Consider the following 57,671-nt stretch of genomic DNA (forward strand, 5'->3'; position numbering starts at 1 on the left):
GAAAATCTTTCGGTGAAATAATAAATTTAAAGGTGGGCGTTGACGGATTCGAACCGCCGACCCTCTGCTTGTAAGGCAGATGCTCTGAACCAGCTGAGCTAAACGCCCTTTAAACTTATTTTTCGTTCGCTTTATCTCTCTAAAGCGCTGCAAAGATACGGCTTTTTTTATTACCACCAAACTTTTTGACGAAAAAATGTGGATGAATATGAATTTTGTTTGGATGTGGCTACGTAAGTGTCTGATGGTCCTAAAAACGGGGCATTTAGTTAAAAATAACGATTGCTTACCTTATTATTCAATGGAAAAGACTTAACTTTGCGACTCTATATTAATAATGTATATGGTATTATCGACACTGACTGCTATTTCGCCCGTGGATGGGCGATACAGGAATAAGGCTGAGAATCTGGCGGCTTATTTTTCAGAATACGCACTTATCAAGTATAGGGTGCGAGTTGAGATCGAGTATTTTATTACTCTATCTGAGTTTCTTCCGCAATTAAGCGAGTTAAATGCGGCGGAAGTAAAAAAGGGGCTCCGGAAGATTTATCAGGAGTTTACGGAGGAGGACGCTTTACGAGTGAAGGAGATCGAGAGCGTGACAAACCACGATGTGAAAGCGGTGGAGTACTTTATTAAGGAAAAAACAAATCATTTCCTTGCGGAGAAATACCACGAGTTTATTCATTTTGGATTGACTTCTCAGGATATTAATAACACATCTGTGCCTTTATCGATCAAGGATGCTTTGCAAGAGGTGTATTATCCGGGTTTGGAAGAGGTGATTGGCGCCTTGAAAAAATACGCCGAGGAATGGATGGATATCCCGATGTTGGCTAAGACACATGGGCAACCGGCATCTCCGACTCGTTTGGGTAAGGAGGTGATGGTCTTTGTTTACCGTTTAGAGCAACAGTTGGCATTGTTAAAGGCCGTTCCTATCTCCGCTAAATTCGGTGGCGCTACAGGAAACTTCAATGCGCATCATGTAGCGTATCCGGAATATGATTGGAGGGCATTCGGTAATAAGTTCGTTAGTGAGGTGTTAGGCTTGAAACGTGAGGAGTGGACTACCCAGATCTCTAATTATGATAATCTGGCAGCGATCTTCGATGGCTTGAAGCGTATCAATACGATCTTGATCGACTTGAATCGTGACTTCTGGCAATATATCTCCATGGAGTATTTCAAGCAAAAGATCAAGGCGGGTGAGATCGGTTCGTCTGCTATGCCACATAAGGTGAACCCGATTGATTTCGAGAACGCTGAGGGTAATCTAGGGATCGCTAACGCTATTTTAGAGCATTTGGCTACGAAATTGCCGGTATCTCGTTTACAAAGAGACTTGACGGATTCTACCGTGTTGAGAAACGTAGGCGTGCCTTTGGCACATATAGAAATTGCCTTCAAGAGCTTAACAAAAGGCTTGGGTAAATTGTTATTGAACGAGAGCGCCCTAAGTAGGGATTTGAATAATTGCTGGGCAGTGGTAGCCGAGGGTATCCAGACGGTCTTACGCCGTGAGGGTTATCCGAAGCCTTACGAGGCATTAAAAGCTTTGACACGTACGAACCAGACTGTTACGGAGCAATCTATCAAGGAGTTTATCGAAACCTTGAATGTTAGCGACCGGATTAAAGATGAATTAAGGGCTATAACGCCTCATAATTATACAGGAATTTAGTGATAATACAGGTAGCCGTGAGGCTACCAAGTTTTTAACCATTGTTTAATTTATAACAAATGAGTACAGAAGAAAGAGATGAATCTCAACCGCGTCCAAAAAAAGTGATACCAAGTATCAGACGGGAAAACACAGACCAAGAAGGTGAAAGAAGACCTTACAATCAGGGTTATAATAAACCTGAGGGTAGCTATGAACGTAGACCGTATCGGTCTTATGGAGAAAATAACCGTCCTTCATACGGGGATCGTCCGAGCCGTCCGCGTTCTTACGATAATAACCGTGAAGGCGGGTATGGCAACAACCGTGAGGGGGGCTATGGTAATAGTCGTCCATCTTATGGCAACAATCGCGAAGGTGGGTATGGAAATAATCGCCCGTCTTATGGCAACAACCGTGAAGGTGGCTACAACAGCGGCCGCTCGTCTTATGGAAATAACCGCCCGTCATATGGGAATGGAGGAGGGCAATACAATCGTCCGTCTCGTCCTAATTATGATGGACCGGCAAAGGCTTATTCCGCTAGTCCTTCCGGAGAGGGAATGTCTGCGGATGGTATGAAGAAAAGAAGACCTAGAGTAGGTGATACCCGGGTTGATTACAATGATTCACGTTCAAGCGGCGGGGACGGTTACGCACCCAGACGTTCGTATGGTAACGATAACTCTTATGGCGGTAATCGTCAAGGGGGTGGTGGATATGGAAATAATCGCCGTCCTTCTTACAATAATAATCGCCGTCCCGGTGGAGGAGGTGGCTTCCAAAGATCGCAGGGATACAACGTTCGTCCGAAACAGATCAAGTATAAGGAAGTCTTGGCGGATCCAAACGAACCGATTCGTTTGAACAAATTCTTATCTAACGCTGGTGTTTGTTCTCGTCGTGAGGCTGATGAGTTTATCCAGAAAGGAGCTGTTAAGGTAAACGATGTCGTGGTAACGGAATTGGGTACTAAGATTACTCGTCAAGATGTTGTTACATTTAACGAGAAGCCGGTTCAGATCGAGAGCAAAGTATATATTGTATTAAACAAGCCGAAGAATTGCGTAACGACTTCTGATGATCCTCAAGAACGCCTGACGGTAATGGATTTGGTGAAGAACGCCTGCCAAGAACGTATTTATCCGGTAGGCCGTTTGGACCGAAATACGACAGGAGTCTTGTTGTTGACGAACGATGGTGATTTAGCTTCTAAATTGACTCACCCATCTTTCAAGAAGAAGAAGATCTACCATGTGTGGTTGGATAAGAACGTGGCTATCGAGGATATGGAGAAAATCGCCAACGGCCTTGAGCTTGAGGATGGAGAGATCCATGCGGACGCTATCAGCTATGCTAGCGAGGACGATAAGAGCCAAGTGGGTATAGAGATCCATTCCGGCCGTAACCGTATCGTGCGCCGTATTTTCGAATCGTTGGGATATCATGTGACGAAATTGGATCGTGTTTATTTCGCCGGTTTGACTAAGAAGAACTTAGGCCGCGGTAAATGGCGTTACTTAAATGAAAGGGAAGTGAACGCTCTTAGGATGGGAGCTTTCGAATAACAAAAAACGATACAGATGGAAACAATTAAACGAACAAAAATTGTAGACGTGCTGAAAAGCGACGCTTTCGGTACTACCGTGAATGTGAAAGGATGGGTACGTACCCGCCGTGGTAGCAAACAGGTGAATTTTATCGCCTTGAATGACGGTTCTACAATTAATAATGTTCAGATCGTTGTGGATGTAGATAAATTGGGTGATGAGTTCTTGAAACCGATTACCACGGGAGCTAGTATCAGCGTAAATGGTATCTTGACACAATCCCAAGGTAAGGGGCAAAATGTGGAGATACAGGCTACCGAGATTGAGATCTTCGGTACGGCTGATCCAGCTACTTATCCATTGCAGAAAAAAGGACACTCCATGGAGTTTTTGCGTGAGATCGCTCATTTGCGTCCTCGTACGAATACATTTGGAGCGGTATTCCGTATTCGTCATAATATGGCTTACGCTATCCATAAGTTTTTCCATGATAGAGGCTTTTTCTATTTCCATACGCCGATCATCACGGCTTCCGACTGTGAGGGTGCCGGACAGATGTTCCAAGTTACTACCAAGAATTTGTACGACTTGAAAAAGGATGAGAACGGCTCTATCATTTATGAGGACGACTTCTTCGGCAAGCAGGCTAGCTTGACGGTTTCCGGACAGTTGGAGGGAGAGTTGGCTGCTACAGCCTTGGGACAGATTTATACGTTTGGCCCTACGTTCCGTGCGGAGAACTCAAATACGCCTCGTCATTTGGCGGAATTCTGGATGATTGAGCCGGAAGTCGCTTTTAATGATATCACGGACAATATGGAGTTGGCCGAGGAGTTCATTAAATATTGCGTACAATGGGCGTTGGATAACTGTATGGAGGATATCAAATTCTTGAACGATATGTTCGATAAGGAATTGATCGCTCGTCTGGAAGGGGTCTTGAAAGACTCATTCGTTCGCTTGCCGTACACTGAAGGAATCAAGATATTGGAAGAGGCTGTCGCTAAAGGACATAAATTTGAGTTCCCTGTTTATTGGGGTGTAGATTTGGCTTCCGAGCACGAACGTTTCTTAGTGGAGGATCACTTCAAACGTCCTGTAATTTTAACGGATTACCCGAAAGAGATCAAGGCTTTTTATATGAAGCAAAACGAGGATGGAAAGACGGTACGTGCGATGGACGTATTATTCCCGAAGATCGGAGAGATCATCGGCGGTTCCGAGCGTGAGGCTGACTATGATAAGCTAATGAGTCGTATTGACGAATTGGGCATCCCGATGAAGGATATGTGGTGGTACTTAGATACTCGCCGTTTTGGTACGGTGCCTCACTCTGGTTTCGGTTTGGGCTTTGAGCGTCTTTTGTTGTTCGTTACGGGTATGGGAAATATCCGTGACGTGATACCTTTCCCGCGTACACCGAATAACGCTGAGTTCTAATAGCGCTTAGTGATCATGATAAAAAGGGTTCGTAACCGGTTTCAACCGGATTACGGACCCTTTTCTTATATAGCTTCCTTTGTTTAATCGTCGTCCAGATCAATAGGAATTTGCCTTTTGAATGCCTCCTTAAAGGATATAAGCGATTCGGTGCGAGCCAAGCCCAATGGTTGAAGCTTGTTGTGGATGATGCTTAGCAAATGCTGGTTGTTCTTTGCGTATATTTTTATAAACAGGTCGTATTGCCCCGTTGTATAATGGCATTCCACGACTTCCGGTATCTGCAACAGCGCTTCGGTAACGCTTGGAAATTGTCCGGGAGACTTTAGGAATAACCCCATATATGCGCAAGTTTCATACCCAACTTTTGTGTTATCCACGATGAATTCTGAACCTTTGATAACCCCTAAATTAGTCAGCTTTTGTATGCGTTGATGAATAGCCGCTCCGGATACGTTACATTCCCTCGCTACTTCCAAAAATGGCATACGCGCATTGCCGATGATTAGTTTAAGTATCTTCTCGTCCAGTTCATCTAGTTGATGATGTGCCATATATTCAGTATATTTGTATTACTGTTAGATTATATCTTTCATATTTAATACAAATATAATGATAATCTTATAATCATCTAAAGATTATGGTAGATTATTTTGATTTTGTAAGCATTCTTTATTCAATTATTAAGTATTTTTTTTATGAGCGAAGATCATGTAATAATTAGTAAGCCTGTCCGGGAGATAGCCGATCCTTTATTGGATCTAGTAGAGAAAACATATACTAGTTCTTTCCCTGAGGAAGAACGTCGTGATTTCTCTTTGGTACGTAAGCTTTTGGAGGAAGATAGCCGCTTCGAGATGTATGCCTTGCTACGGGATGGTATTTATGTCGGTTTCATTACCGGATGGCAATTTGAGGGTTTTGTTTATGCGGAGCATTTCGCGATCGACGAGTCCGCTCGTAACGGAGGAATCGGAGCGAAAGCAATGACAAGTTTTTTAGCTCTCCACGAAGATCCGGTTGTCTTAGAGGTAGAGATGCCGACAGAGGAGATGAGTAAACGTAGAATCGGTTTTTATGAACGTCTGGGGTTTGTCTTGGATCACCATGTATATTTCCAACCTCCCTATCGTAAGGGAGAGGCATTTTTAGAAATGCGTTTGATGACTCATGGGGAACTTGATCTTGAGCAATCTTTTGAGCGAGTTAAGACCATTATTCACCAAAACGTTTATGGAGTGGAATAAAAAAGGGGCGGGAAATAAATCCCGCCCCTTTTTATAATGCTATATCTGAATAATTATTACTCTACACGTTGTGCTGCGGAATAACTAATCTTCAATGCGTATGCCTCACGAAGAGCCTGCTTGATATCGGTGATCGTTCCCATCTTGGTCTCTTTATCAGCCTTGATAGAAACTGTCATAAACGGCTGGTCCTCTTCTTTCATACTGGACTTTTCTTGTGCGATATAATCCTGAATTTCCGAAGTCTCTGCAAAAGCGTCATTCAACTGGATACGAGTCTCAGAACCCATCTTCGCTCTCAAATCTCTAGTCGGCTTACCTACATAGATAAATGTAACCAAAGATTTCTTCTCCAATTTTTGAAGCTCTGTAGCTTGTGGAGCATGGAACTCTACTTTCAATGTTACCTCACGCATAGATGTTACCATCATGATGAAGAACAAGAAAGCGAACACCAAGTCAGGTAATGATGATGTATTCAATTCGGGCATTTCACGACCGCCCGCTTTACTAAACTTTCCCATTACTTTTTACCTCCATAATTTTTAGGTTCAGCTTCTGATATCTTTTGCGGATAAATCTGCTGTACAGCTTTTTGTTGTTCTTCGTCCAAATCAGCGAAATTCTTCCCGAATTTTTCCTTAGAAACCTTATTTCTCAATTCGTTATAAGCAGCCGCGATTTCATTCTGCACATCGATATAAGCTTGGTATTCGGTACCACGGTCATTCTGTAAAGAAATTACGTGGTTCTTCGTTACCATCATCTTTCCGAAGAATGGAACATCAGCCTCAACACGTTCAGGCTTATGTTCGTCATTGTAAGGATTATCAATGAACTCTTTGATTCTTTCTTTCAATTGCTTGATATCGACAAATTGATCACCACAGAGAATCTGGTTATTACTGTTGATCAATACAACCAACAAGTTTCTCTTTTTGATGTCAACATCGGTATCGTTCTTCTGATCTTTAGGTACAGGGGGCGGCAAACGTCTTGCCAAACCTTTATCTGTATCCATTGATGTAGTAATAAGGAAGAAGATAAGCAACATGAAAGCGATATCGGCCGAAGAAGAACCATTGATACCCGGTGTCTTTCTTTTCTTACCCATTTCTTTCTTGTTTTATCAGTTCGTTATTACTATTATTTACCCATGATTCTCTTTACAGAACCCCAAACTACACATGCTACGATCAGAACCAAAAGTACGATTGTAGACATGATCCACATGTCTGTGATCTTTAACCAACCCGGAGTATTGTAAACTTGAGAGTCTGCGTTCAAGCCTGCTAAAGGAGTCGCGTCACCCATTGTATAGGTGATGAACAATACGGCTACGAAACAAACTAATACTACCAAAGACATGATAGCTGATTTAGCGTTAGTCTTCAGCAAAGTCAAGAATTGCCAAACCGCAAACAATACTGTACTGATGATTGTCACGAAGAACAATACAGAAGTCCAGTTAATCAATAACCCTGTATAGATGGGTTCTTTCATTTCTGCGGCAGGGTCAACGACTCCACCCGCATAAAACATACCCAGCACAATGATACTGATAATAGAACTTATCAGTAAAGTCCAACTGGATATTTTTCTTATTTTAGTAACTGCCATAATTCGTTATTATTTTTTGAATTTGACGTTGTATTTGATAACCAAGTCAAGCAAAGAGATAGAAGCATCTTCCATCTGGTTCAAAATAGCCTCCAATTTGCTTAACAAATAGTTATAGAATACCTGAAGAATCAAGGCTACGATCAAACCACCTACAGTAGTAATCAAGGCCACTTTCATACCACCTGCTACAACCGTCGGGCTGATATCACCAACTTGCTCGATTTTATCGAACGCCATGATCATACCTACTACAGTACCCAAGAATCCCAAAGACGGAGCCATTGCGATAAACAATGTGATCCAAGACATATTCTTTTCCAAAAGACCGCCTTGAACACCACCGTAAGAAACGATAGATTTCTCTACAACGTCAATACCTTGGTCAATTCTCATCAATCCTTGGTAAGCGATAGAAGCGATAGGGCCTCTTGTGTCGCGAGCGATAGCTTTAGCGCCTTCAACATCACCTTTGTCTAAAGCATCCTCAATACCTTTCAACAGTTTGCTGGAGTTTGTCTCAGCCAAGTTTAAGTAGATAATTCTCTCTAAGCAGAATGCCAAACCGAAAATCAAAGCGATAGCGACCAAACTCATGAAGTCGGCACCACCTTCGATAAACTTTGTCTTTAATGCTTGATACATACCTCCTTCAATTGCTGGAGCCGCATCCTGTGCGAATGCTACGGTAGAAGTTCCAAGGGCACATAAACCCAAGAATGCTTTTGCAAATAACTTTTTCATTGTGTGTTTAATTTTTAAGATTAATAATTCTCTTATTTGTTTTTATTTTATTGTTAATTAATTCATGGTATTCTCCACTGCGGAGAGAGCGGGATTCGAACCCGCGAAACCCTTTAGGGGTTTACACGCTTTCCAGGCGTGCCTCTTCAACCACTCGAGCATCTCTCCAATTATTCGCCTAGCTTCTTCTAAAACGACCGCAAAATACGAAAAAATTCCCATATGCAATCTTTTCAGTGCACAAATCTATAGTTTTTGCTTGACATATACACAATATCCGCGAAATAAATTTTGACTTCATTCGAAAAAAAGTGTCTATATGGGTTTATTTAGGCTTTTAAACAATTCTAATGTGTTTTTTCGAGTAGCGTTTACGGTTTCCTCTAGCGTGAGGCCGAATGTTTCCGCCACTTTCTCGGCCGTCTTCCATATGTAAGTAGGCTCATTCCGTCTACCTCTGTAGGGGACTGGTGAAAGATAGGGGGCATCTGTTTCCAAGAGTATCTTTTCAAGATCCGTTTGCCGGATGACTTCGGACAGTTTTGAATTTTTAAAGGTGACAACCCCGTTTATCCCGATCTTGAAGGTGGGCAGTTTCTTTATTTCTTCCAGCTCTTCCGTTGTGCCGGTAAAACTATGAAATACGCCCTTAAGTCTTTCCGCTCCGACTTTATGTATGCATTCCAGAACTTCCGGATATGCGTCACGGGTATGGATGGCTACGGGCAGGTTCAGATCGATGCTCCAACGCAGTTGTTCCTCGAAAACGATTTGTTGCTCCTTCAAATAAGTCTTATCCCAATATAGATCGATCCCGATTTCACCGATACCGCAATAAGTACGTTTAGATAGATAGGATTCCGTTTGTTTTAGGATATCGATATAATTGCTATCCACACTGGTCGGATGCAATCCCATCATAGGGAAAGCGAACTCTGGGTATCGATCGCATAAATCGTGCATTCTGTCAATCGTCGTCAGGTCTACGTTTGGCAGAAGCAGGGTGTCGATACCTGAGTCTTTTGCTTTTTGAGCCAGTTCGTCTTGCTCCGGATCGAAATCCTCCAGATATAAATGGCAATGTGTGTCTATTAAGCTCATGGATTAGGATTGTCTATGCATTAAATGATCACAAACCTCTTTTAGGATCGTTAATTTTTCGGGGGCGACTTGTAAAGCGTTTAAGTTCTCTACGGATGCGTCGTAATAGGCTTGGATTTTATTTTCTGTTAATTGTTTTAGCTGCAATTCGTTGTAGATAGAGGTGAATGCCTGTATCTTTTGAGCCGGGTCGAATTCTTTTTTATCCATCCAGCTACGGAGAGCTTCCGCTTGTTCTTTATTGGCCAGTCTGAGAGCGTTGATCAATAAGAATGTTTTCTTGTTGCAAAGGATATCGCCGCCAATGTTTTTCCCGAAAGTGGCGGTGTCACCATATACATCTAGTAAATCATCTTGCAGTTGAAACGCTAGACCAATATTAATACCAAACGCATATAAATGGTCTGCGTCTTTCTGTGAGGCACCTCCGAGTAAGGCACCTGTTTTAAGGGCGCAGGCCAGTAGTACGGCTGTCTTTAGCCGGATCATCTCGATGTATTCTTCCTCGCTTACATCCATGCGAGACTCGAATTCCATGTCGAATTGTTGGCCGCCACATATTTCCGCCGCGGTTTGCGTAAATAAATCCAACACTTGTTTGAGGTGACCGTGTTCCGTTGATCCGATTAATAGATAAGCCGCTATTAGCATCGCATCTCCGGAAAGAATCGCCGTATTGGCATTCCATACCTTGTGTACGGTAGGTTTGTTCCTTCTTTTATCAGCTTCATCCATCAGATCGTCGTGCAGCAAGGTGAAGTTATGGAAAACTTCCAGACCTAAAGCGGGCTTGATCGCATTCTCTATACTATTATTATATATATTACATGCCATCAACGTTAACGCCGGACGTATTCTTTTTCCTCCGAGGGACAAGATGTACTCTATCGGCTCGTATAAGCTCTTGGGAGGATTGGTGAATTGTAATTGAGAGATCTCGCTTTCTATTCTTTGAAGTATATTCTCGAATGCTAACATAGCTGTATCAATTAATGGAGTTATGAAATAAAAAAAGGCTGCGAAAATGAAGCAGCCTTTTTGATATGTTTAATGTTATACTATTGCAATCTGAACGTGATAGGCACAGTATACTTAACACGTACTGGTTTACCTCTCTGCTTACCCGGAGTCCATTTAGGCATGGTACCGATCACACGAAGAGCCTCTTTGTCCAATGATGGGTCTACACCACGTAATACCTCAGCGTCTACTACTGATCCGTCTCGGTTAACCACGAATGCGCAGATTACACGACCTTGGATACCGTTTTCCTGTGCGATTACCGGATACTTGATTGATTTAGCGATAAACTTCAGCAATTCTGCGTCTCCACCGGGGAACTTCGGCATTTCTTCTACAACTGTAAAGATCTGTTGTGCGGACTCTTCTTCCTCTTCTACAACTGCGGGGGGAGTATAAACAGCCTCCTGCGCTGAGGTTTGGTCATCCTCTGATGATAAGATATCCTGCTGTTCCAATTCAACGTCATCTTCAACAACGTTCAAAACCTCGGTTACAACTGGTGCTGGAGGTGGTGGAGGTGGAGGAGGCGTATTCTCCGGTCTCGTGATTTCCACTTCTTCCTCAGCGATGATGTCTGCTACACCCTCGCTAGCCTGAACGACCATTACATCGCGGGTACTCCATTCGAAGCCCACGAACAAGACAGCTAAGCCCACTACAAATCCCATAAGGATGCTTAGGGTCTTACCTTTCTCAAGGTCCGCTTTCGGTGATTTTTTAATTTCCATACGTTTATAATAATTATAAGTGTTTTTCACTTCTGCAAAAATACAAATTATTTCATATATCAAACAAAAATGAGAGCGATTATATACCTTTTTGGCATTTTTCCCGTTTCTGTTAATGTGAAATCCGTATTTCTGAGATTTGCGGGTGTAAAGTAAAAACATTTTTCCGAATTAATGTATCTTTGAACGATTTTTTGCATGAAAATATGAGAAATAAACTATTTATACTGATTTTATTCGTTGTTACACTGTCTGTCTCAGCGCAAAACGGGAGCGAGGCGTATACTTTCTTACGTTTTCCGACCTCGACCCGGGCTAACGCCTTGGGTGGGCATACCGTGGCGTTGGTAGAAAGAGATCCTTCACTTATTTTCCATAATCCGGCGTTGCTAGGCGCGGAGATGGATGGGATGATCAACTTGAATTATATGAATTACATCTCGGATATCAACGTAGGGAGTGCCTTGTTCACGAAAGCGCATGGCGAGAAAGGGGCTTGGGGCGTAGGCGCTACGTTTATAAGCTATGGCGATATCCAGGAGGTGTTGCCGGATAATGTCGTGACCGGAGCGAGTCTTTCGGCGAAAGATATCAGCGTAAATGGTTTCTACTCCCGCGACTTGAGCGAGCGTTGGCGGGGTGGATTGTCGTTGAAGTTCTTGTATTCGGGCTTGGCTGATTATACCTCTATCGGTTTATGCGTGGATGCGGGATTGAGTTATTATAATTCGGATAAGGGTTTTTCTTTTGGTTTCGCCTTGAAGAATATCGGCGCGCAACTGAAAGCTTACGAGGATGAGCGACAAAAGATGCCTTGGGATATCCAGATGGGTATCACGCAGAAAATGGCGCATGCCCCGATTCGTTTTTCTTTGACGGCCCAATACTTGAACCGTTGGAAGTTCGATTATATCGATAATACGGATAAAGAGTATGAAGGGGATTCTTTTGTTAAGACGTTGGCGAAGCATTTTATCATCGGCGTGGATTTTATCCCGTCCGAGAACTTTTGGGTAGGCGTAGGATTCAATCCGAAGGTCAATATGGATATGAAGTTGAAAGGCGGGGGAAGTTTCTCCGGCTTCTCGGCTGGCGCAGGCGTAAGGATCAAGATGTTTGACGTGGGCTTCTCGCTGGCGAAATATCATCCGTCCGCCATGTCGATGATGATTAGCGTATCTACGACCTTGGCCGATTTTAAGAAGGTGACAGAATAAACCTATACATTAGTATATATATGAAGAAAATAGTTATCGCTATAGACGGCCACTCTTCCAGTGGCAAAAGTACCATGGCAAAAGATCTTGCCAAGGAGATCGGATATACGTATATCGATACGGGTGCCATGTATCGGGCCGTGACTTTGTATTGCATCCAGCATGGATTTTTTGAGGGAGAGAAGATTAAGGAGGAAGAGCTGAAGGCTTCTATCCATGATATCGATATTTCATTTCGTTTGAACGTGGAGACCGGCCGGCCGGATACCTATTTGAACGGTGTGAATGTAGAGAAAGAGATCCGTGGTATGGAAGTGGCGGATAAAGTGAGTCCGGTAGCCACTCTAGGCTTTGTGCGCCGTGCGTTGGTCGCTAAGCAACAAGAGATGGGAAAGGCGAAAGGCATCGTGATGGATGGCCGTGATATCGGTACGGTCGTATTCCCGGATGCGGAGTTGAAGCTTTTCGTGACCGCCTCGCCGGAGGTACGTGCCAAGCGCCGGGTCGATGAGCTGGAGGCGAAGGGGATCCCCGCTTCTTACGAGGAAGTGCTGGAGAATGTGAAGAAGCGGGATTATATAGATTCAACCCGGGAGGAAAGTCCTTTGAGACAAGCTGATGATGCCTTGGTATTGGATAATTCCCATATGACCTTGGAAGAGCAAAAGACTTGGTTGCTGGAACAATATCATAAAGCGATCGGTTCATAAACGAGTGCTTGGAGTTTCCTATAAAGAAAACTTTTGTCTCTTCGAATGAAAACTATAGTTTCGTTACTAGGAAACAAAAGTTTCTCTTAGGGAAAACTCTAGTTTTGTTATGAAGAAACTTTAGTTTCTTGTGATTGAAAATTAAGAAAACTGTAAGTGCTTGTTTGTTAATGATATTATAGATATGATAGAAGTCGAGATAGATAAAGATTCCGGATTCTGCTTTGGGGTTGTCACCGCCATAGAAAGCGCGGAGCGGGAGCTGGGTAATACGGATACGCTGTATTGCCTAGGCGATATCGTTCATAACAGTTTGGAGGTGGAGCGGTTGGAGCATATGGGGCTGCATACGATCGATCATGATGGCCTTTCAAAGTTGAGAGACCGGAAGGTGTTGCTCCGGGCGCATGGCGAGCCACCTTCTACCTATTCTTTAGCGAAGCGAAACAATATCACGATTATAGACGCTACTTGTCCGGTTGTCTTGCGTTTGCAGCGCAAGATCCATAAATGTTATCAAGAGACCCGGGCGAATAACACCCAGTTGGTTATCTATGGGAAGAAAGGCCATGCGGAGGTGAATGGCTTGGTGGGGCAGACGGAAGGTACGGCGATTGTTATCGAGAAAATAGAAGACCTCGATCGTCTGGACTTTACCCGTGCGATCAGTCTGTTTTCCCAAACCACGAAGTCCTTGGATGGATTCAAGGCGGTAGTGGCGGAGATCAAGCAGCGGATGGCGGAAGGGGTGGAGTTTAATTATTACGATACGATTTGCCGTCAGGTGGCGAATCGTCTTCCGAATATAAAAGCGTTCGCCTCCAGCCACGATTGGGTCTATTTTGTGGCCGGTCGTAAAAGTTCCAACGGAAAGATGCTGTTCGAGGAGTGCCGGAAAGCGAACCCGAATACGCTTTTTATTTCCGAGGTATCAGAGATTACCGAGCCTTTGCCCGAGGGCGTGCGCCGGGTCGGGGTTTGCGGCGCTACATCCACTCCCAAGTGGTTGATGGAGGAAGTGGCGGTCCGGATCAAGGAACTGAATGCTTCGGAATGATATTTTGATTAAAATTACGTGAACTTTCCGGGAGAAAGACAGAAGGATAACTAAATATTTACTACTTTTGCCGGAGAACATTAAAATCAATGACGCTATGTCTACAGTAAAGTGTGTTGGTATTTTAACGTCCGGAGGTGATGCCCCGGGAATGAATGCCGCTATTCGTGCGGTAACACGTTCCGCTATTTATAACGGAATGAGAGTGAAAGGTATTTACCGTGGTTACAAAGGGTTGATCCTAGATGAGATTGAAGAGTTTAAGACACAAAATGTCAGTAATATAATTCAACGCGGTGGAACAATTCTTAAGACCGCCCGTTGCGTGGAGTTCAAGACTCCCGAGGGACGAAAACAGGCCTATGATAAGTTGCAAGAGCATGGGATCGATGCCTTGATCGCTATCGGTGGTGACGGAACGTTGACGGGAGCGCGTATTTTCGCTCAGGAGTTTAATTTTCCGATCGTAGGATTGCCGGGTACGATTGATAATGACTTGTATGGCACGGATACGACGATCGGTTATGATACGGCCTTGAACACGATCATGGAATGCGTGGATAAGATCCGTGATACGGCTACCTCGCATGATCGTCTGTTCTTTGTGGAGGTTATGGGGCGCGACGCGGGTTTCTTGGCGTTGAACGGAGCGATCGCTTCTGGCGCCGAAGCCGCTATTATCCCGGAAATCTCCTTGGAGAAAGACCAATTGGCCGAGATGATCGAGAATGGATTCCGTAAGTCCAAGAACAGTAGTATCGTATTGGTTGCCGAAAGTGAGGTAACCGGTGGCGCTATGGGTGTCGCTGAGCGTGTGAAGAAGGAATATCCGCAGTTCGACGTGCGTGTCTCTATTTTAGGTCACTTGCAGCGTGGTGGTTCTCCTACGGCACAAGACCGGATCTTGGCGACTCGTATGGGTGTGGCCGCGATCGATGCCTTGTTGGATGACCAGCGTAACGTGATGATGGGTATCCAGAACGACCAGATCGTCTATGTACCGTTCTCTAAAGCGATCAAGAATGATAAGCCTATTAACCGGGATTTGTTGAACACGCTCCGTGTTTCTTCAATCTAAATAAGGCATATATTTATACGAATAGGAACCCGGATGTAGCGATTGCGTACATCCGGGTTTTTATTTGAAGAACCTGATATCATGAAGAAGTATAGCGGCGTGGCCTTGAATGTAATCGTATTTGTCTTTCTGTTTATCTTCTTGAGGATATTCAGTGAGTACCACTTTTATTGTGTCGAGCAGAACCAGTTATTTCAGTTGACTCCCTTTTTTATTATCGATAAGTTGATGCAACCGGGAGGTTTAGCGATGGTTCTCTCCGGTTGTTTGGTGCAGTTCTTCATTCTCCCGAATGTGGGAGCTATGATAACGGCGGCCCTGCTGACAAGCCTAGGGGCCTTGTTCTGGGCGATCTTGAAGCGGATCGATCCGCGAAGCCATGGTATTTTATGGGCTTGGCTTCCCGTCCTATCCTTGTTGTTTGTGCAATGGGATTTTAATTACAGGTTTCAAGGAACGGTCGCCTTCGGTATGATGCTGCTTGCTTTATATCTCGTTTTAGGGATAAGGAATTTCATACCTCGTTTGATAGCAAGTCTGTTTGCCTCCCTGTTACTCTTTGGGTTGGCCGGGCCGGTCTCTTTGTTGTTTGCCTTATCCATGGTCGGATATGAGGCCATGAGCCGGACGCCCCGTTGGTATTATTCTGCGATTTTACTGATGATCGTGTTGATCTTGGGGGGATTATGTGTGCGTTACTCGGTGATCGGAGAATACCGCTTTGTCTTTTTACCGGATAGTTATTATTATTTCCGTTTGGTGCCGGATAAGGTAATTTATTTCTCATGGATCGCTTTCTATGCGGCGCTGGTTGTAACCTGCCTCTGTAAAAACAAGGAATCATGGGCTGGTAAAAAGCGTCTAGCGCTGGGAATCTCCCAATTCATTATCTTAGGGCTTATCTTCTGGAAAGGCTTCGATCTATATGGCGAACAGAAATCATACCGCTTGAAGATGATGGACTATTTTACCCGGACAGAGCAATGGGACCGGATCTTGGTATCATGCAAGGAGCCGACCACTAATCAACTCTATTTATGTTACCAAAATATGGCTTTGGCCCGGAAAGGTATTCTGGCGGATGAGGCGTTTAAGTACACGCAGCACGGGCCTCGTGGATTAATGGTGGCATGGAATAAATCGACTACCATATCCGCCTTGCTGAGTGATGTTTATTTTACGATGGGAAATGTCGCCGCGGCTCAAGAGATGGCTTTCGAAAGTAATATTGGTGCCTTATGTGATGGAAATCCCCGCATGACGCAACGTTTGGTACAAACGAACTTGATTTATGGAGCCTATCCGGTCGCGGAGAAATATATCGCTGTCTTAGAGAATACTTTCTATTATAAGGATTGGGCCAAAGCGCAGCGGAAATTCCTGTATAATGATGAGGCGGTCGAGACAGATCCTCTATTGGGGAATATGCGCAGGAACCTGCTAGCTGAGAATCATCTGATCCAGATGGATGGATTCGACACGGACTTGATTCGCTTGGCGGAGCAGAATCCTTCCAATAAAGCCGCTTTCCACTATGCCGGCGTATTCTATCTTTTAGCAAAAGATGTGACGCACTTTAAGACGTTGGTGGAAACCTATTACGGAACGGATTTACTCCCTTCTTTACCGGTCTCTTTTCAAGAGGCGGTCATCATCCTATCGGAGAAAGATCCGGATTACTGGAAACGTTTCGGTGTCTCGGAATCTATCGTAGGGCGATTCACCGATTATAAGAGGCAAGTGCTCGCTGGGCGGAATAATAGTAATGCGCTGCCCGGTTTGATGTATCGCTCTTATGGCGATACGTATTGGTATTATTATATGTTTAAATAGGAGATGAGAAAAATGTATATAATAAGATGTATATGTCTGTGGATGATTCTGGGCTTGATGGCTTGTTCCGGTCCGGTACGTATACAGAAGAATCTGGAAGTCAAGCCGGAGATCTTTCCGGATTATGTGGATGTGACAATCCCGCCGAATATAGCTCCCTTGAATTTTAAGCTGAAAGACGCTTGCGCTGAGGCCCGTGCCATTCTCGAATGTGGCCCGGAGAAATTAGAGATCAAGACCGGGAAAGACGCTTGTTTCGTAATCCCGGCCTCCGGTTGGAAAAGGCTGTTGCGTGCCGCTTCCGGGAATCATCTGAATGTAACCGTACAAGCCTTCGTGAATGATGAATGGATCGCGTATGCCCCATTCACCATCAAGGTGGCGAAGGAGCCGGTCGATGGTTGGCTGGCTTACCGTTTAATCGAGCCGGGCTATGAGCTGTGGAACCGTATGGGTATCTATCAACGTAACTTGGAAAATTATACGGAGAACGCGATCATCGAAAATAAGATGAGCGGCAATAACTGTATGAACTGCCATTCTTTCTGTATGCAGAATCCGGAGAAAATGCTTTTCCATATGCGTGAGACCTACTCTTGTACCTTATTGATCGATGGAGATAGGGTGGAGAAGCTGAATACGAAGACCGATCAGACCCTTTCTCCACTGGTCTATCCTTCTTGGCATCCTTCCGGAAAATATGTCGCTTTCTCCGTGAATAAAACCAAGCAAGCGTTTCATATGAACGATAGGAATCGGGTGGAGGTATTCGACTCGGCCTCGGATGTGGTCGTCTATGATACGCAAAAGCATGAGATCGTGACTTCTCCGCTGCTGTTTTCAGAGGCAGCGTTCGAGACTTTCCCTACATTTTCCCCGGATGGAAATACGCTCTATTTCTGTTCGGCTAAAGCCCGTACGATGCCCAAGGAATACGATCAAGTGAGATACGATCTATGCTCAGTCTCGTTCGATCCCGCTACACGCCGTTTCGGGACGGTAGTCGATACTTTGTATAAGGCATCGGAGATCGATAAAAGCGTTTCTTTTCCCCGGGTTTCCCCGGATGGAAAGTATTTGCTCTATACCTTGTCCGGTTATGGGAATTTCTCTATTTGGCATAAGGATGCCGATTTGTACATGATTGATTTATCGACTCTGCGAAGTTATCCATTGGAGGCGGCGAATAGCGACGATGTGGAAAGCTATCATTCATGGAGTAGCGATAGCCGTTGGATCGTGTTTAGCAGCCGGCGGATGGATGGTTTGTATACAAGACCGTTTATCGCTTATATCGATGAGAAAGGACAGGCTTGCAAACCTTTCCTGTTACCCCAGAAGGATACGGATTTTTATTTTCGCTTTATGAAATCCTACAATATACCTGAATTCATCACAGGAGAGGTAAAGAGACAAGGACGCACGTTGGCCGTGAAAGCGAAAGAAGATAAAGGAATTGATGTAAGGTTCAAGTGAAAAAGAGTGTCGCATGATCCGATCGTGCGACATTCTTATACTTTTATTTCGTAGCGATATGATCCAAGAATAAATCAATCATTCGTTTGGCTGCCACGAACGAGCTGATCTCGTTGTTCAAGACTTGCTTCTCTGTTTGTTCCAGCATGCCTTCTACCGCTGGGTTATGGTAGAACTTATCCCGCAGCGTGTCGTTGATGCTTTCGTACATCCAGTATTTAGCTTGCTCGTTACGTTTATAGTTGAAGTAGCCATTCTTTTTGGTGAACTCCATATACTCTCCGACCATATCCCATATTTCCTTGATACCTATGTTGTAATAACCGGAATAAGTCAATACTTTCGGGAACCAACCTGATTCCGAAGGTGGGAAAAGATGCAAGGCGTTCCGGAACTGAGCGGCGGCGAGATTCGCCTTATCGATATTATCTCCATCCGCTTTATTGATAATAATACCGTCCGCCATTTCCATGATACCTCGCTTGATACCCTGCAACTCATCTCCGGTACCGGCCAATTGAATCAACAGGAAGAAGTCCACCATCGAATGTACGGCCGTCTCGCTTTGTCCGACACCCACGGTCTCTACGAATACGGTATCGAAACCGGCGGCCTCGCATAATACGATCGTCTCACGGGTCTTACGGGCGACCCCCCCTAAGGAGCCTGCGGATGGTGAAGGACGGATAAAGGCGTTTTTCTCTCTCGACAAGGCCTCCATACGAGTCTTATCTCCTAGGATACTACCTTTCGAGCGTTCGCTACTCGGGTCGATCGCTAGTACGGCAAGCTTACGCCCTTGGTTGATCAAGTGCATGCCGAAAGAGTCGATAGAGGTACTCTTTCCCGCTCCGGGAACACCCGTAATACCGATACGGACCGATTTTCCGGCGAAAGGCAAACATTTCTCGATAATCTCCTGCGCCACCTGTTGGTGCTCATGCTTAGAGCTTTCCACCAAGGTAACCGCTTGACTGAGTATCGTGATATTCCCTTTTAAGATACCTTCCACGAATTCGGAAGGCGTATATACCTTGCGTTGGACACGCTTTTTTATATAAGGATTTACGGTAGGGACATCCGCAATGCCCTTATTCACTTTCAATCCCTTGTACTGATCATCGTTTTCTGGATGTTCCATATTATTAATAATTCATTATTTATATGCGGTGACCTTGATCAAGCGAATAGGCCCGTTCGGGTCGTTGCATACGACATTAATAAGTGCTTCAAGTTTTGTCTTTATCTCTTTCGGTCGCAAGGTTACTTTGAAAGTAGCGGTCGCTCCCGGTTTAAGTTCTTTCTTGCCGCCGGACAAATCGACACGCTCATCATCACAAGTGACGCTGTAGATCGTGAGCGGAGTCTTTCCGGCATTCGTAATCTCAAATGTACCCGATACCTTACCACCGATCAACGGAACGATGTTTTTCTTGTTCGGTAGCTTGCCGAATTCCAGTAAAGTGCCGGATAATTCCGCTATTGGGGCTTGGGCTTTATCCGCAGCGGATAGTTTGCTGAAATTATCGATCACGTTGGCGGAGATATGGATCTCTCCGGATACTTCCTTCTTTCCGGCGTTCTGTACCATGACCGGCAAAAGCGTAGAGACTCGTCCTTTTCGCTTCAAGACCTTGGCATCCATAAGGATCGTAATGGCACCGACCTCGTCCGGTTGAAGGGTAGCCGGGTTCACCTGTACGTTGAGATAGTGAGGTACTTTACCCAGATGAATCGTAGCCGAGGTCTTTCCCTCGTTCTTAATGTTGATCTTCTCGCCCAACGTTTCCTCCGGACGGATACTGCTGAATAGAGCAGTCTTCGTATGCAGCTTCAGATCACCGATAGAATAAGGATACGTAAAGACCGGCTGCGAAGGTTTCGGGGTGACATTTCCTTTAATGGCTAGGCTGTAACTCCCTTTCTTTCCATTGCTGAATATCGATACGGTTTTATAAAACGGGCCGGGGCGTCCTTTCGGATTATACGTTATCTTAACTTCACCGGTCTTACCGGGAGCGATCGGCGACTTGGTCCATTCCGGCCGTGTACAACCGCATGACGCAGTAACACGGGTGATGACCAAAGGGGCGTCTCCCGTATTCTTTATGGTGAAAGTATGACTGGCGAATCCATCGGCCTCGGCTATTGTCCCGAAATTATAAGTCAACTCGTCCGACAAGATTTGGGCGCCTTGTTGTGCCCAAGCTGTCGTTATAGATATAATTGCTGTAAGAGCAAGGATCAACCTTTTTATATTCAGCATTCCAATTGGGGGTTTTTTACGTATTTCTTATTCAACCTCTCCCCGGATGTTCATGATGAAGCTTCCGGTTTTTCCGTTACTGTATACGGAAATGGTCTTCGTGAAAGGACCCGGACGTCCTGCCGGATCGAAAGTAACCTTGATCTGGGCTTTCTTACCCGGAGCTACCGGTTCTTTCGGCCATTCCGGGGTCGTACATCCGCAAGACGCGATTACACGTGTAATGACCAGAGGCATATCGCCCGTATTGGATACTTCAAACGTATGGGATACTTTTCCGTCTGCTTCCTTGATGGTACCAAAATCGAAACTGGTTGTTTCCGCGGAAATAACTGCTTTCTTCTGAGCTGAAGCCATTCCTGTCGCTAACAGGATCGCCATGAAAATAAAAACTATTTGTTTCATCTTATCGTTTAGTTTTAATTCGAATTACAAAGATAGTCATTTCAATTGAAAGTTGAGAATTGAGAATTGAAAATTAGAGGAAGATAACGCTTCTTGCGATGCCCATTCTTACCTTCTTACGGTGCCCATTCTAACCTCCTTATACTGGGCATTGTAAGGAGGTTAGAACGGGCATTGTAAGAAAAGGCTTGTTTAGGGCATGATCCGCAAGCTTTCTCCGGCGGTGTGCGACACGAATTCCGGGGCGTACATACATTGAATCGTACTGATACCTCCGGCGTATTCGCCGCTACGGGATACGTAGACCGGATATTCCAAGACAAACGTACCTTCCGGCAGACGATTGATGAAGAAATTCTCGGATACGTCTTTCGGGGATCTGTAGTACCAGATACCGTCTCTTGATTCCGGGCCGGAAAGTTGATCGGCCGGTTCGAAGCAGCCCGCACGTAGATCTTTCAAGAATACGTAATTCATTTCACGGTCTGTCCGGATCGTTAGCCGAACGATTACCTTGTCTCCGATGCGGAGCGGCTGCTCCGGTGTTACGGGACGGATTTGGCGGTTGGTACCGTTATTGGTCTCGACGAATAATTTCTTCTCGACACTCAACACCCCTTTTTGTCCTTTTACCTTGTCGATCTCTTGGAAGTATTGCTCGTAAACAGCTCCCCATGCCGGCGTGTTTCCTTCCTTGCGGATCGAGAGCACGGGATTGGCGGAACTATTTGCCGGCTCGTTCGGAAGTATCGTTTTGAGGTAACCGATGGCGATTTCCCCTTCCGCGGTACTGTAGGTCTTGCCGTCCCATGTCGCTACACAGGTGTTTTGCGTGTTCAGCCAATCGCTACCTGTGAGTAGCAAGGCGTAAATGGCGTTTACCGTGGCGGGTACGGATTCCCAGTTTTGTGTACGTTTCTGGTTTAGCAACCATTGTTTCATCCGGTTTGTATTCTGGGTATCCGGCGCGATCTCGTTAAAGACGGACATTAATAAGCAATGCGTGTCGATCGGTGAGGTGAAATAATCACTCCCCCTGCGGTTGTTTGCCCAATACATACCTTTCTCCTCGGAGATCGTAGCGGTCTTCTTTAGTCCTGTCAGGATCGCTGTCGCCACCTCCTTTTTACCGTTTCGATGCATTAACAAGGCGATTTCGCCCTTACTGATTAAGGAATATTGATTCCAGTGCTTCTCCGCTTGGTTCGTATAGAAACGGATCGCTTCCCGGGCGTCTCCCAGTTCCGGGATATCCCGGTAGGAACTGCGGACGAATAAGAACTCTACCTGCTCCGGCGAGGGCCATGCGTTTTGCCATTTCTTATCGTATTTCAGCAAGTTCTCATAATCCGTTTGCATACTTTTGTCCAAGAACTTGAGGGCCTTCATTTGCATCTCTTTCTCCGCTTGCCCATATTGGATCGCGTTTAGCTGTACAAGCTGTGACATACCTTTCAGGATAGAAAGCGTGATCGCACGGCTTGCGGGGAAACCTTTGAACCAGCTCCATCCACCCTCTTCGTTCTGTTGTTGGATCAGTTGTTGCAAGGCCGCTTCCCGTAATCCGTCCGCACGGTTTAGGTCGAACAATAAAGACAAGCGTTGTTTTTGCTCTGTCTCGTTATCGGCGGCCAGTACCCAAGGCGTCTCTTCCAAGAGTATGTTCTTCAGCTCTTGGTTCTTTTCCAAGTTTGAATAGAGGGTAGAGGCATTCCCTCCTTGGGCGGTCCATTGGTTGATCACTTTCTGGATGCGGGGATGGGCTTGGGCGATATAGGAAGCCAACGTATTGCTGTAATAAGCGGCAAACCAAGATAAGATATTATCATTGTTCGGCTGTGTGATCGTCGGTAATGCCTGTACCGCGTACCAAATCGGATTCCCGGTCATCTCCAGCGTGAGACGGAACGGTGTCGCTCCCTCCGAGTTCCCGGAGATACGGATTTGTTTCTCTCCTTCCTTGAGCAAATAGAACGGGGTACTTTCCGTGATGAGCAATTGATTGGAAAGAACAGGTACGATCTGCTGCTCCCCGTCGCTTCCCTTTTCAGAGTCGGCTAGGATACGTATGCCCAGTAGGCTGATCTGTTTGGGTACCGGGATCATCCAGCTTACAGTAGCGATGCTATCCGGTTGCAACTCAAACGGACGTTGTGACTTGCTCAAGCAGATAATCGGTTGGTCTGTAGCGGGATCGAATAGTTCGATGCGTACACGGCCGGATACCGCTTCCTTGGAATTGTTGATGACTTGCGTGCTGATGCTGACCTCATCCCCTTGGCGGACGAAACGAGGTAGATTCGGTAGAACCATCAAGGGTTTGCTGCTAATGACCTCTTTCGTAAGCAGACCGTATTTTAGGTCTTTGGTATTGGCCAACATCTGTAGTTTCCAAGTCGTATTACTTTCCGGCAGGGTGAAATTTACGAATACGTCTCCTTCCTCGTTCGTTTGTAAGGTCGGGTAGAAGAAGGCGGTTTCCGCGAAGTTCTGCCGGATTTGATCCGGACTTACCGGCTGGCTGCTCTCTTTGGCGAAAGGATCGGATAGGCTGAACACGGGTTCCCCTTCCGTAGATTCCACACTAGGCTCTTCTAACACGGCGCTGTCTTCCATGATGTTCATGGATTCCGCCACTACTGGGGCTGCCGCGGATTTCAGCATGATACCACCCGTGGCAAAAGCCCGGTTGCTGGAACCGTATCCTCGTATGACAATCTCATTGAATAGACCGAACCAATTTAAACGGTCATACTGATATTGAGGTACTTTTATATACTTGGCCTCTGTCTGGTCATATTGATAACTACGCTGGAATCCGGCTCCGGTTGAGAAACGGGGAGCTTGTAGCAGGATCGTTCGCCGCGGGGAGAAATACCAATTGAATGGTATGATTTTATCTAGCGAGGCATCATACATGCTGGTCAGTACCTCGGCGGATACGATCGTGGAGTCCGCGTCGGTGATACGGAATTTCCAGCTCTCTTTACTTCCCGGAAGTAAACGATCCCGGAAGGTTATCGGCTTGATGGTCAACTGCCGGTTGGGTAGCTGAAGCTCTACGGGTACTTGGGTAATATATAGCTCACCCTCTTTTACGAACGTAAAGGATACGATGATTCCCTCTCCATATTCCGGCTTGAACGGGATCTTAAACCGATGGTTCGCGTCGCTTAGCTTTATCAACTCGTGATGGATGCGGTTATTTCCGGCAAACCATTCATAGAGTACGTAGGCGTCCTTGTCGGAGGTGCCGAATACGATTTCCGCTTCCTCCCCGGGTAAACAAGTTGTCTTCTCTTTCAGCAGCCAAGTATGGGTAAATACGGGAGGACGCTTGTCGTTCTTTCCGTATAGGATGAAATCGGACTGGTTCTTACTCTGCCGTCCTTGGCTATCTTTGGCTTCTACTAAAATACGGTAACGCCCGGAGGGCAATTGGCTGAAAATAGCCGGACTGATCTCTTTGCCACTGGTAAAGCTACCGGAAGCTACTTGCTTGCCTTCTTGATAGCTCTCTCCGCTATTCTTATCGGATCGGTTTGCGATCAGTTCTACGATCTTGAAAGTACCGGAGGTGGAAACCATCTCCCCATTGATTGTCCGGGCTTCGACTACGGCTTTTACCGAGTCTTTCTCGATTTGTGGCGGTAGGTTCGTGAATAAGACGATACTGGATTCTCCTACCGAGAAGGTGTAATTCGCCTCTTGGGTCTCTCCCTTGCTATCGGTTACGGTAGCCGATACCTCGTAGGTCTGGTATGCGGAAGCGTATGGATTCGTATCCTCCTCTTTTTGGGGACGGAAAGATACGTTGAATGTCCCATCGCCGGAAAGGGTGGTACTCCCTTCCGCAACTTGTGTCGGAGCGCTCGGACGGAAATACCTCCACAACAGGAAGGGCCTGCGTGTAATACGCCAAGTGACATCTCCGCTGGGCAGTGACACGCCGGAGAATGTAGCCGCCTTGCCTTGTATGGTAACGGAATCGCCGAAAGCGATATCTCCCTTGATCGGGAGGAAGTACGCTTGGAAAGTCGGACGTTTGTATTCCTCTACATGAATATATACGCTCATCTGTCCGGTACTTAACCGGAAGACACCGCTTAGGGTCTGTTTGGGGAGGGAGAACTCTCCGTTAAAAGAACCGAACTCATTGGTCGTGACTTTCTTCTGGGCTATCTCTTTCCCGTTAGCGTCGTATAAGGTCACCGTAAAAGGCTGTCCGGCCACGGCATGCGGGTCGTTCGAGTCTTTTACATAGGCGAGACCTTTGAAGAAAATGGTTTGTCCCGGACGGTAAAGCCCACGATCCGTAAAGATTGAGACTTCTACCGGGTTCTTTTCCGATCGACGGCCGGAACCCATCGGATAGATATTTGTCAACATAGCGTTGGTATCTCCCGGTCTGCTGGCTTGGAACGCCAATACTTGACTGTTCGCCGGAAGCGTGGTCAAGCCTTCCCGGTCTGTCTTGACGGTACCCAGTTCTTGCAAGCTACGACGCTGACCTCCGTAATAGGTAACGATAGCCCCATCAACAGGCTTCCCGCTAAGATAGTCGGTAACCATGACCTCTTGTTTATTACCGGAAAGATTACGATAGATTGCGGCCAATCGGGTTACGCTAACCGTATTGATCGTCTTTAGCTGTTGTCCGGGTACGGTTACGACACATTCATACAATCCCGGTTGATCCATAGATATATGTAAGGTTGTATCTTGCTGCGAATAGCTGTTGGGCAGTAGCAAAGAGAATGTCTTCTCATTTACGAGTTGTCCCAAGGTGCTGCTACTTGATTTTTTTGCGGATGTATGGGCTGCCGCTTGTAAAGGTGTTTTCGAGCTTCGATAGATTTGTACGCTGACTTTCTGTACATTCTTATATTCCAGCTTGATCCCCAGTTGCTGTCCCGGATAAACCGTATTGTTTGTAGATGCGGATAAAGTAGGTTGTTCCAATTGCGCCAAGCGATTCTTTAAGATAGCCGTGCGAGGGTAACCGGAATACCGCTTGATACCCTCCTCGCATAGTTTCACCTCTTCCGCTTTGATAGAATCCCATTGGGTAGAGACGTAACGAAACATACTGCCGCTAACCAAATCCAATTTAGCGATTAAGATCTCGGCGGCATAGTTTTGAGAAGCTAAGTTCCTGTAAAGCTCATCCAATGCGTTCATGTAAGCCACGAAAGACTCTTTATCCCTTTTATCCCCGTAAAGGAATCGTAGGTAATCCAATTCCGTAAGGAGGACCGATTTCATATTCGGCTCCTTATTTTGAAAGGCGATCAAGTCTTTATAGATCTGTACGGTCGGTTGGATGTCCAGTGCCCGGAAGGCAAGGAACTCATAGAGGGTCGGACGCAGGGTTTGCGAGTCCTTTCCGATCTCCAGAATATCCTTGAACTTGCTGACAGGCGTATTTTGCAATAAGGCCGTAGGTCGCAATGATAAATCGATCTCTTCCTTGATCTTATCCGTGAATAAGTTGGAAGTCCATTCCCGGATATCCTCCGGGATATAACCGCTTAATTGGGTGCGTTGGTTGATGGTCCACTGGTTCCGCTGGTAGTAGTTCTGATACATCTCCGCCAACATGGAATGTAATACCGCCACGGAAGCCGAGTCGGCTAGGCTGTTGGTGTAATTCTCCACCTCCTTGATCAGTTCCGGGAACTGATCATCGTTTACCTCCATCTGTTCTTTCATTTTAAGGATAAGATTCTTGATCACCATAGGGGTATTCTTATCGTTTATAGCTTGCGTGATAACAGAACTTTTTTGTTGAGGCTGGGCGGCCCGGCTATACATAATAACCGCCGAGATGCCGCAAAGTATCAGGGCAGATAAAATAATTGCTCTTATCTTCATATCTTTTGGGTTTTATAAGTTTAACAATAAACCTTTCCTATATAGATACAAAGAAAGAGCAAAAAGTTGTAAAACGTACGTTAATGTTTATTTTTTGCGCACGTAGGTGATGTAGGTGTAGGGGTAAGGGTTCTTCTCGTCTGCGGGATACTCCTCACGTTCAGTCTCTTCCCAAAGGTCCCAGTTTACGACGGGAAAGAACGAGGTAGCGTCGGGAAACTCATGATGGATGCGGGTAATATACATTTTGTCGGCTATTCTCAAAGCCTGTCTGTAGACCAACGCGCCGCCAATGATGAATATCTCGTCCTCTTTCTCACATAAATCCAGAGCGGCCCCCATAGACTCGCAAGCGAAACAATTCACGAAACCAGCTTCGGGCATAGTCGTCAATACGACATTCTTCCGATTGGGCAGTGGCGCTACAGGGAGAGACTCGAATGTCTTACGTCCCATGATTACCGCATGTCCCGTGGTTAATTCCTTGAAACGCTTCATGTCTGAAGGCATGTGACATAATAATTGCTGATTCTTTCCGATCGCGCTTTTATCTGCGATTGCTGCGATGATAGAAATTGTACTCATAGACTTATTGATTTATGATTTGTAATTTATGATTTATGAATTAACTGTCAACTGTCCATCGTCAACTGCCAATTCTCAGACAGCCACTTCTCCCTTGATGTGGGGATGCGGGTCGTATCCGGTCAAATTGAAATCCTCGAACTTAAAATCGAAGATGCTCTTTACGTCCGGGTTGATCTCCATACGTGGCAACGCACGTGGCTCACGTGTCAATTGTAACTTAACTTGCTCCAAATGGTTGCTGTAGATATGGGCGTCTCCCAACGTATGAACAAAATCTCCCGCTTTAAGGCCGGTAGCTTGTGCCATCATTTGTAATAACAAGGCATAGGAGGCAATGTTGAACGGAACGCCAAGGAAAATATCCGCGCTACGTTGATACAATTGTAGGCTCAACCGTCCGTTCGCCACGTAAAACTGGAAGAAAGCGTGGCAAGGAGGCAGGTTCATGTTGTCTAAGTCCGCCACGTTCCATGCGCTTACAATGATTCGTCGTGAATCCGGGTTATGCTTGATCGTCTCCACGGCCTCGGTGATCTGGTCGATAGATCCTCCTTTATAATCCGGCCATGACCGCCATTGATAACCGTATATATGCCCAAGGCTACCATCCGCGTCGGCCCACTCGTTCCAGATGCGTACGCCATGATCTTGCAGATATTTTACGTTGGTATCTCCATTCAGGAACCATAACAATTCGTAGATGATAGACTTCAGATGCAGCTTCTTGGTAGTGAGTAGCGGGAATCCCTCTTCCAGATTGAACCGCATCTGATGACCGAATACGCTGATCGTTCCCGTACCCGTCCGGTCTTCTTTTCTAACTCCCTCGGTAAGCACTCTATTGAGCAGCTCTAAATATTGTTTCATTACTCACTTATTACAATAGTGTGCAAATGTACAAAAGTGAATCGTATTATACTAGAATAACGGGTCAAAATATGAAATCGGTTGAGGATTCAAACGGTTTCTTCATGTATCCTTGGCTGTTTCTTCGGGAGGTATTAGGGGATTTGTATGAAGGTCTAGCTTATTTATCAGCTGTTGGACGATCATCTACCAACTGTTGCATGATCTTCCAACGGCTGTTGCATGATCATCTACCAATTGGTGGATGATTAAGATGTCAAGAGGAAGGGTGTAGTACTTCGAGTAGAAATCGGTAAGGATTCCCGAGAAAATGCGTAAGGATATTGGACCTCATGTGGATAGAATGCGTATCTTTGCCCGAAGAATAACATTTATTAATTTTAAAGGTAAGAGATGAAAAAACTTTGTTTTGCGGTCATGGCAGTGTGTATGTTATTGTCATGCGGAGGTAAGAATGAGAAGGGGGCGGCTACGGAAGAGGCCACTCTTTCTGGTTTGATGAAGTCGGATTTTGTATCTGAGGTAGATGGTAAGCCGACTGCTTTGTATGTGTTGAAGAATAAGAAAGGGGCTGAGGCTTGCGTAACGAATTGGGGCGGACGCTTGGTTTCCGTGATGGTGCCTGATAAGAACGGTAAGATGACGGATGTTGTGCTTGGGTATGATAATATCGCTCAGTATGTAGCTTTTCCGGATAATAACTATGGTGGTTTGATCGGACGTTATGGCAACCGTATCGCGAATGGTAAGTTTACGTTGGACGGAACGGAGTATCAACTTCCGCAGAATAATAACGGGCATTGCTTGCATGGAGGTCCGAAAGGATATCACGCGGTAGTTTGGGACGCGAAACAGATCGATGACCAAACCTTGGAGTTGACTTATCTATCGAAAGACGGTGAGGCAGGTTTCCCCGGTAATCTGGATATCAAGGTGATCTATAAGTTGACGGATGATAACGCCGTTGATATTAAGTACGAGGCTACAACCGATAAGGCTACTGTCGTGAATTTGACAAACCATAGTTATTTCAACCTTTCCGGTGTTCCCGGCTCGCAAATCATGGATCATACGATCATGATCGATGCGGATACATATAACCCGGTGGACGAGACTTTGATCCCGACCGGTATCGAACCCGTGGAAGGCACGCCGATGGATCTTCGCAAACCGGTAGTGGTAGGCGCTGATATCGACAATCCGTTTACGCAATTGGTTTACGGTGGTGGTTACGATCATAACTGGATATTGAACGCCGCCGGCGATATCAATAAGGTAGCCGCTAAAGTTGTATCTCCGACAAGCGGTATCGTTATGGAAGTTTACACCAACGAGCCGGGTCTTCAATTCTATGCCGGTAACTCAATGACGAAAGCGGGTGATAAAGGCAAGTTAGGTGTGGTTTACCCACATCGTGGCGCCCTATGTCTGGAGACTCAACATTACCCGGATAGCCCGAACCAGCCGGCATTCCCGAGCGTAGTGCTTCGTCCGGGCGAGAAATATACGAGTGAGTGTATTTATAAGTTCTCGGTAGAGTAAATAAGGAAGAAAGTTCCGGATTTGGAAATATCCAAATAATGGTGGAGGCGCATATACATTAAATAGGATGTATATGCGCCTCTCTTTTTTACTCACGGAAGCATCTTGTTTATAGTGGAAGAATTTATCGCTAGAGAGTATACGCTATCTTTTCCCAATAGATTTTAAAAGAGAAAAATAAATCCATATGATGTATGAGAAAAAGCGTTATATTTGTATCGATAAAGTAAACTCTTGTGGAAATTCAAGGGTTTATGAATCAAAGTGTGATTACGATAAGCGTTTAAGATATTATCTTTGGAACTGAAAATCGCCAAGTTTCAAGTCGGACAGAGATAATAGGCAACTAAACGCTCACGCTTGTTATATATACTGCCTAATAGTATACGTAATAAGGCGTGGGCTGTTGTTTATTATTTGTCCGATGGGTGTTTGGCGATGCCTCAGTTTCGAATAGTAGATTAACAGTTCCCACGCTTCTTTTTTGTAGCATATAGAAATACCGAACAAGGTGAACGGTCCGGTTTGAGGGAAACGTATATGGAGGTAATTAAAAAGCAACGTTTGGCTGTCTGTCGTATATTATTGGATGTAGTGGAAGGTGCGTGTGAGGTCCGTGATCCAGATCTGATCATGCGGACTCGTCATTATCCGGCACTTCAAAGGGAGATGTGTTTTGCGGATCGGGATTGGGAAGAAGCGAGAGATTTGAGTGTACTTGCCTGCTTGGTACTATCCAAGGAATTGCATTATAAGGTTAAGATGATGATCGGTTTGGTAGCTCATGACTTGTATTCAAGGGAGTCCTCGGTCTCTTATCAGCAACGCCTGTCCTTCGATGTGCTGATGAGTGCGATCGATTGGCCGGTCTCTTTTAAGGAGATCACGCTCTTTGCTCCCTCAAAATAAGTTATAGTTTGTACGTAAGACCTTGAATTCCGTTCTGCGGTTGATCTGGTCGGCGATCTCTTGCTGTTCCGGCGGCAGGGCAAGGATGAATTCCTCGGTAAGCACATCGCCTTCTTTCAAGAAATCGAATTGTTTAGCCATCTTCTTATTGATCGTCTTGGGAACGCTTTCTCCATATCCTTTCGCTTCCAGACGAGCCGCCTCGATACCTCCCGCTATTAGGTAATCCACGACCGATTGCGCACGGCGTTGAGCCAAACGCTCGTTATACTGGTCCGTACCTTTCCGGTCCGTGTGGGCACCCAGTTCGATCGTTACGTTCGGGTTATCGTTCAGCATCTTGATCATCTCGTCCAAAGCTTTCTTGGATTCCGGACGAAGGGTCGCTTTATCGAAATCGTAGAAAATGTTATCGATAACAACCGGCTTGCTGATCGGAGAGAGAAAGAAATCCACGATATACGTCTCGTTTTTCTCCTCGGGGCCGGTATGCAACTCGTAATTCTGGTTGAGGTAACCACGGGCGCTGGCCATCATGACATAACGGATGTCCCGTTCCAACTCGACACGATAGGTACCGTCTTTCTTGACCGGGACTTTCACGTTCAGTCCGTCTTTTCCGACGATGCGTACGGTAGCGTCCTCGATCGGATATTCATCGACATCGTTTACGATTCCTTCGATGAAGATGGTGATCGTAGGCCGTTCAAAGGAATATATATGGTCATAGCCCCGTGCGTCGTTGCGGTTGGAGCAGAAGAAGCCCCGTTCCTCTTTTCCGGCGAAGGTGATACCGAAATCGTCTGCCATAGAGTTGATGGGAGCGCCTAGGTTCTCGACCTTCCACTTCCCTGTACTGTCTTGCGTGGCCTTGAACAGATCGAGGCCGCCCATTCCCGGATGTCCGTTGGACGCGAAATAAAGGGTGACGGAATCCCGGACATACGGGAACATCTCGTCTCCCGGGGTGTTGATCTCTTCTCCTAGGTTCTCCATCGGGCCGAAATCGTTTCCCGCTACCCGGGCACGGAAAATATCCTTGCCACCGAAACCGCCCACGGCGTCGGATACGAAATACAAGTATTTGCCGTCCGGCGAGATGGAAGGATGACCGAGGGCGGTAACCGAGTCTTTTACGATCGTCGCACGGGTTCCTTTTCCCCATTTGGCGCTGCTTCGGGTAGATATGTAAATCTCGGCGGTACGAGGGCCTTCCGGATCTTGGGCGCAATAGGTATAATACATCGTGTTTCCATCGGGGGAGAAAGAGGGGGTTCCTTCGTCGTATTCCGTATTCACCTCGTCTTCGAGCTCTACGGGAGCTAGCCAAGCCCCTTTCTCGTCTTGCTTGACAAGGAAGAGGTTATTGTTATTTTGCCCGGTGATGGCGCTGACTTTCGCGTCTTTGTCTTTCGAGCGGGAAGAAGCGAAGTATAGTTGGTCGTATTTATCTCCGGCCAGCATCGGACTGAATTCTCCCCGGCGGGAATTGAATTTATCCATGCGTCTTACCTCGTAGCGGGTAGGGTTCTTTTTCCATCCGGGAGCTAACTCGCATCCTTGTATGCCGTTGATGGCTAATAAATTGCTAGGATCGTTCTCCATGTAGATATCGTAGTTCTTGATCGCCTCCGGATAACGTCCGGTCTTCTGCAGCATCTGTCCCATGCGTAGGTAGACGGTACTATCGGGGTAATCATAGCGGATGGCGTTCATATAGGCGCTAGTCGCTTTCGCCGTATTATTGATCAACCGGTTACATTCGGCCATACGGTAAGCGATATAGCCGCGCAAATCCCTTTTCTTCGGGGATGTTTTCGTGTAAACCTTACGATAAATGGCGGCTGCCTCATAGTATTCCCCGATACGCTGCTTCTCCTCGGCATCGCTCAACTTCGCCGATTTGCAGGAATACAAGGAAGATACGATAAGCAAAAATAAAATATATATAGTAAAATGCGCTTTCATTCAATCTGGAATATATTCGTGCAAATATAACGAATTGTATGGGATCTTATTGTATGTCTGTTACAATAACAAGGAACTATCCCCATAACTCAGGAATCTGAAATCGTGCTCTAAGGCATACTCATAGATGGATTTCCAGTTTCCTTTTACGAAAGCGGAGATCAGCAAGAGCAAGGTGCTTTTGGGCTGGTGGAAGTTGGTGACGATTCCTTTTACGATCTTGAACTCATAGCCCGGGGCGATGATGATTTGCGTAGCCGTTACCAGCGTATCCGCATCATGCTTATCCAGATAATCGAGGATGTTTTGAAGGGATCGCTCCGCTGTCAGCCGGTTGTTATTGGTGTCGTAAGGCATCCATTGTTTTACGACGAGATCCTCGGAAGTCGCTTCGGGGTTATTATCTAGGATCACGCCCATGTAATAGAGACTTTCCAAGGTTCGTACGGAAGTCGTTCCTACGGCGATGATATTTCCAAGGTTGCTTTTGATACGTTCGATGGAACTGCGGCGGACGGAGATAAATTCCGTGTGCATCTCGTGCCCTTCGATCGTGTCGCTTTTTACCGGTTTAAAGGTGCCCGCTCCGACATGCAAGGTGACTTCTTCCCGCCCGATGCCCCGAGCATCTATATCGGCAAGTACTTCCGGAGTGAAATGAAGTCCGGCGGTCGGTGCGGCGACGGAGCCTTTTATCTTAGAATAAACTGTTTGATAGGTCTGTAGGTCGCTCTTCTCTGTTTCTCTGTGTAAATAAGGAGGAATCGGCAAGACCCCGGCGGCATCCAAGATATCGGCGAATGTATAAGTCTCGTTATCCCATGTGAATTCGATCAAATGTGTGTCACCATGAGACTTTTTCTTATCTGCTGTCAGCACGACCGGTTGATCCTTAATGAAGATCGTTTTGGATAAAGTGCCTTCTTTCCATTTCTTAAGGTTGCCAACCAAGCAAGTCCAGCTACAGCGTCGGGTCTCTTGAAAAATCAAGGCGTAATCATGAGGCTCGATGGGCTCCAAACAGAAAATCTCGATGCGTGCGCCGGTCTCTTTCTGGAAAAGTAGGCGGGCTTGTATGACCCGGGTATTATTGAATACCATCAAGGTGTTTTGGGGAAGATAATCCGTGATATGCTTAAAGATACTTTCGCTTATTTCCCCGTTACGGTAGAGTAAAAGTTTGGACTCATCCCTTTTAGGCAATGGGAACTTTGCGATTCGTTCGTCCGGTAACGAATAGTTATAATCTTCGATACGTATTTCTTGCGTCTTCATTACTTCTTCTGTCCTGTTAAAAAACATCCGTTTGTACGGATTCCGGGTGCAAAAGTAGTAAATAGGTTTCGGATTCGCGGATTATTCCCTAATTTTGTGCGCATAATATAATAAGGTATAGAATATGAGTATTCAAATAGGTGATAAAGTTCGCTTCCTGAATAGTGTGGGAGGTGGAGTCGTACGTGGATTCCGTGGAAAGGACCAAGTGTTGGTTGAGGATGAGGATGGGTTTGAGGTTCCTGCCTTGATCAAGGAATGTGTCGTGGTTGGGGGTAATGATATGCAAGTGCATAGCTCGAACCGTCCGAAAGTACAGGCTCCGGTAGAGACTCCTTCCCCAAAGAAGCCTGAACCCAAAGAGGAAAAGGTCGAGGAGACACCGGAGGGAGAGCGTCTGAATGTGTATCTGGCTTATCTCCCGGTCGATCCGAAGGCGTTCCAGCAATGCGGCTATGAGACGTATTTCGTGAATGATAGTAATTACTATTTGTTCTTCAATTATATGAACCGGACGAATAATAGCTGGACGAGCCGTTATAACGGGATTATCGAGCCGAATACGAAAATATTCCTAGAGGAGTTCGGTAAGCCGGAGTTGAATGATCTGGAAAGGATCTGCGTGCAACTGATCGCTTTCAAGAAGGATAAACCCTATTCGTTGAAAAACGCCGTATCGGTAGAGTTGCGCTTGGATACGGTTAAGTTCTACAAGCTTCACTGCTTTATGGAGAATGATTTCTTTGAGGAGGATGCCTTGATTTATCCGATTATCCGCGATGACTTGCCCGAGAGAGAACTATTGGTCTCTGCGGCGGAGTTGAAGGAAGCTATGCAGCAAAAGGTTCGTGAGGAACGTAGGGTTCCCCGGCAAATCGTGAAAAAGAAGCCGACGAATAGCGCTATCCTTGAGATCGATTTGCATATAACCGAATTGTTGGATAATACGAATGGATTGAGCAATGCGGATATGCTGACGTACCAGTTGGGGAAATTCCGTGAGGTGATGGATCAGTACGCTCTTAATAACGGACAGAAGATTGTCTTTATCCATGGAAAAGGCGATGGAGTACTGCGTAAGGCGATCGAGAAGGATTTGAAGACCCGTTATAAACAACATTATTTTCAAGATGCTTCTTTCCGCGAATATGGTTTTGGTGCGACGATGGTAACGATTAAGGCTGATACCTCGCAACATGGCCATTGAGATAGAACGGAAATTCTTGGTCTCCGGTGATTTCTTACCGGAGGCTGTTAGCTCCACCCGTATCGTGCAGGGATATATTTGCTCACAGCCCGGACGTACGGTTCGTATTCGTATCCGGGGAGAGGAGGGATTTCTAACGATCAAAGGCGCTTCGGATGAGAAAGGCTTGAGCCGTTATGAGTTTGAGCAAAAGATTCCTCTGGTGGATGCCGAGCGGTTGTTGGAGCTTTGCGAGCCGGGTGCGATCGACAAGGTTCGTTATCTGGTTCCCAGAGGCAGCCATACGTGGGAAGTCGATGTTTTCCACGGAGCGAATGAAGGGTTGATCCTTGCGGAGATCGAGTTATCGTCTGAGGACGAGCCTTTTGAGAAACCGGCTTGGCTGGGTAAGGAGGTAAGTGGAGATCGCCGTTATTATAATTCAATGTTGACAAAACATCCTTTTAATAGTTCAAATACATGAAGAAACTCTTTTTATCTGTAGCGGCCGCTATATTGGCGTTTCCGGTCTTGGCCGATGAGGGCATGTGGCTGCTCCCTTTATTGAAGCAACAAAAGTTTGCGGAGATGCAGGCCCTTGGTCTGCGATTAAGCGATCAGGAAGTGTATAGCGCCGAGGCTCCTTCCTTGAAAGACGCCGTGGTTCGTTTTGGCGGTGGTTGTACGGGCGAGATGATCTCTCCGGACGGGTTGGTGCTGACGAATCATCATTGTGGTTATAGTAGCATCCAACGGCATAGTACCTTGGAACATGATTATCTGACGGACGGCTTTTGGGCGATGTCTCGTGATAAGGAGCTTCCGAATCCGGGATTGACGGTTACTTTTATCGATAAGATCGACGACGTGACGGATTATGTGAGGACGGAACTGAAAAAGATCACGGATCCGAACAGCATGGAATTCTTGTCCGCTAAGTACTTGAATGGCCTCGCTAAAGCGAAAGTAGGTGAGAAGTTCTTACAGGATAACCCCGGTACGGAAGTCGAGATCAAGGCTTTTTATGGAGGTAATAAGTACTATATGTTTACCAAGAAGATCTATTCGGATGTCCGTTTAGTCGGTGCTCCCCCTTCCTCTATCGGTAAGTTCGGGGCGGATACGGATAACTGGATGTGGCCTCGCCATACCGGAGACTTCTCTCTTTTCCGTGTGTATGCCGACGCGAACGGAAATCCGGCACCTTATTCGGAAACCAATGTCCCGCTTCGTCCGAAACGTTGGCTAAAGCTTTCTTTAAAAGGTGTGGAGGAGAACGATTATGCCATGATCATGGGGTTCCCCGGCCGTACCAATAAATACTATACCTCATGGGAGGTAGCTGAACGTCGGGATATAGATAATGCGGTACGTATTAATATCCGTAATCTCCGTCAAGAGGCGATGCTGGAAGAAATGCTGAAAGATCCGCAAGTCCGGATTCAATACGCTAGTAAGTATGCAGGTTCTACGAACGCTTATAAGAATGCGATCGGTAGTAACTGGGCGATCAACAAACGTAATTTTGAGCAGGTGAAAAACGATGAGCAGGATCGTTTGATCGCTTGGTCGAAGAAGATGTGTGAGCCTGCTTATCCGGAAGCGCTTCTGACATTGGAGCAGATCGTTAATGATCGTAAGGATTTGCGTTTCCGTAGTTGGATGTTGGATGAGGCATTGAGCCGTGGCATCGAGTTCTCCAAAGTTCCGACCGATATCGAGACTGTTTGTGAGGCTTTGGAGGGGAAAGATCGTTCCGAGCAGCAAAAACAGGTCACTCAATTGGAGAGGGCTTTCCACCGTTTCGCTGATAAGGATTATGCGCCGATGGTTGATAAGAAGATAGCGAAAGTCATGTTAAAGGAATATAGGCGTTTGGTCGCTCCGAAGTCGCAGCCGGCTTATTTTTCCGTAATCGATAGCAAGTTTAAGGGGGATGTGGATAAATTCGTAGATTATCTGTTTGATAAATCGATCTATGGTAGCGAGAAGAACTTTAATGCGTTCAAGGAGCACCCGTCTGTCAAAACTTTGAGAGAAGATCCGATGATTCTGTTTGCGCAATCCGTAAAGGATGAGAAAAAGGCGTTAGATAAGGCTTTGGCTGATTTTGATGCCGGATATGCGATCGCCCATCGTGCGTATGTGAAAGGACTTTTAGCGATGTATGGAGACTTGGCTAGTTTTCCGGACGCGAACTCTACGCTTCGTCTGACTTATGGGCAGGTGAAAGGTTACAGTCCTCGTGATTGCGATTATTATGGTCATCAAACCACTTTAGACGGCGTCATGGAGAAGGAGGATTCTACGAATTGGGAATTTGTGGTTTCTGCTCGTTTGAAGGAATTATATCAAGCAGGAGACTTTGGCCCTTATAAGATGCCTAACGGTAAAATGCCGGTTGCCTTCTGTGCTACGACCCATACAACGGGAGGGAACTCCGGTAGTCCGGTATTGAATGGACAAGGAGAGTTAATCGGTATCAATTTCGACCGTAACTGGGAAGGAGTAGGAGGGGATATCCAATATCTGCCCGATTATCAACGCAGTATTATCGTAGATATCCGTTATGTCCTATTCGTAATCGATAAATATGCCGGAGCCGGTTATTTATTGAACGAGATGGAATTCTCAAGATAGAGAAGTAAGTTAACTTCGTGGGCGAAGTATGTTAACTGAAATGCCGAAGTATGTTAACATACTTCGCCCATGAACCTAAGTTCCTTTTTCTATAAAGCCAAAAAGAGGAGACATATCCTTGAAAGATACGTCTCCTCTTTTTGTATATCTATATCTATAACTTAATAAATCTTGTCAAGATCAACAGCTTTGACTCTGAAGATATGACCGTTACGAGAGAATACCAACTCTCCGTCTTCCTTCTTCTTCTGATTCACCAAACGCTGAAAAGCTATATTTGCACCTTTTACTATATTCTCTTCGAATTCTCTAACTTCTTGCTCATTCATGATGTTCAAGTTTTGTAAAAATATCTAGATTATACACTTCCCTTTTATCATTCTTGAATCCCTTGGCGATCACTTCCATGGGAGACATCGAATTATCAGTTATCATCCAATAGTCACTAATAGGAAGGTATAGCTCAAATAAATTGTGGATACCGGCCTCATACCGACGCCGTATCGTTGCTTCCGGAATATTGTGACCTCCGGCGGCTACCCTCATTTTCACACGTTCCACGGCTAGATCCGGCGTATTTAGCCAGAAGTAAAGCAATGTAACATAATAACCTTCCCTTTGTGCTTCCCGTATCAGGTTTGCGACTGAACGGGTGGCCAGCGTAGTTTCCATTGCGAAAGTCTCACCAGCACCGATGAGTTCCTTTATCCGCTTATACATAATACGACTAGCTTCAACGGCGACGGCTATACTGTCTGCATTAAAAGGGGAAAGTCCCTTGGCTATCTCGTCTGAGTTAACAAACTCCCTACATTTTAGCATTTCTGGTAAAATAGTGAAGGAAGCTGTTGTTTTTCCTGCTCCGTTGCAACCTGATATTATATACAAATATGGCACTGTTTGCTGTTTTTGATGCTGCAAATATATGTAATAGTTTTTTAATATGCGTCGTTTTATTTCTCAAAAATCGTGAAAATGTGCAGGAAATGTACTTTTAACTAACAGGTTTGTTGGGGAAAGCGGTGGTTTTGTTAATTTTTATACCCAAAGTAGATCACTCATGATTCCGTCGGAAACGAAGATTCCTGACTTGGATAAAATCAATTTGTCACCGGTTTGTAATAAGAGACCTTGGTTGATATGGGGTTGAGCTTGCTTTTGACAATAAGAAAGGAGCTTCCTGCCAAATTTTGTCTGGATATCAGCGAAAGAGACTCCCCACATGGTTCGAAGGCCGGTGATGATGAAGTCGTTGTACCGGGTGCATAGGTCTAAATCCTCGGATTCTATTGTCGGATGCCCATTTTCTATACCGTCTATATATATAGGTAGAGAAGATGGATTCCATTCCCGGTCTATCCCGTTATAAGAATGGGCGGAAGGACCGAGGCCTAGATATTTCTTTCCGGTCCAGTAGGAGCTATTGTGCTTGGAGAAGAACCCGGGACGGGCGAAATTAGATATCTCGTAATGCAAATAGCCTGCTTCTGCCAACCGATCTATTAATGTGGAAAAGAACGAGACGCTTAACTCCTCGTTTATGGGGGTCACTTTTCCCGCTTCCAGCAATTTGTAAAGTGCGGTACCTTCCTCGTAAATGAGGTGGTAGGCGGAAAGATGGGGAACATCCAACCGGATCGCTTGTCGCAAATTCTCTTCCCATGCTTGCTGCGTTTGGTTGGGGAGTCCGTAGATCAAATCGATACTGATATTTGTAATCCCATATTCCTTGCATAGTTCTACTGCTTTAATCGCTTGTTCCCGGTCATGGCGACGATTCAGAAAACGCAAATCTTCCGGATGAAAACTCTGTACACCCATGCTGACCCGATTAAAAGGATAATTACGGAGAAGCGATACATATTCTCGTTTCATGTCATCCGGATTCGCCTCTAAGGTAATCTCCATTTGCTCGGCTACATCAAAATGACGATAGATGGCCTCGAATATCTTGCCAAAATCCTTCTCGTCTAATTGGGAAGGAGTACCGCCCCCGAAGTAAATGGTTTCTAATGCTTCGTTTCCTATATATCCCTTCCGCAATTCCATCTCTTTTATAAGTGCGTTTATATACGGCTCTTTATACTTCATCTCCGTATTGGAAAAAAAGTCACAGTATAAACACCGCTTGGCGCAAAAAGGAACGTGGATGTATAAACCTGCCATCTGTATGGACACAATTATATCTTTACACAAAGATATAATTTAAATTTCAAAAAACCTTGCTGCTGCACAACATAGTTCTCAAACACCGGGCGATAATTGCTTTTTTCCTTTACAATCTCTAATTTGCGCCCTCGTGAAAGTGATTCACGCCAAATAAACGTATTGTTAAACTCAAATAAATCCTGATATCATGAAAGTATACCAAACAAATGAAATTAAGAACATCTCTATCTTGGGAAGTTCGGGCTCTGGGAAAACCACTCTCGCTGAAGCTATGCTTTACGAGGGTGGAGTTATAAAACGCCGCGGCTCCGTTGAGGCAGGAAATACGGTGTCCGATTATTTCCCGGTTGAGAAAGAGTATGGATACTCAGTTTTCTCAACCGTTTTCAGTGTTGAGTGGCAGGATCGGAAGCTGAATTTCATCGATTGTCCGGGTTCGGATGATTTCGTTGGAGGAGCTGTTTCCGCTCTGAATGTCACGGATACGGCACTGATGGTATTGAATGCCCAGTACGGTGTTGAGGTTGGAACCATTAACCAGTTCCGGTATACTGAACAATTTCATAAACCGGTGATTTTCGTTGTCAATCAGCTTGATAATGATAAAGCCGACTATGAGGGAACTATCGCCCAGTTGAAAGACCGTTGGGGCAGTAAGATCGTTCCGATCCAATATCCGATTAGCTGCGGCTCTTCTTTCAATGCCGTGGTGGATGTATTAAAAATGAAGATGTATCGTTGGAAACCGGAAGGTGGAGTTCCTGATGTATTGGAAATCCCCGCCGAGGAAATGGATAAGGCGATGGAGTTGCATCAAGCCTTGGTGGAAGCCGCCGCTGAGAACGATGATACTTTGATGGAGAAATTCTTTGAGGAAGGTGCCTTGAGCGAGGATGATATGCGTGCCGGTATCCGTGCGGGCTTGGTTACTCGCGGTATGTTCCCGGTATTCTGCGTATGTGCCGGTCGTGATATGTGTGTTCGTCGTACGTTGGAGTTCTTGGGTAACGTGGTTCCTTGTACCGACAAGATGCCTCGTCTGATTACTACGGAAGGCGTAGAGGTGACTCCGGACTCGAATGGTCCTACTAGCTTGTTCTTCTTCAAGACTACCGTGGAACCTCATATTGGTCAGGTTTCCTATTTTAAAGTGATATCAGGAAAAGTAAAAGAAGGTGACGATTTGATGAATGCCGATCGTGGTTCTAAGGAGCGTATCGCACAGTTATTTGCGGTAGCCGGACAAACTCGTACCCCGGTTACGGAAATGGTGGCGGGTGATATTGGAGCGACCGTTAAGTTAAAGGATGTTCGCCGTGGTAATACATTGAACGGAAAGGGTTGTGATTATCGTTTCGACTTCATTAAATATCCGGATCCGAAATATCGTCGTGCTATCAAGCCGGTGAATGAGGCTGACGCCGAGAAGATGATGGAAATCTTGATACGTATGCGCGAGGAAGACCCGACATGGGTAATCGAGCAGTCCAAGGAATTGAAGCAGACAATCGTTTCCGGTCAAGGTGAGTTCCATCTTCGTACATTGAAATGGAGAATCGAGAATAATGATAAATTGCCGATCGAATATCTGGAGCCGAAGATCCCGTATCGTGAGACGATTACGAAAGCGGCCCGTGCGGATTACCGCCATAAGAAACAATCTGGTGGCGCAGGCCAGTTCGGTGAAGTTCACTTGATTATCGAGCCTTATTATGAAGGTATGCCTGCTCCGGATACCTACCGTTTCGGCGGACAGGAGTATAAGATGAATGTTCGTGATACTCAAATAATTGATTTGGATTGGGGTGGTAAAGTCGTGTTCGTAAACTGTATCGTTGGTGGTGCTATCGACGCTCGTTTCTTGCCGGCTATCCTAAAAGGTATCATGGCTCGTATGGAGCAAGGGCCGTTGACGGGTTCGTATGCTCGCGATGTGCGTATTTGCGTATACGATGGTAAGATGCACCCGGTAGACAGTAATGAAATCTCTTTCATGCTTGCCGGACGCAATGCGTTCAGTACCGCTTTCAAGGAGGCTGGCCCTAAGATCTTGGAGCCTGTTTACGATGTCGAGGTTTCCGTTCCTGCTGATTATCTGGGAGATGTGATGAGTGACTTGCAAGGACGCCGTGCCTTGATTATGGGTATGAATAGCGAGAAGGGATTTGAGAAACTATTGGCGAAAGTTCCTTTGAAAGAGATGTCTAACTATTCTACTTCACTAAGCTCCATTACGGGCGGACGTGCTTCCTTTACGATGAAGTTCGCTAGTTACGAGTTAGTTCCTGCCGATGTACAAGAGAAGTTGTTAAAGGCTTACGAGGCTACTCAATCAGAAGAATAGGTAAAGTAAAATGTCATCATAATTTTTTAATATTTAAAGTTAAACGAGAAAAGGCCGGCTTTGTGAAGAGCTGGCCTTTTTGTTATGTCTTTTTCATTAGGTTGTCGTGAACTTGTAATACCGAAAGTGTTCTTTTGTATCATCTTAAACAAGGAAAAGATGATATTAAGAAAGTACTATCCGACTATTGTCCTCTCTGACATCCATTTGGGATCGGAACATTCCCGGACGGAGGAGGTCACCCGTTTTCTCAAGCACGTAGATTGCGATCGATTGATTTTGAATGGTGATATCATCGATGGCTGGCAATTGAAGAAATCCGGTAAACGCTGGAAACAAAAGCATACCGATTTCTTTAAGGTATTGATGAAGATGATGGAGAAAAGGGGTACGGAGATTATCTATGTAGTGGGGAACCATGATGATTTTCTCGATAGCTTGGCTCCTTTTAAGTTCTCCAATATATCGATCGTAAAGGATTATTTACTGAAGACGAGACAAGGAAAACGCTATTTCGTGACACATGGCGATATTTTCGATACGGTTACGACCCATATGCGTTGGCTTGCCATGCTCGGGGATGTGGGATATACTTTTTTATTGTGGTTGAATAAGGTTTACAATCATCGTAGAGAGCGGCAAGGAAAACCTTATTTCTCTTTATCCCAAGAGGTGAAACACCGGGTGAAAAGTGCGGTCTCTTATATCTCGGAGTTTGAGAAAGAGCTGGTACGCTTAGCGGAGGCCAAGCATTTGGATGGGATTATTTGCGGCCATATTCATCAAGCGGCGAGCGTATGGTATGGTAATGTGCATTATCTAAATTCCGGCGATTGGGTGGAAAGCATGACCGCTCTCGTGGAGGATGAACAAGGAGAGTGGGATATTGTTACATATAATAATGTACAACTATATGCGGATGCCGTATGAAAATTCTGTTTATCATACAAGGTGAGGGACGTGGGCACTTGACCCAAGCGTTATCCTTACGCCAGAAATTGATGGCCGAAGGACATGAGATCGTTGGTGTGTTGGTAGGAAAAAGCCCGGCCCGCCGTTTGCCGGATTTCTTCTTGAATAAGATACAATCGCCGGTATATCCGTTTGAGAGTCCGAATTTTTTACCGACGGCTAAGAATAAACAAGTGAGTTTGATGCGTAGCGTATTATATAATGTATTGCGTCTGCATAAATACATGGGAAGTATCCGTTATATCGACCGGATGATTCGGCAGACGGATGCGGATGTTGTCGTGAATTTCTACGAGCTATTGACGGGGCTGACTTACTTGATTCTCCGTCCGAAAGCAACGATGGTATGTATCGCCCATCAATATCTATTCTTGCATCCGGACTTCGTTTTCCCGAAGCAGAGCACATTGTCGTTGGCGTCGCTACGATTTTTTACGAGATTAACGGCGATAGGCTCCGTCAAAAAATTAGCCTTGTCTTTCCGGAAGATGCGTGAGGCGCCGTTGGGAGGAATAGTCGTGGTTCCTCCTTTATTAAGGCAAGAAGTCTTGGATGCGGTTCCCTCGAACGGCAGTTATTTGCATGGTTATTTGTTGAATAGCGGGTTTAGTGAGGAGATCCGTTCTTGGCATTCCCGTCATCCTTCGGTTCCGATGCATTTCTTTTGGGATAAGAAAGATCAGCGAGCCGAGGTGAAAATAGACGATTGCCTTTCTTTCCATCAGCTGGATGATACGTTGTTTCTACGTTATATGTCGGGGGCGAAGGCTTATGCTACGACCGCCGGGTTCGAATCCGTATGTGAGGCGATGTATCTGAATAAACCTGTATTGATGGTTCCTACACATATTGAGCAAGCTTGCAATGCTTACGATGCCTCTTTGTCTGGCGCAGGCGTTGTCGCTGATTGTTTTGATCTGGACGTGTTATTATCCATTTCGGAAAGTCATGTGGAGAATCCGGTCTTCCGGCATTGGGTGAAACAGGCGGATTGGCTTATTCTTCGTGAGTTCCGTGAGGATTTGTTGCGTGAGGAACATCCGGTAACGAGCCTAGGGAGGATTACGACAAATTGGGTGGCGCGTCTGGGGAGATTCCTGCCTATCTAGGAACTTATAGCAGTACCGTGCTGTAGATGCAGGTGTGCCATGCTGATGGCACAGGCGTGCCACACTGATGGCACAAGCGTTTCATCAGCATGGCACAGATGTCTTATTTATTGAGCGCTTGCTCAATATCGGCGATGATATCATCGGCGTTCTCGATACCTACAGAGAAGCGGATCAAGTCCGGAGCCACGCCAGCCTCTATCAATTGCTCGTCGCTCAATTGGCGGTGCGTATGACTGGCCGGGTGAAGCACGCAAGTACGGGCATCCGCTACGTGAGTTACGATAGCGGCGAGTTTCAAGCTATCCATAAACTTGATCGCCACCTCACGTCCACCTTTCAATCCGAAGGATAATACACCGCAAGAGCCATTCGGTAGATACTTCTTGGCGAGCTCATGGTACGGGTTGCCTTCTAATTCCGGATAATGCACCCAAGCTACCTTATCACATTTCTGTAGCCACTGCGCTACCGCCAAGGCGTTTTTGCAATGCTGCGGTACACGAAGATGTAAGGTCTCCAATCCCAGATTCAATAGGAATGCGTTTTGCGGGGATTGGATTGCTCCAAGATCACGCATCAGTTGGCTAGTCGCTTTCGTGATGAACGCTAATTTCCCGAATGCCTTGGTATAGGTCAATCCGTGGTAAGAAGGGTCCGGTTGGCAAAGTCCCGGGAACTTCTCGGCATGCGCTTCCCAATCGAAATTACCGCTGTCCACGATACAACCACCCACGCTCGTGGCATGGCCATCCATATATTTAGTCGTGGAGTGCGTAACGATATCCGCTCCCCATTCGAACGGACGGCAATTGATCGGCGTGGCGAACGTATTATCGACGATCAAGGGTACGCCATGATTATGGGCGATGCGGGCAAACTTCTCCACATCCAATACCATAACGCCCGGATTGGAGATCATCTCGCCGAACATCGCCTTCGTATTTGTGCGGAAAGCCTTGGAGATCTCTTCCTCGCTCGCGTCTTGATCTACGAACGTGCATTCGATTCCCAGCTTCTTCAAGGTAACGGCCAGTAGATTATAAGTACCTCCATAAATGCTGGTAGCGCTTACGATATGATCGCCAGCCTCGCAAATATTGAAGAAAGCGAAAAAGCTAGCGGCCTGTCCGGATGAGGTCAGCATGGCGGCCACGCCACCTTCCAACGCCGCGATCTTGGCGGCTACAGCCTCGTTTGTCGGGTTTTGAAGGCGGGTATAGAAATAGCCGCTTTCCTCCAAATCGAACAATTTAGCCATCTGCTCGCTCGTCTCATACTTGAATGTCGTGCTTTGATAGATCGGGAGGACACGGGGTTCTCCTTTCTTGGGTTGCCAACCGGCCTGTACGCACAGGGTTTCCGGTTTGAATTTGTTATCCATATAGGTTGTTTTTTTAATTGAATGTCATTTTAATCGCGAATGTACGGAAAATCGGTAAGAATTGTTCCGCTTACAAGATCTTCTTCTGTAAGATACTGAACCAAATGAAAGCGACGACACCTTTTAGCATGCTGGAAAGGCTGATCGCCCACCAAACACCCGTAATACCCAGTCCCGCTGCCGCTAGCCCGATGGCCAAAGGTATGCGTAAGGTGTTACACGAGATGCTGATGATCGCCGGCGGAACCGTTCGGCCGGTACCGTAGAACATGCCTTGCGTGGTAATCTCCAGCATCATGAAGATCATCGAATATCCGTCGATCCGGAGAAATATACCACCGGCCTCATAAGCGGCTTGCTCCGGCACGATCAGCGAGAAGACCTCGCTACCGTAAAAGACGAATAACAACGTGCAGAGTACACCGATGATAGAAGTCATTTTAAGCGTCGTATGATAAGCGGTCAAGATACGTTCTTTCTTGCGTGCGGCGTAGTTCTGGGCGGTGAAAGCGGAGAGGGCCGTACTGAAGCCTTGTGAGGTGTTCCATGCGATCGCCTCCATTTGTCCGCCTGCCGTAAGCGTCATCAAACCGATATGCCCTCCGTAGGTGGAAGCTGTACGAGCCATAAAAAGATTGATGATCGCGAAGAATGTATTTAATAACGCTACCGGCAGGCCCAATTGGAAGATCCGCTTGGTGTAGCGTTCCTTTAAACGGACAAAGAAAGGGAATCCCCCGAACAATTTATTGCGGCATTTTAGCTGATAGACGAATAGTCCGCAAACCACCGCTTGGGAGATCCACGTAGCCCAAGCCGCGCCCGCCGTGCCCAAATGGAAGCCGAGTATAAATAAAGGATCTAGCACCATATTCAGTAAAAGACCTGTTCCGCTGATATAAAATGGAATCTTACTCAATCCCGCCGCATTATGAATCCCGGTAAACGCCGCCGAGAGGAAGATAAATGGGAATGCGGAAGCGACGATTCTCAAATATTCCACGGCGTTCAACGCGATCGGTTCCTCCAGTTTGTAGAAGCCGATAATCGGATGAGCGAGGACGAATAGCAAGAATCCCCAACAAAGCGAGAGGATCAAGGCGATCGTTAGGTTATGGGAAGCGAATCCTCGGGCATCTTCCACGTTTTGCGCCCCGATACTTTGCCCGACACTCACCTCCGAGCCTACTTTATTCAAGTAAGAGATCGAGTTCGTCATCCAAGTAAGGATACCAACGGCGCCGATAGCGGCTACGGCCTCGCTTCCCAATCGGCCTACCCAAGCCATGTCGGTGATGCTATAGGCCATTTGGATAAATGAGGTACCCATGATCGGCATCGCCAGATTGAATAGTTGCCGGGAGATGACCCCTTCGGTCAGATTTTTTGTTCCTTGCATGATCGTTTGTTTAAATGTGCGCGAAAGTAGAAATAATTTTGCTACCTTTAGCGACGTTAATCTTAAAGAATAGTATGATGATAACGAGACGGAATTTTTTGAAAGCGGGTGCCGCTGTGGCTGCACTGAGTGTAGTACCGAATGGCTTTGCCTCTATCTTGGCTAAGAAAGAGAAAGCGATAGGTGTACAGTTGTATAGTGTCCGGGACGACTTGAAGACGGATTTTGACGGTACGATGAAGGCTTTGGTGGATATCGGTTATAAACGGATGGAAGCCGCCGGTTACCGGGATGGCAAATTCTACGGGAAATCCCCGGCCGAGATGAAGAAATATCTGGCGGATCTGGGTGCCCGTATGGTAGGTTCCCATACCGGAAGCGGTTTGCTGGCGGAGGGTGATACCAAGGGATGGGACTTCTGGAAAAAGAATGCCGCCGATACGGCAGAGGTAGGCTGTAAATGGATTGTTCAGGCGGGTTATCCCTCCAAAGATATCAAGAGCCTTTCGGACGTGAAGCGTTTAGCGGATCAATTTAATAAATGTGGTGAGATTGCGAAGGCGAATGGGTTGCGTTTCGCTTTCCATAACCATGTGGATGAATTCCATGAGCTGGAAGGGAAGATCCCGTTCGACGTGATGATCGAGAATACGGACAAAGGGCTGGTTACTTTCCAGATCGATACGGCTCAATTAGTGTATGGCGGTTTTAAATGTCATGATTACGTGAACCGTTATCCCGGTTGTTTCGCCAACTGGCACTTGAAAGACGCGAACGCGGATGGAAAGGGCAGCACGGAGATGGGCGCCGGAATCGTAGACTTCAAATCCTTATTCGCTGTGGCGGAGAAAGCCGGATTAGAGGATTACTTCATTGAGCAAGAGCGTTATAATATGACACCGCTGCAAGCGATGAAACATGATTATGACTTCTTGATGAATGCTTCTTATGTGAAGTGGTAAACGGGAGTATAGGCGTAGCCTTATGCCAGTATCGGTATAAGGCTGCGCCTATATCAGTGTGAGGCTATGCCGATACTGGCGCAAGGCAACGCCAGTACTGGTGTTTTTTATCGGATAAACAGGAGTTCCCTATACTTCGGCAACGGCCACATCTGGTTGTCCACCATCAGTTCCAGATCATCGATATGGTCACGGATCTCATCCAAATAAGGGGCTACCGAGTCGTGGTAAGCGATCGCCTTTTCCCGCATATCGGTCAAGCGGTTCGCTTTCTTGCGGGCCTCTACCATCTCATCCACTTTCTTGGTCACGGCACAGATATGTCCGGCTATCTTACGAACCAAGCGACGGGGTTCTTCCGACATATCGCGGAATTCCGGGTCATCGCCGAATGTCTCTTTCAACTTCGCTATATTATCCAGCAATACGCTCTGGTAGCGAACGGCTACCGGGATGATATGGTTCAAGGATAAATCCCCTAATACCCGAGCCTCGATCTGTACCTTTTTGATATAGACTTCCCATTTTACCTCATTACGCGCTTCCAATTCTTTCTGGGTAAGTACGCCGGTAGACGTGAACATCTCGATCGACTCCGGTTTAAGATAAGCGTCATATTGCAAGGGAACACTGTTTTGGCAATCCAGACCTCGCTTGGCAGCTTCCTCTTTCCATTCGTCCGAATAACCGTTTCCATCGAAGCGGATCGGCTTAGATTCCTTGATATAGGCTTTCAGCACCTTGAAGATCGCTACTTCCTTGCTTTTTCCTTCCGCTTGCAAAGCCTCTACGTCCTTCTTGAATTGTTGCAATTGATAGGCTACGGCGGAGTTCAACGCTAACATGGCCGATCCGCAGTTCACGGAAGAGCCCGGGGCACGGAACTCAAAACGGTTTCCGGTGAAGGCGAAAGGAGAGGTACGGTTACGATCCGTATTGTCCAACAGCAGTTCGGGGATCTGCCCGAAGCCAAGATGCAAGCCCTTTTTATCGTCTACCTCGATAGCGTCCTCGATAGAGCTATTCTCGAACTTATCCAAGATATCACTGATTTGCGTTCCGAGGAAAGTGGAGATGATAGCGGGAGGTGCCTCGTTCGCGCCTAGGCGGTGTGCGTTCGTGGCGGAAGCGATACTCGCTTTTAATAAAGCGTTGTATTTATAAACGGCCATGATGGTGTTTACCACGAAAGTGATGAAGCGTAGGTTGTCCTCACGGTCTTTACCCGGAGAGAATAAGTTTACACCCTTGTCTGTTCCCATAGACCAGTTACAGTGTTTACCGGAACCGTTTACCCCGTTAAATGGCTTCTCGTGCAATAATACACGGAAATTATGACGGCGGGAGACACGTTTCATGACCGACATCAATAATTGGTTATGGTCGTTGGCTAGGTTACATTCCTCGTAAATAGGAGCTAGCTCGAACTGGTTGGGGGCTACTTCGTTATGGCGGGTCTTTACCGGGATACCTAGTTTATAGCATTCGGTTTCCAAGTCTTTCATGAATTCTTGTACACGAGAGGGGATAGCGCCAAAATAATGGTCGTCTAATTGTTGGTTCTTTGCGCTCTCATGTCCTAGCAAGGTACGCTCGGTCAGTGAGAGATCCGGACGAGCGGAATACAAGTCCTCGTCAACAAGGAAATATTCCTGTTCCCAACCAAGGTAAGTAATTATCTTATTGACATCCTCATCGAAATACCGATATACGTCCTTGGCGGCCTCTCCCAATACTTCGATAGAGCGGATCAGCGGGGTCTTATAATCCAGCGCTTCACCGGTATAAGCGATAAATACGGTTGGGATACAAAGTGTGTCATCTACGATAAAAGCGGGAGAGGAAGGGTCCCAGGCGGAGTAGCCGCGGGCCTCGAAGGTATTGCGAAGTCCACCGTTCGGGAAACTGGAAGCGTCCGGTTCTTGCTGGACGAGCAACTTGCCGCTGAACTCCTCGATCATGCCGCCGTTGCCATCGTGTTCTACAAAAGCGTCGTGCTTCTCGGCGGTGCCATCGGTAAGCGGTTGAAACCAGTGGGTGTAATGAGTGACTCCTTTTTCCAGTGCCCACATACGCATGCCGGCTGCCACATGATTGGCGATTTCCCGGTCGATAGGTGTGCCATTGTCAATGGCGTGGGTCAAGGCTTTGTACGTTTCCTTGGAGAGATATTTTTGCATCGCCTTCCGGTTGAAGACATTCTCGCCATAGTACTCAGATACTTTGTGTTCGGGAGTAACGGCTTCCACGGCCTTTCGGTTGGATGCCTTCTCCACAGCATTAAAGCGTGAGATTGACATTGTTGAATTGTTTTATGTTTTTACGACGCAAAAATACAAAACAGTTGACAATTGACAGTTGGCAATTGACAATTATTTAGTTTTCTCTATTAATTTGTCAATTTACTTCTCTAACTGTCAATTGCCAACTACTAACGGGCAACTATTAAAACAAACTCCAAGCCACCGTCAATCCCGCCATCACGATCGCTACCATGCTCATCAGCTTGATAAGGATATTCAAACTCGGGCCGGAAGTGTCTTTGAACGGATCGCCGACCGTATCGCCGACAACGGTTGCCTTATGCGCCTCGCTACCCTTGCCGCCGTGGTTTCCTTCCTCGATGAATTTCTTCGCGTTATCCCATGCTCCTCCGGCGTTCGCCATGAATACGGCTAATACGAAGCCCGTGCTTAATCCACCGATCAATAATCCGACAACACCCGTCACACCAAATATGAGTCCGGTTAAGATGGGGGCGATAATAGCTAAAACGGAGGGAAGTACCATTTCGTGTTGCGCTCCTTTCGTCGAGATCTCAACGCAACGGGCATAATCCGGTTGTGCCTCTCCAGTCAGAATACCCTTGATTTCCTTGAACTGACGGCGAACTTCCTCCACCATGTGCCCGGCCGCACGCCCTACAGCATTCATCGTAAGGCCACAGAACATGAATGCCATCATGGAACCTAGGAACATTCCGGCTAAAACCTTAGGATTCATTAAGGTAACATCATAATATACCATAAAGTCCGAGAATGAGGCTTTAGATATTTCGATACTCCTGCCATCGGTAAAGTTCAGGACGGTCTCTCCTAAACGGAGCAAACCGATCTTGATCTCTTCTACATAAGAGGCCAACAGAGCCAAGCCGGTTAACGCGGCGGAACCGATAGCGAAACCTTTACCTGTAGCGGCAGTCGTATTTCCTAATGAATCCAATGCGTCTGTACGCTTGCGGACTTCTTTCCCTAGGTTACACATCTCGGCGTTGCCTCCGGCATTATCCGCTATGGGACCGTAAGCGTCTGTAGCCAACGTAATACCTAAGGTCGATAGCATACCTACGGCCGCTATACCGATTCCGTATAATCCCATGCCCACGTTCGTGAAGTCGAATCCGGAGGCGAACAAGAAGGAACAAATAATACCGACCACGACGGCAAGTACCGGGATGGCCGTAGAGAGCATCCCCAGTCCGAGACCGGAGATAATAACCGTTGCCGGTCCAGTCAGTCCCGCTTCGGAGACGAGCCGGGTCGGTTTATAGGATTGGGAGGTATAATATTCCGTCGCCTGCCCGATCACGATTCCGACTAGCAGACCTACGATCACGGAACAACCGATCCAGAACCAATTCTCCATGCCTAATACATAAAGAATCCCGAACGTGGAGATAGCGATCAATACGGAACTCAAGTTCGTTCCTATGGCTAAGGCTTTCAATAGTTGCTTGATCGTCGCGTTCTCATTCGTACGGACGGCGAAAATACCAATAATAGATAAAATGATACCGACAGCAGCGATAAGCATTGGGGCGACAACCGCCTTATATTGTAATTCTACGCTTCCGGAAGAAACGAACGCGGCGGCTCCCAATGCGGCGGTCGCTAGGATGGAACCGCAATAAGATTCATATAGGTCGGCTCCCATACCGGCGACGTCACCTACATTGTCGCCTACGTTATCGGCGATTGTCGCCGGGTTACGAGGATCATCCTCCGGGATCCCAGCCTCAACTTTACCTACTAAATCCGCTCCGACATCGGCGGCTTTCGTATAGATTCCTCCTCCCACACGTGCGAACAAGGCTTGCGTGGAGGCACCCATTCCGAATGTAAGCATGGTTGTCGTGATAATGGTGAGTTTATGGGTCGGGTCCAAAGCCTCGTCTGGGATGAAAGCATTTAACAGGATATACCAGAATGAGATATCCAGCAATCCAAGTCCTACAACGACTAAGCCCATGACCGCCCCGCTTCGAAAAGCGACTTGTAAGCCTTTGTTCAAGGAAGTGCGGGCTGCGTTCGCCGTACGGGCCGAGGCATAAGTCGCTGTCTTCATGCCTAAGAAACCCGCTAATCCGGAAAAGAAACCTCCTGTCAGGAAGGCGATCGGGACCCATTCGTTTTGCACATGGAAGCCATAGGCCATAATAGAGAATAAGATTACTAGGACAACGAAAACCGAGGCGACTACTTTGTATTGCTGTTTCAGATACGACATCGCCCCTTCACGCACAAAGGAGGCGATCTTTTTCATCAACTCAGTTCCTTCACTCTCTTTCATCATTTGCCTGAAGAAGAACCAGGCAAATGCTAGCGCTAGGACAGACGCTAACGGAATAATCCAGAAAATACTCGTAATCATAACATGGTAGATTTAATGTTATACTTAAGAAAACAATGTGACAACACCTTTGCTTTCCGTGTAAATGTAGCAAAAATAAAAGAGGATGGAAACTTTTTCCCTAATAATAATGTTTCTAATTAAAAAAAACAGCATATTTGTTACCAGATTAAGAGACAAGAAATAAATGGCAGAAGAGACAAACCATAAACCCTATAGGTTGGGCTTGGCGCTTAGCGGAGGCGGAGCGAAAGGTTTTGCGCATATCGGCGTATTTCGAATGATGGAAGAATGTGCGCTAAGACCGGATATTATAGTCGGTACCAGTGCGGGAGCTTTAATGGGCACCTTGTTTGCCGATGGCTATTCGGCGGCGGAGATCCAAGAGCTTTTTACCGGACGTGAGTTCTCGGAATTCGCCCAGTTGCAGATTCCTAAGGCGGGTTTGTTCGATAGTAAGCGCTTTCGTTATTTCTTGAGGCGACACTTGCGGACCAAGAACATCGAGGACTTGCAGATTCCGATGGTGATTGTCGCGACTGATTTGGATAATGGCGAAAGCCATGAATTTAGGAGTGGTCCTATTGTTGAGGCGGTGACAGCTTCTTGTAGTATCCCGATTATTTTCAGTCCTGTAGTCATCAATGGCGTTCATTATGTGGATGGAGGATTATTTCACAACTTTCCGGTCTCCATCATCCGTGAGGAATGTGAGCGTATTATCGGGGTGAACGTAAGCCCGTTGATCCCGCAAAAATATAAGCAGACCATATTCCATATCGCCGAGCGCTCTTATCATTATATGTTCCGGGCAAATACGCTGGAGGATCGAGAGATGTGTGATGTCTTAATAGAGGCGGAGGAGTTTGGCTTATATAAGACATTCGATCTTGAGAATGTAGACGTGATTTGTAATATTGGCTATTCCGCCGCTGCCCGTTGCTTTGAGAAAGTGTTGGATGAGAATAAATATGAAACCTTGGTGAAAGCGATCGCGGCAAGAAAGAAAGGCCTGATGCCGTGACAAATCGTCTGTCTGGACAAAGCGCTTTCCCACAAAAACTTTATATATAGATGAACGCAATGGAACAAAAAAACAAGATGGTAATTTATCAGGTATTCCCGCGTTGGTTTGGGAATCTGCGACCATCTCCTGTAATGAATGGTAGTTTAGCCGAGAATGGAGTGGGTAAGTTTTCGGCTTTTACTCCTTTGGCTTTATCCAAAATCAAAGAACTAGGTGTTACTCATGTATGGTATACAGGGGTGATAGAGCACGCTACAAAAACCGATTACACCATGTTTGGCATCCGGAAAGACCATTCTGCCGTAGTAAAAGGTAAGGCCGGATCTCCATATGCTATAAAAGATTACTATGATATAGATCCGGATTTGGCGGATAATATCCAGAACCGTATGAGTGAGTTCGAGGATTTGGTGAAACGTACGCATGAGGCTGGGATGAAGGTTATTATCGATTTTGTACCCAACCATGTGGCACGTCAATATTTCTCGGACGCACGGGAACCTTTCGTGGAGGACTTAGGTCAAACGGATAATGTGTCCAAGGCTTTTGATGTGAATAATAACTTTTATTATCTTCCGGGACAGACCTTGACGCTTCGTTTTGATCCGCAGCGTGAGGAGGATTTTGCCTATAGTGAGTTTCCGGCGAAGGTGACCGGTAACAATCATTTCGATGCCTATCCAAGCCAGAACGATTGGTATGAGACGGTGAAGCTGAACTACGGCGTGGATTATATGCACGGTGGTGCTTGCCATTTCAATACCATTCCCAATACGTGGGAGAAAATGTTGGAGATCTTGTTGTTCTGGGCTGATAAGGGGGTGGATGGTTTTCGTTGTGATATGGCTGAGATGGTCCCGGTAGAGTTTTGGAACTGGGTGATTCCTCAGGTGAAGAAGGTGCGTGATGTGATCTTTATAGCGGAGGTGTATAATCCGGATGAGTATAGGAATTATATTTATACGGGACACTTTGATTATTTGTATGACAAGGTTGGTCTTTATGATACGGTTCGTGCGGTGATGTGCGGACAGGCTCCGGCTAGTAATATATCGCATTGTTGGCAATCGTTGGAGGGAATCCAGAAAAATATGTTGAATTTCTTGGAGAATCACGATGAACAGCGTGTCGCTTCTGATTTCTTTGCGGGGGATGCTCGTCCGGGTATTCCGGGCATGATTGTCTCCGCTGCCATGAATACGAATCCGGTTATGATCTATAGTGGTCAGGAACTTGGCGAAAGAGGAATGGACGCGGAAGGTTTCAGTGGACGTGATGGCCGTACGACCATCTTCGATTATTGGAGCGTCGAGAGTTTGCGAAACTGGAATAATAATGGACTCTTTGATGGGGCTAAATTAACGCCGGCAGAACGCTCGTTGCGTGAGATGTACGCTAAGTTATTGAATGTGGTACGATCCGAGCCGGTTATTGTCGAGGGAGCGTTTTATGATTTGATGTACGCGAACTCCGGTAATCCTTATTTCAATCCGAACCGTCAGTATGCGTTCTTGCGCAAATGGAAGAACGAGGTACTTCTGGTTGTCGTGAATTTCGACCGTGCCGACCAATGTGTATGGGTAAATATCCCGGTCGAGGCATTCAAGGCTCTTGATTTTGAGGATAACAAACCGGCTGAATTGACCGACTTGTTAACCGGGGAAACGACTATCAGTACGCTAACAGACGCTTATCCTTATCAAGTGAAACTCCCTGCTTATTCCGGTAAGATGCTAAAGTTCTCTTTTCTCCATAAATAAGAGCTTTCTTGAAAAGTTTAGGTGTGCTGTATAGATAATTCGTTGGTGGAGTTAGGTGGTTGATACGGGACATCTAGCTTCATCGGGCAAGTAACTTAAGTGAAATGGCAAAGTAACTTAACATACTTGCCCGATGAAGCTAGATGACTTTTTTCTTTGATTTAAATGAAAAGAAGGGAAGCCATATAATAAATGCCAGCTGCTAAAAGCCCACTTACCGGGATCGTAAGAACCCATGCGGTCATCAAGCTTTGAGTTACTCCCCAACGAACGGCTGAAAGACGTTTGGTCGCACCAACTCCGATAATAGCCCCTGTAATTGTATGCGTGGTACTGACTGGGATCTTCAGAAACTCCGTAAGGTACAAAGTGAAGGCACCGGCTGTCTCAGCGATAACCCCTTCCAAGGGGGTTACCTTCGTGATTTTAGTACCCATTGTCTTTACTATTTTCCAGCCACCGGACATGGTTCCAAGTGAGATAGCGGTGAAACAAGAGAACGCTACCCAGTCGGGTAAATCGGAAATACTATTTATCCCCATTCCCAATCCTTCGGAGTGGGCTGCGATTAGGGCCGCGGCGATAATACCCATCACTTTTTGGGAATCATTCAATCCATGCCCGATACTGAATAAGGCGGAAGATACGAGTTGGAGTTTCTTGAACCATACCTCTGCCGTATGAGGGTGCACTCTTTTGCACATATGAAGCACTAATAAGGTAAACCCGAAAGCGACAATCATGCCTATGAAGGGAGCAAGGAAAATGAAAGCCGCTATTTTTAGGATAATGTTCAATTGGATCGCTTCAAAGCCGTGTGCCATGATAGCCGCTCCGGCGAATCCTCCGATAAGGGTGTGGGAAGAAGAGGAAGGAATGCCTTTCCACCAAGTGAACAGGTTCCATGCGATAGCGGCGATTACCCCGGACAGGATAATCGGTAATGTGATATACTGCTCTACTACGGTTTTTGATACGGTATTGGCGATACCGAATCCCCCGATTATATACTTAGCGATGAAAAATGCGACGAAATTAAAGAATGCTGCCCATATTACAGCCTGAAAAGGGGTAAGGACCTTGGTCGATACAATGGTCGCTATCGAATTTGCCGCATCATGAAAGCCATTGATATAATCGAATATCAGAGACAGAATGATGATAATCACTAATAATTCCATAATATAGCCCTGTTTTATGCGTACTTTACGATCAAGTTCCTTAATATTTTACCGACATGTTCGGCAGCATCCGTTGTCTTTTCCAACTCATGCATGATTTCTTTGATTTTGATAAGCTCTATACTATCTTTTTCTTCCTCGAAAAGCTTCGTGATAAAAAGCTCATATACGTCGTCCGCTTGGTTTTCTATGTCATGTAGCTTGGTACAGTAATCACGTAACGTAGTCGGTTTCTTGCGAAAAGTCTCGAGTTCATCCATCGCTTTGCTGATATAGTGCGCCTCTTGTTGAATGAGTAAACTCAATTCTTTTCCGCTATCAGAGATGGGGCGTGGGTTATAGATGGTAATACGTTTGGCGGAACTGTTTATTCCATCAATAACATCATCTATGGATGAGGCTAAGTCGTGAATGTCTTCCCGATCGAAGGGGGTTATAAATGTCGTTCCTAGTTCATCAAAGATCAGATGGGTCAGTTTGTCCCCCTCCCGTTCCCTATCCTTGATTAGCTTATAATAATTAGCTCTTTCCGTAGGAGAATCATGTCGTAAGCTTTCTACCAGAATGCTGGAAGAGGCGGATAATATTTCAGACAATTGCTTTAAGAGTGGAAAGAACTTGGGTTCTTTGGGGGTGAATCGACTAAAAAAAGAATTTTTCATACATGTATATATTAAATCGTTTTTAAATACTTGGTTGTTGAATGAAAGTTTGTTATCTCTGTT

General features: G+C 46.0%; 48 protein-coding genes and 2 tRNA genes (1 of these 50 running past the window's edge). 22 read left to right on the plus strand and 28 right to left on the minus strand.

Translation table 11 applies throughout. The features are described from left to right. Window positions 1-33 precede the first annotated feature (33 nt). Window positions 34-108, minus strand: a tRNA-Val gene (locus tag ACESPU_RS15155). Window positions 109-343: 235 nt separating this feature from the next. Between ACESPU_RS15155 and purB the strand changes: the two genes are divergently transcribed. The 3 genes from purB to asnS are packed head-to-tail and all read left to right on the plus strand — an operon-like array spanning window position 344 to window position 4,656. Then, on the plus strand, window positions 344-1,687 hold the full coding sequence (gene purB, locus ACESPU_RS15160; protein WP_005867921.1) for an adenylosuccinate lyase: 1,344 nt from the start codon (window positions 344-346) through the stop codon (window positions 1,685-1,687). Window positions 1,688-1,746: 59 nt separating this feature from the next. After that, window positions 1,747-3,234, plus strand: coding sequence for a pseudouridine synthase (locus ACESPU_RS15165; protein ID WP_048928149.1), 1,488 nt, complete (start codon window positions 1,747-1,749; stop codon window positions 3,232-3,234). Between the two features lie 15 nt (window positions 3,235-3,249). Beyond that, on the plus strand, window positions 3,250-4,656 hold the full coding sequence (gene asnS, locus ACESPU_RS15170; protein WP_008772638.1) for an asparagine--tRNA ligase: 1,407 nt from the start codon (window positions 3,250-3,252) through the stop codon (window positions 4,654-4,656). Window positions 4,657-4,739: 83 nt separating this feature from the next. On the opposite strand, the gene ACESPU_RS15175 is transcribed toward asnS, so the two are convergent. Next, complete coding sequence (locus ACESPU_RS15175; RefSeq protein WP_005858930.1) at window positions 4,740-5,210, minus strand: Lrp/AsnC family transcriptional regulator; 471 nt, start codon at window positions 5,208-5,210, stop codon at window positions 4,740-4,742. Window positions 5,211-5,354: 144 nt separating this feature from the next. Here ACESPU_RS15175 and ACESPU_RS15180 point away from each other — a divergent pair, with 144 nt between their 5' ends. Then, window positions 5,355-5,903 carry a GNAT family N-acetyltransferase gene (locus ACESPU_RS15180; protein WP_122369037.1) on the plus strand — a complete coding sequence of 183 codons (549 nt, stop codon included), beginning with the start codon at window positions 5,355-5,357 and terminating at the stop codon, window positions 5,901-5,903. A gap of 56 nt (window positions 5,904-5,959) precedes the next feature. On the opposite strand, the gene ACESPU_RS15185 is transcribed toward ACESPU_RS15180, so the two are convergent. The 8 genes from ACESPU_RS15185 to ACESPU_RS15220 all read right to left on the minus strand — a co-directional run bounded on the left by ACESPU_RS15185 (window position 5,960) and on the right by ACESPU_RS15220 (window position 11,119). Next, window positions 5,960-6,427, minus strand: coding sequence for a biopolymer transporter ExbD (locus ACESPU_RS15185; protein ID WP_005867927.1), 468 nt, complete (start codon window positions 6,425-6,427; stop codon window positions 5,960-5,962). After that, window positions 6,427-7,017: a biopolymer transporter ExbD gene (locus ACESPU_RS15190; RefSeq protein WP_005858924.1), complete on the minus strand. Its 591-nt coding sequence runs from the start codon at window positions 7,015-7,017 to the stop codon at window positions 6,427-6,429. Before ACESPU_RS15190 ends, ACESPU_RS15185 begins: the two co-directional genes overlap by 1 nt. 32 nt (window positions 7,018-7,049) lie before the next feature. Further along, entirely contained in the window at window positions 7,050-7,523 is a 474-nt protein-coding gene (locus ACESPU_RS15195; RefSeq protein ID WP_005867928.1) for a hypothetical protein, read from the minus strand. 9 nt (window positions 7,524-7,532) lie between these two features. After that, the gene (locus ACESPU_RS15200) at window positions 7,533-8,267 is read right to left on the minus strand and encodes a MotA/TolQ/ExbB proton channel family protein (RefSeq protein ID WP_005867929.1); all 735 of its coding nucleotides are present in this window, start codon (window positions 8,265-8,267) and stop codon (window positions 7,533-7,535) included. A gap of 80 nt (window positions 8,268-8,347) precedes the next feature. Beyond that, window positions 8,348-8,435, minus strand: a tRNA-Ser gene (locus ACESPU_RS15205). A 147-nt stretch (window positions 8,436-8,582) separates the two neighbouring features. Then, on the minus strand, window positions 8,583-9,368 hold the full coding sequence (locus tag ACESPU_RS15210; protein ID WP_048928151.1) for a TatD family hydrolase: 786 nt from the start codon (window positions 9,366-9,368) through the stop codon (window positions 8,583-8,585). Between the two features lie 3 nt (window positions 9,369-9,371). Beyond that, a complete protein-coding gene (locus ACESPU_RS15215) occupies window positions 9,372-10,346 on the minus strand; it encodes a polyprenyl synthetase family protein (protein ID WP_121961451.1) in 975 nt (324 codons plus the stop codon). An 80-nt stretch (window positions 10,347-10,426) separates the two neighbouring features. Further along, a complete protein-coding gene (locus ACESPU_RS15220) occupies window positions 10,427-11,119 on the minus strand; it encodes an energy transducer TonB (RefSeq protein WP_048928203.1) in 693 nt (230 codons plus the stop codon). A 206-nt stretch (window positions 11,120-11,325) separates the two neighbouring features. Here ACESPU_RS15220 and porQ point away from each other — a divergent pair, with 206 nt between their 5' ends. From porQ to ACESPU_RS15250, 6 genes are all read left to right on the plus strand, one after another. Further along, window positions 11,326-12,336, plus strand: coding sequence for a type IX secretion system protein PorQ (gene porQ, locus ACESPU_RS15225; RefSeq protein WP_022193218.1), 1,011 nt, complete (start codon window positions 11,326-11,328; stop codon window positions 12,334-12,336). A 20-nt stretch (window positions 12,337-12,356) separates the two neighbouring features. Beyond that, window positions 12,357-13,046 carry a (d)CMP kinase gene (gene cmk / locus ACESPU_RS15230; protein WP_048928152.1) on the plus strand — a complete coding sequence of 230 codons (690 nt, stop codon included), beginning with the start codon at window positions 12,357-12,359 and terminating at the stop codon, window positions 13,044-13,046. 184 nt (window positions 13,047-13,230) lie between these two features. Further along, the gene (locus ACESPU_RS15235; protein WP_005867938.1) at window positions 13,231-14,103 is read left to right on the plus strand and encodes a 4-hydroxy-3-methylbut-2-enyl diphosphate reductase; all 873 of its coding nucleotides are present in this window, start codon (window positions 13,231-13,233) and stop codon (window positions 14,101-14,103) included. 97 nt (window positions 14,104-14,200) lie between these two features. Further along, a complete protein-coding gene (gene pfkA / locus ACESPU_RS15240) occupies window positions 14,201-15,181 on the plus strand; it encodes a 6-phosphofructokinase (protein ID WP_005858904.1) in 981 nt (326 codons plus the stop codon). A gap of 81 nt (window positions 15,182-15,262) precedes the next feature. Further along, window positions 15,263-17,014, plus strand: a complete 1,752-nt coding sequence (locus ACESPU_RS15245) for a DUF6057 family protein (RefSeq protein WP_195283832.1) — start codon at window positions 15,263-15,265, stop codon at window positions 17,012-17,014. 3 nt (window positions 17,015-17,017) lie between these two features. Next, complete coding sequence (locus tag ACESPU_RS15250) at window positions 17,018-18,490, plus strand: PD40 domain-containing protein (RefSeq protein ID WP_122114801.1); 1,473 nt, start codon at window positions 17,018-17,020, stop codon at window positions 18,488-18,490. A gap of 43 nt (window positions 18,491-18,533) precedes the next feature. Here the strand turns inward: ACESPU_RS15250 and meaB are convergent, their stop codons facing one another. The 6 genes from meaB to ACESPU_RS15280 all read right to left on the minus strand — a co-directional run bounded on the left by meaB (window position 18,534) and on the right by ACESPU_RS15280 (window position 28,490). Next, window positions 18,534-19,631: a methylmalonyl Co-A mutase-associated GTPase MeaB gene (gene meaB / locus ACESPU_RS15255; protein WP_087345962.1), complete on the minus strand. Its 1,098-nt coding sequence runs from the start codon at window positions 19,629-19,631 to the stop codon at window positions 18,534-18,536. Window positions 19,632-19,646: 15 nt separating this feature from the next. After that, entirely contained in the window at window positions 19,647-20,756 is a 1,110-nt protein-coding gene (locus ACESPU_RS15260) for a DUF1573 domain-containing protein (protein WP_373133486.1), read from the minus strand. A gap of 27 nt (window positions 20,757-20,783) precedes the next feature. Further along, window positions 20,784-21,161 (minus strand): DUF1573 domain-containing protein, encoded by a 378-nt coding sequence (locus tag ACESPU_RS15265; protein WP_005858893.1) that lies wholly within the window; start codon window positions 21,159-21,161, stop codon window positions 20,784-20,786. A gap of 192 nt (window positions 21,162-21,353) precedes the next feature. Continuing rightward, on the minus strand, window positions 21,354-27,035 hold the full coding sequence (locus ACESPU_RS15270; RefSeq protein WP_373133487.1) for an alpha-2-macroglobulin: 5,682 nt from the start codon (window positions 27,033-27,035) through the stop codon (window positions 21,354-21,356). Between the two features lie 87 nt (window positions 27,036-27,122). Continuing rightward, the gene (locus tag ACESPU_RS15275; RefSeq protein ID WP_005858889.1) at window positions 27,123-27,620 is read right to left on the minus strand and encodes a dihydrofolate reductase; all 498 of its coding nucleotides are present in this window, start codon (window positions 27,618-27,620) and stop codon (window positions 27,123-27,125) included. Between the two features lie 75 nt (window positions 27,621-27,695). Further along, window positions 27,696-28,490: a thymidylate synthase gene (locus tag ACESPU_RS15280; protein WP_005858887.1), complete on the minus strand. Its 795-nt coding sequence runs from the start codon at window positions 28,488-28,490 to the stop codon at window positions 27,696-27,698. Between the two features lie 71 nt (window positions 28,491-28,561). Here ACESPU_RS15280 and ACESPU_RS15285 point away from each other — a divergent pair, with 71 nt between their 5' ends. The 3 genes from ACESPU_RS15285 (at window position 28,562) to ACESPU_RS15295 (ending at window position 30,941) form a co-directional block, all read left to right on the plus strand. Next, entirely contained in the window at window positions 28,562-28,738 is a 177-nt protein-coding gene (locus ACESPU_RS15285) for a hypothetical protein (protein WP_234061971.1), read from the plus strand. Window positions 28,739-28,883: 145 nt separating this feature from the next. Then, window positions 28,884-30,032 carry an aldose epimerase family protein gene (locus ACESPU_RS15290; RefSeq protein ID WP_195320118.1) on the plus strand — a complete coding sequence of 383 codons (1,149 nt, stop codon included), beginning with the start codon at window positions 28,884-28,886 and terminating at the stop codon, window positions 30,030-30,032. Window positions 30,033-30,572: 540 nt separating this feature from the next. Next, the gene (locus ACESPU_RS15295) at window positions 30,573-30,941 is read left to right on the plus strand and encodes a hypothetical protein (RefSeq protein WP_005858880.1); all 369 of its coding nucleotides are present in this window, start codon (window positions 30,573-30,575) and stop codon (window positions 30,939-30,941) included. Here the strand turns inward: ACESPU_RS15295 and ACESPU_RS15300 are convergent. Continuing rightward, entirely contained in the window at window positions 30,933-32,909 is a 1,977-nt protein-coding gene (locus tag ACESPU_RS15300) for an OmpA family protein (protein WP_005868464.1), read from the minus strand. The two genes, ACESPU_RS15295 and ACESPU_RS15300, sit on opposite strands and share 9 nt — an antisense overlap. 60 nt (window positions 32,910-32,969) lie before the next feature. Next, the gene (locus tag ACESPU_RS15305; protein WP_057326593.1) at window positions 32,970-34,184 is read right to left on the minus strand and encodes an S-adenosylmethionine:tRNA ribosyltransferase-isomerase; all 1,215 of its coding nucleotides are present in this window, start codon (window positions 34,182-34,184) and stop codon (window positions 32,970-32,972) included. A gap of 124 nt (window positions 34,185-34,308) precedes the next feature. Here ACESPU_RS15305 and ACESPU_RS15310 point away from each other — a divergent pair, with 124 nt between their 5' ends. The 3 genes from ACESPU_RS15310 to ACESPU_RS15320 are packed head-to-tail and all read left to right on the plus strand — an operon-like array spanning window position 34,309 to window position 38,010. Beyond that, the gene (locus ACESPU_RS15310) at window positions 34,309-35,391 is read left to right on the plus strand and encodes a DUF2027 domain-containing protein (protein WP_036651347.1); all 1,083 of its coding nucleotides are present in this window, start codon (window positions 34,309-34,311) and stop codon (window positions 35,389-35,391) included. Next, entirely contained in the window at window positions 35,381-35,854 is a 474-nt protein-coding gene (locus ACESPU_RS15315) for a CYTH domain-containing protein (RefSeq protein ID WP_005858868.1), read from the plus strand. Before ACESPU_RS15310 ends, ACESPU_RS15315 begins: the two co-directional genes overlap by 11 nt. Next, entirely contained in the window at window positions 35,851-38,010 is a 2,160-nt protein-coding gene (locus ACESPU_RS15320; RefSeq protein ID WP_005858866.1) for a S46 family peptidase, read from the plus strand. The genes ACESPU_RS15315 and ACESPU_RS15320 overlap by 4 nt, the downstream gene beginning before the upstream one ends. A 161-nt stretch (window positions 38,011-38,171) precedes the next feature. Here ACESPU_RS15320 and ACESPU_RS15325 read toward each other — a convergent pair whose 3' ends face one another. The 3 genes from ACESPU_RS15325 to hemW all read right to left on the minus strand — a co-directional run bounded on the left by ACESPU_RS15325 (window position 38,172) and on the right by hemW (window position 40,176). Then, window positions 38,172-38,339: a hypothetical protein gene (locus ACESPU_RS15325; RefSeq protein ID WP_005858864.1), complete on the minus strand. Its 168-nt coding sequence runs from the start codon at window positions 38,337-38,339 to the stop codon at window positions 38,172-38,174. Continuing rightward, complete coding sequence (locus tag ACESPU_RS15330; RefSeq protein ID WP_005858862.1) at window positions 38,332-38,931, minus strand: zeta toxin family protein; 600 nt, start codon at window positions 38,929-38,931, stop codon at window positions 38,332-38,334. Before ACESPU_RS15330 ends, ACESPU_RS15325 begins: the two co-directional genes overlap by 8 nt. 117 nt (window positions 38,932-39,048) lie before the next feature. Beyond that, complete coding sequence (gene hemW / locus ACESPU_RS15335; protein WP_005868470.1) at window positions 39,049-40,176, minus strand: radical SAM family heme chaperone HemW; 1,128 nt, start codon at window positions 40,174-40,176, stop codon at window positions 39,049-39,051. Window positions 40,177-40,366: 190 nt separating this feature from the next. On the opposite strand from hemW, the gene ACESPU_RS15340 reads away from it, so the two are divergent. From ACESPU_RS15340 to ACESPU_RS15350, 3 genes are all read left to right on the plus strand, one after another. Next, window positions 40,367-42,523, plus strand: coding sequence for a translation factor GTPase family protein (locus ACESPU_RS15340; protein WP_005868471.1), 2,157 nt, complete (start codon window positions 40,367-40,369; stop codon window positions 42,521-42,523). A 159-nt stretch (window positions 42,524-42,682) separates the two neighbouring features. After that, window positions 42,683-43,453 carry a UDP-2,3-diacylglucosamine diphosphatase gene (locus ACESPU_RS15345; protein ID WP_005868472.1) on the plus strand — a complete coding sequence of 257 codons (771 nt, stop codon included), beginning with the start codon at window positions 42,683-42,685 and terminating at the stop codon, window positions 43,451-43,453. Further along, a complete protein-coding gene (locus ACESPU_RS15350; protein WP_005868473.1) occupies window positions 43,450-44,604 on the plus strand; it encodes a glycosyltransferase family protein in 1,155 nt (384 codons plus the stop codon). Before ACESPU_RS15345 ends, ACESPU_RS15350 begins: the two co-directional genes overlap by 4 nt. A 103-nt stretch (window positions 44,605-44,707) precedes the next feature. Here the strand turns inward: ACESPU_RS15350 and ACESPU_RS15355 are convergent, their stop codons facing one another. Next, window positions 44,708-45,988, minus strand: a complete 1,281-nt coding sequence (locus ACESPU_RS15355; RefSeq protein WP_195320123.1) for an O-acetylhomoserine aminocarboxypropyltransferase/cysteine synthase family protein — start codon at window positions 45,986-45,988, stop codon at window positions 44,708-44,710. Window positions 45,989-46,058: 70 nt separating this feature from the next. After that, window positions 46,059-47,387 (minus strand): MATE family efflux transporter, encoded by a 1,329-nt coding sequence (locus tag ACESPU_RS15360; protein ID WP_005868477.1) that lies wholly within the window; start codon window positions 47,385-47,387, stop codon window positions 46,059-46,061. Window positions 47,388-47,461: 74 nt separating this feature from the next. Between ACESPU_RS15360 and ACESPU_RS15365 the strand changes: the two genes are divergently transcribed. Then, on the plus strand, window positions 47,462-48,349 hold the full coding sequence (locus ACESPU_RS15365) for a TIM barrel protein (RefSeq protein WP_227154271.1): 888 nt from the start codon (window positions 47,462-47,464) through the stop codon (window positions 48,347-48,349). Between the two features lie 107 nt (window positions 48,350-48,456). Here ACESPU_RS15365 and ACESPU_RS15370 read toward each other — a convergent pair whose 3' ends face one another. Both ACESPU_RS15370 and ACESPU_RS15375 read right to left on the minus strand, forming a co-directional pair. Beyond that, window positions 48,457-50,649: a glutamine synthetase III gene (locus tag ACESPU_RS15370; protein WP_005868480.1), complete on the minus strand. Its 2,193-nt coding sequence runs from the start codon at window positions 50,647-50,649 to the stop codon at window positions 48,457-48,459. A 145-nt stretch (window positions 50,650-50,794) separates the two neighbouring features. Continuing rightward, the gene (locus ACESPU_RS15375) at window positions 50,795-52,999 is read right to left on the minus strand and encodes a sodium-translocating pyrophosphatase (RefSeq protein WP_057327919.1); all 2,205 of its coding nucleotides are present in this window, start codon (window positions 52,997-52,999) and stop codon (window positions 50,795-50,797) included. Window positions 53,000-53,165: 166 nt separating this feature from the next. Here ACESPU_RS15375 and ACESPU_RS15380 point away from each other — a divergent pair, with 166 nt between their 5' ends. Then, complete coding sequence (locus ACESPU_RS15380; protein WP_057326598.1) at window positions 53,166-54,002, plus strand: patatin-like phospholipase family protein; 837 nt, start codon at window positions 53,166-53,168, stop codon at window positions 54,000-54,002. A gap of 59 nt (window positions 54,003-54,061) precedes the next feature. Continuing rightward, complete coding sequence (locus ACESPU_RS15385; RefSeq protein WP_008777935.1) at window positions 54,062-55,765, plus strand: alpha-amylase family glycosyl hydrolase; 1,704 nt, start codon at window positions 54,062-54,064, stop codon at window positions 55,763-55,765. 161 nt (window positions 55,766-55,926) lie between these two features. Here ACESPU_RS15385 and ACESPU_RS15390 read toward each other — a convergent pair whose 3' ends face one another. The 3 genes in view from ACESPU_RS15390 to ACESPU_RS15400 are tightly spaced (at most 52 nt apart) and all read right to left on the minus strand, a layout consistent with a single transcriptional unit that may run on beyond the window. Then, window positions 55,927-56,946 carry an inorganic phosphate transporter gene (locus tag ACESPU_RS15390; protein ID WP_005868484.1) on the minus strand — a complete coding sequence of 340 codons (1,020 nt, stop codon included), beginning with the start codon at window positions 56,944-56,946 and terminating at the stop codon, window positions 55,927-55,929. A gap of 14 nt (window positions 56,947-56,960) precedes the next feature. Further along, window positions 56,961-57,608 (minus strand): DUF47 domain-containing protein, encoded by a 648-nt coding sequence (locus ACESPU_RS15395; RefSeq protein ID WP_008772601.1) that lies wholly within the window; start codon window positions 57,606-57,608, stop codon window positions 56,961-56,963. A 52-nt stretch (window positions 57,609-57,660) separates the two neighbouring features. Continuing rightward, on the minus strand, window positions 57,661-57,671 hold the 3' portion of the coding sequence (locus tag ACESPU_RS15400) for a DedA family protein (protein WP_048928165.1). The gene runs 637 nt beyond the window's last position; the window shows 11 of its 648 coding nt (coding positions 638-648); its start codon lies beyond the right edge, outside the window; its stop codon occupies window positions 57,661-57,663.

Origin of the sequence: Parabacteroides sp. 20_3 (assembly GCF_964238835.1) — a bacterium.
Classification (GTDB): domain Bacteria; phylum Bacteroidota; class Bacteroidia; order Bacteroidales; family Tannerellaceae; genus Parabacteroides; species Parabacteroides distasonis.

Excerpts from the sequence above, each read along its gene's own strand:
- ACESPU_RS15290 (WP_195320118.1), top strand. The coding sequence starts at position 28,884 with ATGAAAAAACTTTGTTTTGCGGTCATGGCAGTGTGTATGTTATTGTCA.
- ACESPU_RS15350 (WP_005868473.1), top strand. The coding sequence starts at position 43,450 with ATGAAAATTCTGTTTATCATACAAGGTGAGGGACGTGGGCACTTGACC.
- pfkA (WP_005858904.1), top strand. The coding sequence starts at position 14,201 with ATGTCTACAGTAAAGTGTGTTGGTATTTTAACGTCCGGAGGTGATGCC.
- ACESPU_RS15310 (WP_036651347.1), top strand. The coding sequence starts at position 34,309 with ATGAGTATTCAAATAGGTGATAAAGTTCGCTTCCTGAATAGTGTGGGA.
- purB (WP_005867921.1), top strand. The coding sequence starts at position 344 with ATGGTATTATCGACACTGACTGCTATTTCGCCCGTGGATGGGCGATAC.
- ACESPU_RS15280 (WP_005858887.1), bottom strand. The coding sequence starts at position 28,490 with ATGAAACAATATTTAGAGCTGCTCAATAGAGTGCTTACCGAGGGAGTT.
- ACESPU_RS15185 (WP_005867927.1), bottom strand. The coding sequence starts at position 6,427 with ATGGGAAAGTTTAGTAAAGCGGGCGGTCGTGAAATGCCCGAATTGAAT.
- ACESPU_RS15220 (WP_048928203.1), bottom strand. The coding sequence starts at position 11,119 with ATGGAAATTAAAAAATCACCGAAAGCGGACCTTGAGAAAGGTAAGACC.
- ACESPU_RS15190 (WP_005858924.1), bottom strand. The coding sequence starts at position 7,017 with ATGGGTAAGAAAAGAAAGACACCGGGTATCAATGGTTCTTCTTCGGCC.
- ACESPU_RS15390 (WP_005868484.1), bottom strand. The coding sequence starts at position 56,946 with ATGGAATTATTAGTGATTATCATCATTCTGTCTCTGATATTCGATTAT.
- ACESPU_RS15300 (WP_005868464.1), bottom strand. The coding sequence starts at position 32,909 with ATGAAAGCGCATTTTACTATATATATTTTATTTTTGCTTATCGTATCT.
- cmk (WP_048928152.1), top strand. The coding sequence starts at position 12,357 with ATGAAGAAAATAGTTATCGCTATAGACGGCCACTCTTCCAGTGGCAAA.
- ACESPU_RS15195 (WP_005867928.1), bottom strand. The coding sequence starts at position 7,523 with ATGGCAGTTACTAAAATAAGAAAAATATCCAGTTGGACTTTACTGATA.
- ACESPU_RS15250 (WP_122114801.1), top strand. The coding sequence starts at position 17,018 with ATGAGAAAAATGTATATAATAAGATGTATATGTCTGTGGATGATTCTG.
- porQ (WP_022193218.1), top strand. The coding sequence starts at position 11,326 with ATGAGAAATAAACTATTTATACTGATTTTATTCGTTGTTACACTGTCT.
- ACESPU_RS15355 (WP_195320123.1), bottom strand. The coding sequence starts at position 45,988 with ATGGATAACAAATTCAAACCGGAAACCCTGTGCGTACAGGCCGGTTGG.
- ACESPU_RS15375 (WP_057327919.1), bottom strand. The coding sequence starts at position 52,999 with ATGATTACGAGTATTTTCTGGATTATTCCGTTAGCGTCTGTCCTAGCG.
- ACESPU_RS15235 (WP_005867938.1), top strand. The coding sequence starts at position 13,231 with ATGATAGAAGTCGAGATAGATAAAGATTCCGGATTCTGCTTTGGGGTT.
- ACESPU_RS15215 (WP_121961451.1), bottom strand. The coding sequence starts at position 10,346 with ATGTTAGCATTCGAGAATATACTTCAAAGAATAGAAAGCGAGATCTCT.
- ACESPU_RS15370 (WP_005868480.1), bottom strand. The coding sequence starts at position 50,649 with ATGTCAATCTCACGCTTTAATGCTGTGGAGAAGGCATCCAACCGAAAG.
- ACESPU_RS15260 (WP_373133486.1), bottom strand. The coding sequence starts at position 20,756 with ATGCTGAATATAAAAAGGTTGATCCTTGCTCTTACAGCAATTATATCT.
- ACESPU_RS15210 (WP_048928151.1), bottom strand. The coding sequence starts at position 9,368 with ATGAGCTTAATAGACACACATTGCCATTTATATCTGGAGGATTTCGAT.
- ACESPU_RS15265 (WP_005858893.1), bottom strand. The coding sequence starts at position 21,161 with ATGAAACAAATAGTTTTTATTTTCATGGCGATCCTGTTAGCGACAGGA.
- ACESPU_RS15295 (WP_005858880.1), top strand. The coding sequence starts at position 30,573 with ATGGAGGTAATTAAAAAGCAACGTTTGGCTGTCTGTCGTATATTATTG.
- ACESPU_RS15305 (WP_057326593.1), bottom strand. The coding sequence starts at position 34,184 with ATGAAGACGCAAGAAATACGTATCGAAGATTATAACTATTCGTTACCG.
- ACESPU_RS15345 (WP_005868472.1), top strand. The coding sequence starts at position 42,683 with ATGATATTAAGAAAGTACTATCCGACTATTGTCCTCTCTGACATCCAT.
- ACESPU_RS15320 (WP_005858866.1), top strand. The coding sequence starts at position 35,851 with ATGAAGAAACTCTTTTTATCTGTAGCGGCCGCTATATTGGCGTTTCCG.
- ACESPU_RS15180 (WP_122369037.1), top strand. The coding sequence starts at position 5,355 with ATGAGCGAAGATCATGTAATAATTAGTAAGCCTGTCCGGGAGATAGCC.
- ACESPU_RS15285 (WP_234061971.1), top strand. The coding sequence starts at position 28,562 with ATGAAATCGGTTGAGGATTCAAACGGTTTCTTCATGTATCCTTGGCTG.
- ACESPU_RS15340 (WP_005868471.1), top strand. The coding sequence starts at position 40,367 with ATGAAAGTATACCAAACAAATGAAATTAAGAACATCTCTATCTTGGGA.
- ACESPU_RS15360 (WP_005868477.1), bottom strand. The coding sequence starts at position 47,387 with ATGCAAGGAACAAAAAATCTGACCGAAGGGGTCATCTCCCGGCAACTA.
- asnS (WP_008772638.1), top strand. The coding sequence starts at position 3,250 with ATGGAAACAATTAAACGAACAAAAATTGTAGACGTGCTGAAAAGCGAC.
- ACESPU_RS15385 (WP_008777935.1), top strand. The coding sequence starts at position 54,062 with ATGGAACAAAAAAACAAGATGGTAATTTATCAGGTATTCCCGCGTTGG.
- hemW (WP_005868470.1), bottom strand. The coding sequence starts at position 40,176 with ATGGCAGGTTTATACATCCACGTTCCTTTTTGCGCCAAGCGGTGTTTA.
- ACESPU_RS15380 (WP_057326598.1), top strand. The coding sequence starts at position 53,166 with ATGGCAGAAGAGACAAACCATAAACCCTATAGGTTGGGCTTGGCGCTT.
- ACESPU_RS15315 (WP_005858868.1), top strand. The coding sequence starts at position 35,381 with ATGGCCATTGAGATAGAACGGAAATTCTTGGTCTCCGGTGATTTCTTA.
- meaB (WP_087345962.1), bottom strand. The coding sequence starts at position 19,631 with ATGGAACATCCAGAAAACGATGATCAGTACAAGGGATTGAAAGTGAAT.
- ACESPU_RS15175 (WP_005858930.1), bottom strand. The coding sequence starts at position 5,210 with ATGGCACATCATCAACTAGATGAACTGGACGAGAAGATACTTAAACTA.
- ACESPU_RS15395 (WP_008772601.1), bottom strand. The coding sequence starts at position 57,608 with ATGAAAAATTCTTTTTTTAGTCGATTCACCCCCAAAGAACCCAAGTTC.
- ACESPU_RS15325 (WP_005858864.1), bottom strand. The coding sequence starts at position 38,339 with ATGAATGAGCAAGAAGTTAGAGAATTCGAAGAGAATATAGTAAAAGGT.
- ACESPU_RS15200 (WP_005867929.1), bottom strand. The coding sequence starts at position 8,267 with ATGAAAAAGTTATTTGCAAAAGCATTCTTGGGTTTATGTGCCCTTGGA.
- ACESPU_RS15245 (WP_195283832.1), top strand. The coding sequence starts at position 15,263 with ATGAAGAAGTATAGCGGCGTGGCCTTGAATGTAATCGTATTTGTCTTT.
- ACESPU_RS15275 (WP_005858889.1), bottom strand. The coding sequence starts at position 27,620 with ATGAGTACAATTTCTATCATCGCAGCAATCGCAGATAAAAGCGCGATC.
- ACESPU_RS15165 (WP_048928149.1), top strand. The coding sequence starts at position 1,747 with ATGAGTACAGAAGAAAGAGATGAATCTCAACCGCGTCCAAAAAAAGTG.
- ACESPU_RS15365 (WP_227154271.1), top strand. The coding sequence starts at position 47,462 with ATGATGATAACGAGACGGAATTTTTTGAAAGCGGGTGCCGCTGTGGCT.
- ACESPU_RS15270 (WP_373133487.1), bottom strand. The coding sequence starts at position 27,035 with ATGAAGATAAGAGCAATTATTTTATCTGCCCTGATACTTTGCGGCATC.